The organism is Paenibacillus sp. S29 (assembly GCF_049319765.1).
Classification (GTDB): domain Bacteria; phylum Bacillota; class Bacilli; order Paenibacillales; family Paenibacillaceae; genus Paenibacillus; species Paenibacillus polymyxa_B.
In genome coordinates, this window is the sequence record NZ_JBMOUI010000012.1 from 57,672 (window position 1) to 115,342 (window position 57,671).

Sequence of the window (57,671 nt, forward strand, 5' to 3'; positions counted from 1 at the left end):
CGACAAAGTCATGATCACCTGCGCCCAGACCGAAAATCGTCTGCAGCACATTCAGCGGAGATATAAAATCATTACCCACACTGGTTCCTGCAATGGATGCAATCAATATCAAAACCATACAGATTCCGATAATGAGCAGCGATTTGCGCTCCATTTGCAAGGATAGCGTATCTTTTTTATTGCGAAAAGTAATCATCTTCCTCATATCTTCGTCCCCCCTTTGCGGGCAATATAGACGAAGAAGGGACCACCAATGAGCGCTGTCATAACACCAAGCGGAACTTCCTGTGGCATGATGATCAGCCGTGCAACCACATCCGCCGCCAATAACAAAATGGCGCCGCCCAGAATACAGTAGGGAACAAGCCAGCGGTAGTCGTTGCCTACAAACGCCCGCATGATATGCGGTACGACTAATCCTACCAGACCAATCGAACCGGCCACCGCAACAGAACCACCGGCCAGTAATACTGTAACGGCTCCCATAAGTACCTTAACCAGTAGCACGTTCTGTCCCATGCCTTTCGCGATATCATCACCGGTCAAAAGCAGATTGATCGCCCGACCCATAAACAGGGATATCACAGCGGCAACCGTCATATATGGCAGTACAGGATAAAGCATATCAAGTGTTCGACCGCTCACTGAACCTGCAAGCCAGAACAACACGTCCTGTAATCCCGTTCCATCCAGCACCAGGATTGCCTGTGTGAACGAAGCAAAAAGTGCAGAGATAGCGGTACCCGCCAGCACAATCTTGATGGGAGTCAGACCATCACGACCGATGGACCCAAGCGCGTACACAATCACTGTTGCGAAGGTTGCCCCAGCAAAACCAAACCACATCATCGTACTGAGCGAGGACACCGACAGCACCACGATGGCAATAACGATAAAAAAAATGGCACCCGCATTGATCCCAAACACACTTGGTGAAGCGAGCGGATTACGAGTTAGCGCTTGCATGAGTCCTCCCGCCACCGCCAAACTTGCACCAACAACAACGGCAATAATTGTGCGTGGCAAACGTTCTGTCAGAAGTACGACGTGCTCCACGGAGCTTTCGTCATAGTGTTGTAGTGCATTCACTGCTATTTGAAATGTGATGTGTGTACGCCCCAGTATCATGCTGGCTACACAGGCGAGTAATAGCAAAATGAATAAGCCGGATAGTCCATAAATTTTCGTACTTGCCTTCGTAAAAAGGGGAAACATATTCTCACTCTTTCATCCGTGAAATGCAAAAAGACCTGCCTGCCCATACGCTTCGTATACGAATGTCCTGGTACATGGCAGGTCTTGCTCCCATTAGTTCAGATTGAACTGCTTGTATAGGTCGTCCAGCATCATGTTGGCCGATGTGTATCCGCCCCCCATGTTCCAGGCCACTTCATCAACCTGTACTAGCTTATTATTCTTCACTGCATCGAGATTTTTCCAGAGCGGACTGCTGGTCCAATCCTTATAGTTTTTCTCAATAGCTTCTGTTTCCGTGCCTGAATTGAAGTTGAAGATCATATCTGCGTTCATATCCGGGATGTTCTCTTTCGAGGTCAACTCCACCCCCCAGGTGTCTTCATCATGTCCAGGCGGTCTGGTAAATCCAAGCTCTTTCAATATTTTTCCGGCGTATCCCATATAGAAAATGCGAACCTGATCGGCTCTAAAATTCGTAATAGTCGCTTCAATGGGAAGACGGTCACCCATTTTGCCTTTAAAATCCGCTACCCTTGCATCCCAATCAGCAAGCAACTTGTCCGACTGTTCCTTCATATTCATCGCTTCACCAGCCGTCTTTACCGTCTCTTTCCAGTCAAACAAAGTCTCGGTAACTACCGTTGGAGCAATCTGGGACAGTTGATCATAGATATCCTCATGTCTTGTTTTGGTGGCAATGATTAGATCCGGCTTCAATTTGTTGATCTCTTCCAGGTTCGGCTGTGATTCCTGACCTACTTGCGTCACACCATCCAGATCATCTCTCAAATATTTATATACGGGTTGCTGAACCCAGGATTCCACAACACCCGTTGGCTTAACACCAAGTGCAACAACAACATCATTGGCACCCTGGAACAAGGTTACAATCCTCTTCGGAGTTCCCTTAACTGTCGTTTCACCCATGGCATGTTTGATAACTCTGGTCTGCTCGTCCGCACCACTGCCTGCTGCATTGCTCTCATTACCACTTGCAGACTTACTTGAAGGGTCTGTTGTCCCTGTAGTTCCACCCGAGGCACAACCAGCCAGCACCGATATCAACAGAATAAGTGCTGTATAAATATGTAGCTTTTTGGTCAATCCAAACATGTAGTCCAACTCCCCCTTTTCATTCTAATTGATATTAAAAATCATTATCAATTGTATTGTAATTCAGTTGGGTACATTGTTCAAGCATATTGATACTGCTGCGGAAGAACTCCCCATGCCCCTGGTTTCATGTTGAAAATCTCCTTGTACAGTAAAGGCTTGGATGAATACAATATGCTCAGTATACAAAAAGGCGTAACCCACGATAGTTGATGGGTTACACCTTTATAAGAATTCATGACCTGTCTTCAAAAGACAGCTAGCTCAGACAAACACACCGATTAAGGTGTATGCCTGCCTACATATTGATAAGTACCTTTCGGGTATAGTTTCATGATATTTGAGTACATATGCGACCGTATTAAATTCATTTGGGTTATAGAAATGACCCTCTTGATTAAAATAGGCAACATTCGTCACATCCATGAAATCGTAAAAGGAGCTATTTATGATCAGATACGGTATTACTGGATTAACCGGATATAGTGCTATGCTGGATACGTTCATACGGTTCGTGTTTTTCATGAATTGGTGAACCTCCAGCTCATATCCTTCTATTTTATGAGAGAAGTCACATTCTCGGTTGTAAAACAATTGCAGCACGATGCGACCGTCTCCACCATCGACATATTGTGAAAAAAACAAAAGAGATGCCTCCTGTGGTTCCTGATGAACCTGAAATATAGTCGCTCTGCCAGCAACTCCTACGACCTACTTAAGTTGGACTCTTAAAAAAGTCAAATAATGGGGTCCCCATGCCATACCTGCCAGCAACGTCACCATCAGCACTTTTTGCCATTCTTTATTCGTTTCTTGATTCATCAGACTATCCCCCGTAAACGGTTCATTCTTGTTATTAGTGAAAAGATCTTATCATCCGCCTCTGAACCAATTCTGAACAATATTAAATTTTTTTCGCAGTCTGGGTTTTGTAACAAATGAAAAAAGAGCGCTCAGCCAGATGGGCTAAGCGCTCTAAAACGTTGATGTACAGGCCGTGTCAGGAAGCCGTAGAATTCCATTGAAAGGTAGCCGCGGACTTGGATGGAAGGGTAGATTTGAAAACCTTATTTCCCTGCCGAACCTTAAATGTCTTTGTGTTCTCTCCCGTATTGGCGGCAATCAGGACAAGCGTACCGTCGGGGTTGCGATAGGCGACCGTTTCAATACTCCCACTATAATGTGTAGAATCAATACGTACCGCACCTGGACGGACGAATTTGCTGGCGTGCCCAATCGCATAGTACTCCACATTTTTCGTAACTGCACCGCTTAACGGGTCGATGGTTACTACACCTCTACAGTTGGCGCAACCCCCATTGGTCGGACCCCCGGACGGGTCAAGTGCGATATTCCAAAAGAGGACATTTTGCGACCAGTTTCGGGGTGCACCAATGATCAGCTTGGACATATCCCAGCTCAAATTATCTCCAAAGCCCGGACTCCACGCTCCCCCACTACATTCTGTCATATATACAGGCTTATCAGGAAAAGCATTATGCACATCTGTCATCGCTGTGGGCTCTCCTTTGTAGCAATGAAAGGCCGTTCCGTGCGTATAGTTTCGAGCCTGTTCATCTCCTAACACGGTCTTGGCATATTCGCTCCCTGTATCCCAGTTATGGTCAAAGGCAATAATGTGAGTAGATAAATGGTTTCGATTTAGGGTGGGACCCAGATATTGTTTAATAAAATTCGCCTGTTCTGCTGCTCCCATACTCATGCTGGGATACTTGGGCGTCGTGAATTCCGGCTCATTTTGAATGGAAATCGCCTGAATCGGAATTCCCTCGTTCGCATAAGCCTGTAGATAACGAACAAAATAGTCAGCATACGCCTGGTAGACGCGCGGATCGGTATAATCCAAATACCAGCCGTTATAAATCTGCTCCCCATATTTCATCCAGGGCGGAGCTGTCCATGGGGTTCCCATAATCTTTAAATCCTGGTTTCTTCTCAGGATTTGCTTCAACACATCGATCACATCCCGATCCTTGGCGATGGAGAAGTGATTCAGCTCATAGTCCTTGCCTGTTGCCACATCGTCATAGGTATAGCTACCAGGCTGTCCCTGTTCATCTACGGAATAATCTGAGGCTCCAATGGTATGGCGAATATAACTTAGTTGAATGCCACTAGCTGTAAACAAATCATTTAGCAGCTGATCACGCTGATTGGCAGACATGCCATGATTCATCAGGTATGCGGACGAACCGGACACCGCTGCGCCAAATCCCTCCATCGTCTGATAATGAATATCTGGCTTAATCTCAATCGTCAGTGTATCCGCATTCGCTGCATTTTCTTTACTGTTATCCTTATCCCAACGGATCGGGGTTTGTTGGGTTAGGCGATTCGCCGGGTCGGGTGTTGTTAGCCACATGTTGACGTTATTTTCTGCTTTCGGCCCCGGAACATTCCGTATAGCCATATTGGCCAGGACCGCACAGATCAAAATGGCTACTGCAGCTATAAGCAGCCAGATGTCAGTACGTCGTTGCTTTTGGAGTTTTTTCATCTATATCCTCCTCTCCCCATCATTATCCTGTCCCCATCCTCCCTACTATTTCAGCTTTCACTTGGGTTTCCCTTTACATACCTGTTGGACGTTTACATACCGATAGCAAAAAGAGAGCCGGTGCTTGTGCCCGTGCTCTCTTGAATATAACCATTTTAAAACAAATGTAACGGGATTACTTTTTTGCTTTTTCTGTAGAGGTTGCCGGAATCGTAACACTTCCTGTCAGTCGTAAATCCTGTGAGGAGCTGCCCACATAAATGGGCACTTCACCCGCTGGCATAACCCATGCTTTGGACTTTTCATCCCAATAAGAGAAAGCTTTCGGGTCGAGCTCAATGCGTACCTTCTTTTCTTGACCCGGCTTCAACTCTACCTTGGACCAGCCTGCCAGTTGACGGGAAGGAGTCTCTACGTTTGTCGGAAGCTTACCGCTGTACACCTGTACAACCTCAGCTCCGGCTGTTTTGCCAGTGTTCTTCAATTTTAGCGAAACTTCGACGGAACTCGTACGATCGGATTTTTTTCCACTCGCATGTTGTTTTGTTTTCAGATCGCTATATCCGAATGTCGTATAGGATAAACCGTGTCCAAAGGAGAACGCCGGTTGAATACCCGATTTCTCATACCCACGATAGCCTACAAAAATACCATCTGAATAGTCACCTATACCGTTCACGCCTGGAAACTTCTCTGGTGAGGACACGGGTGTAGACTGCTCGTTAACCGGGAAAGTTACCGGCAATTTACCAGAAGGATTCACATCACCGAATAAGACACGCGCTATAGCATTTCCTTGCTCTTGTCCAGCAAACCATGCTTGTACGATGGAAGGGACTTTGTCCTGCCATGTATCCATTTGCACGGCTCTGCCACTCATTTGTACGACAATGGTTTTCGGATTTGCAGCCGCAACCGCACGGATCAGCCGATCCTGATTGTTCGGCAGTTCCATATCGGAACGCTCAACATATCCTTCGCTCTCATACGTACGCGTAACAACAATCGCAACATCCGATTTTTCCGCCAATTTCACAGCGTTATCAATCAACTTATCTGACGTATCTGCTGGAGGTTCCCAGCCCAGACGAACCATACCACCGGAATCACGACCATTTGTCGGATAATCAGCGCGGTATTCAATACGTATCTTGTGCTTTTCACCCGCTTTAAGGGAGATGTTTTTCTTCGTAATGCCCAGCTTTTCACCTTGATTGTCCACGAAAAGCTCATCGTCGAGATACAGCTTGCTTGATCCCAAACTGGTTAATGACAATGCATAGTCACCATCCTTGGGAGCTGCAATTGCCCCTGTCCAGCGTGCAGATATCAAGCCGTTCAGTGTCGTTGGTGTATTGGGAACTTTAGGGGACTTCGCATTGAAGCCCTGATAATTATAAAATCCAAGGTTCATATTGACTTGGTCATCATTGCGTACAAGAATCGGATTGCCTTCCATCTTGTTATTCTTCCAGTATTCGCCTCGGAGCCCCTGTTCGACATCTCCATAAGTCGCATATCCAACACTGATATCTTCTTTCTGATCAGATGTAGTCAACAGTGAAGACGGAACAGCAGATGGCCCTGGCATAATGTCTCCTGCAGAGATCGGGTCTGTGCCCGGTGCGTACTGGACGGTAACTCCTTTGCCGACACGATTGCGGATGCCCTCTAACGGACTCACGGTATACGTCGGGTTCACCAACGAACTGCCTCCGCCTGCCACAGTGCCGTTATCTGCATCGGGGCCAATCACAGCAATGGACTTGAGTTTATCTTTAGACAACGGTAATGCATTGTTTTTATTTTGAAGCAGTACCATACTTTCTTCAGCCAATTGACGGGCTGTTTTGCCATGGTCACGGGCATCAATTTGATTATTTTGAGCCGGGCGATCGAATAAACCTTTGCTGAACATTTGCACCAGAATGCGCCCAGCCTTATCATCAATCGTTTTTTCACTTACCTTGCCATTCTTAACAGCCGCCAGCAGCTGATCTCCCCATTTACCATATGGTGTCCCCGGTGTTTCCAGGTCCAATCCGCTATTTGCTGATTCGACTGTACTCAGGTTCGCACCGTAATCACTCATCACGAAGCCCTTGAATTGCAGCTCCTTCTTCAAGAGGTCTGTCAAAAGAGTTTTGTTCTCACAAGCAGACTCGCCGTTGACCTTGTTAAAGGAGCACATGGCCCCTCCCAAATCTGCCTTGGCGATGACTTCTTGGAACGGGCGTATGTAAATCTCATGCAACGCACGGTCACTGACTTTGACATTCGTAGTGAAGCGCTCCGTTTCCTGATTATTCATAAGGTAATGTTTCGCAGTCGCCAAAACAGGGTGGCTTTGTATACCTTTGACATAAGCGGTCGCCATTTGCGATTGCAGCAGCGGGTCCTCACCCATAGATTCAAAGTTTCGCGATCCCCATGGAATACGGGCAATATCCATCCCCGGTCCAAGCGCAACATTATGAGTTGTATTAAAAGCCTCGTCTCCGATCAAATCACCATACTGTTTGGCAGCTTGGGTATCCCACGTTGCAGCCAACGCAATTGGAGCAGGCAACGCAGTAGATTGCTTGTCCTGCACATCTGGATTGGCGATGCGCACACCCGCAGGTCCATCTGCCATCGTCAGCGCCGGAATACCCAACCGCTCCATCGAATTATTATAAAATCCATAGTAATTGTTGACCTTACCAGTCACCAAATCTATTTTTTCTTCCAGCGTCATTTCTTGCAGCAGCAACGCTGTCCGCTTCTCAGCCGACAGGGCCGTGTTCATCCAAGGCCGATCTGTCTGGCTTCCTGCCGCTCCTGCAATATTCATAGGTCCGATCACAACAGCCGCGATAACTGTCATCATCACCATACGGAACAACCATGTTGATTTCACTTTCACGTTTGTAACTCCTCCTTGATGTTAGGTCATGAGGTGAATGCCTATTCAACTCTCACAGGCTTGCAAAGGCTCTCGATCCTGCGAGCTCCGACAAGAATCCAGAGCCACGGGATAAGCAAGCAAGTCAGCAAAAGCCGCAATGGCTCAAGTGACACGTTTACCACCCTACCGTACATTTTCGAAAATTTCATTGAAAGTTTTTGGAAGTACAGCACTAGGACCTTCATTCTTCTCCATAAAAAGAGAGCGCTCACAATTCAGTTAACTGATAATAAAATTACACTTTTGTAACTTTTTAATGACGGTTTTTTAACTAATTTAAATCACAAAAAATGATTCATATGTCCCACTCTTGATTGACTCATATGGCGTTACCTATCGTGCGACCAAAGTCGCTATTTGGGAATTGGAAATACTTATGTATGAGGATTTTGCAAAATCCTGGTATAAAAAAACGCCCACAAACAAAAAATTCCAGAGAACCTGAAAGGTCCCTGGAATTAATATGATTATTCAAACGGATACCGAAGCCCCCACTGTGAACGAATCTGATCCATCAGTTTCATAATTCCTAATGATTCATCCAAAGAAATAGTAGAACTTTCGAGCAAACCTTCGTTCAAGCAACGCCCGACTTCTTCTGCTTCAAAGGCATAGCCTGTAGAGGATCGGTCATCCTGAAAGTTTTGTGCATCTTCACCGTCCACAACTAAAGTAGCCGATGTGCTGTTCAGGAATGACGGAATGTGGATATAGCCCTTTGTTCCATGGATGTATGCCTCATTCGTCAATCCGAGACGGACTGCCCCGTTAAGCATAGCCGTGCGTCCTTTTCCATAATCCAGCAAGATCGAAAATGTCTCGTCAACGCCTGTCTCCCCGATATGAGCAGTGCTCCATACATGCTCAGGTTCAGGGCCGAAGACCATTGAAGCAAAAGAAACCGGATAAATTCCTGCATCTAATAGAGCACCTCCGCCCAGCTCAGGGTTCAAAAGCCGCCCCTCCGGGTTCCAATCTATCCGAAAACCAAATTCCGCCTTAACCAGCTTTACCTCGCCAATGTGTCCCGCATGTATCCACTCCCGCACTTGGCGAATCGGAGGCAAAAAACGTGTCCACATTGCTTCCATCAGGAATAGCTTACGCTCACGTGCAAAGCCGATCATTTCCTCCAATTCTTTGCTATTGACGGTGAAGGGTTTCTCACACAAGACCGCTTTCCCCGCCCGAAGAGCCGTCAGAACATTTTCTTTATGAAAAGGATGAGGAGTCCCTACGTAAATAGCATCTATCTCGGGATCTTGTGCTAATTCCTCATAGCTCCCGTAAGCCCTTGATATTTGATGCTTAGCCGCAAATTCGGTAGCGCTTTCAATAGTGCGTGATCCAACAGCATACCCTTCTCCATTCGTAACATGCGCCAAATCCGCCACAAATTGATCTGAGATCCAGCCTGTGCCGACAATTCCCCATTTAATCACTTTGCTCATACGTGTGTCCCTCCCAGCAATTTGGTTAACGTTGACTTACAACATACCCTTTTATTCTAGCAAACGCCTGTCCTAAACAAAAGAAGCATCTGCTAGACGACGGTTTCTTTTGTGGCCTAGCAGCATCTTCATTTATACCCATTATTGAATGACGTATCTGTAAAACTTTTTATCCACTTTCATGACTGGAAAACCAATCGGCAATTCTCCAGGGGCTATACTAACAAAGCCGTTCTTCTCATAAAAACGATGAGCTGCTACGAATTGTGGTGTTGTTCCAAGATAGATTTCTTCAATAGACCTTTCCCTAGCCCATCCTATGGCATGATGCAATAATTGATTCGAAACATTGAATGTTTTACCTCTATAATTTTGTTTTACAAACATCTTTCTGAGTGCTGTCTTACGGTTCCCAATATCTAACAAAGCTATAGTCCCTACTACGGTTCCTTCACTAAGAGCCACCCAGAAGTTGCCGTTACCACGCTGATAAAAATTTTCAATATCAAGCAAATCTGGCTGATCTTCTTTGGTTATGGCGATATCATATTCATCTTTTTGAATATGTAAAATTAAATCAACAACTTGTGATTGATACTCGGTTGAGTACTCTTTTAGAAAGATATTATTAAACATCGTTGTGTTCTCCTATGATCGTCAATTGTTATACTGTTAGATTCCCATCAAACTACAGAACCTAAATTATTACCCATATCTCCTTATTCGTGCTCGATAAACGCTCAATATTAAATAACTCAACCTCCGCAACTAAACTAAGTTTCCACCTACACAGTCGAGGATGCGAAATCATTGTTTAGGTGCGAACGTTGAGTTAATTATGAATCTATATATATCAGAATTCTATTCTACGCTTGAAGCTGTGTAAGAATTTGCGGGTCCTTGATCTTCTGATCCTCGGCCAACAACACAACTTTGGATAGAATCTCAGCTGTTCTTGGGTCCTCGTCCAGAAACGGCAGGAAGATGCGTCCACGATGCTGCGAATGCACCGGGATAATATGCAGTGCTCCCTTCGCTTGCTTGTAGACACCCCCGCTTCCCAGATGCACAGCATATTCGCCAAGAGTCCCATCTACACGTGCATAATTCCCATCCAAGCGTACATTGCTAATTTTCAGCAGGCGAAGTGATTCCTGCACAATAACCCTACGCATTTCAATGGTCGTCAGACTGGCCTCTGGATCAACGCCACCTACATGGGCAACACTGACGACCAGATCCACGTCCCGCATAACTTCGGAGAACAGAACAGGAGGAACTTCGTCCAACGGTACGCTCTTATACGTTGTCCGATCAAAGAACTGCACTGTCTCCAGTGTAGGAGCCTCGGTATCCGCTGGTGAGAACCAGTCCGCCATAGCATACAGGTTCGCAATCAGATTCTCAGCATAGTACACCTTCTGAAGTCCGTCCTCATAGCTGACTGTCCATTGGCGACCTTTCAATAGGGATACCGTTTTATTCGGCTGTACCTGGTGTCCTGCATATCGACGGGAAACGGTCGCATTTGCACGTTCATCAGCATTCAGCAAGTACAGCTCACGGAACACCTGCTTAAATGGCTGGCGTATCTGGCGGTCGAATAAGTCCTTCTGGAATTCGCTCCAACGACCACTTTCGAACAAATGAAGGGGATGGGCAATAATCAGCTTATCCTCTTCTCCTATAGTATGCTGTTCAGCAAAAGGAGCCGTCAATACCAACGTTTCCTCATTAAAATATCCGAGGTGATCATCAGCCTTGAAAACCAGTGTCCGCACCAATGGAGCAAGCACAGGATTACCCAGTAATCCTCTCAATTCCTTCACCATAAAGGTCGTACCAGACTCCATAGAGCGTTCCAATTCTTTGCGAGCTCTGCGGTACTGATCCACTAGATCTCCTTTAAGCTCCTTCAGCGACGTAACATACTCATCCTTCTTGAAACGAGCCGGAATGGATTTCAGCGTCTTGCCTTTGCTGACAATTTCAATATCTGCCGCTCCTTCAGTATCAATGATGAGCTGCACCGTTGTAGCCTCGTCCAAAGCATGTGGCTCAAAATAAGACCGAAGATCATCCAGCTTACGAGCTTCCATATCCCATACGAGACGGGTTACGTCATCATAGCCTGCGTTACGTGCCAAATTCCCGAGCGCAATCCGTGAAACGAGTCCCTCACTGGCCTTACGCTGTGCGCCGAATTTTTTGCTTTGTTCCAGAAACCTCTGGATAAAATCATAACGTTCGCGTATATCTGGTTCAGGCGGCTGAGCAAGTGGAATCAGACTGTAGGTCAGCAAATGGTCTTTGTTTCGCTTGTCCTCCACTGATTTTTCCATTTCACTCCGTTTGAGCTTACCCAGCGTCGCATCTGCAAACAACTGGGATCGACGATGATTGGCTCCAGCCGAAATATACTTGGCACAATCGTACAGCAGGTCAAAACGTTCCTCGCCCAACGTCTCATAGGCCTTATGAAACCAGTGAATATCGAAGGCACCATCATTAAAATCTTGTGGAGCAATCGGCGAGTAATGAGCTACAATCGTTTCCTTCTCGGCCGAAAAACCTTCATTGATATGCGCATGGAAATACCATGCCGCACTGCGAAGCCCTTCCCAACCGAGATAGTCTGCTACAATCTCAATCCACTGCGGGGCATACATAGCCGCCTCCAGCAGACGTTTATCCGTAATTTTAGTGTTTTTCAGCTTTTCCTTGAGCAACGTGGCATCCTCACCATCACTCGGATAACATGCCTTGAGCAAGTGGCTGAACGATTCCTTTTTGGTAATACGATCACCGTAGCCGTATACATAACCACGCACAAACGTTTCCTTGTCGAGACCCTCCAGAATACGGATGAAATAATCCATACCTTCAAATTGGCTCAAGCCCATAACCTTTGGCGTAGCCTCGGTAGGCAAATCGCCTCGAACCAATTCAACCTCTAGCAGTCGATCAATAACCGTACGACGTATCTCCAAAAATTCTGGTTTGCTAGAAATCCATGTATTGCGGGCATTGGTTAAGGAACTCATATGTCTTCTGCTTTCACTACCAGCCAGCAGCTCCCGATACACTTCACCTACACCAATCAACCCTTTTTCATATGCTTTGAAGTAATCCTCCAGATCCAGCGGAGAATAAAAACGATTTTCCGCTCCTGGCAGTTCTGCGTAGTTCACAAAGGTATGCAAAAAGCGCTTAAAGGACTCATCATCATGGACCTGCCCCTTCTCCAGTGCCACCCACGGGCCAGACAATAGATGGAGCATTCCCATATCCTCTTCAGGTCTGTCCTTAGGCATGCCTTGCATTAGTGAATTTAAAGCAAGGTCAATTACGTCAAACGTTTGGTCACCGGATGTGTCCATAAAATAAGCATTAACTAATGTGCTTACCTGATCGGAATAGGTCAGCTCTTCCATCCACTTCTGTACCTCGTTAATGCGATCCAAAGGGTACATTTGCTCAGCGAAATCTTTACGCCATCCTTCCAGCAGCTTGTGCTTGCTTTGTTCTGAATAGTCCATGTTAAAAGAAAAGTATCGATAATAGCGATCCAGCGTTCGGTCCATAGACTCTAATCGGTCATAAAAAACAAGCTCCAGCAGTTCACGCGCTTCCATGCCGCTTTCCTGCAAATAACGGTCCCACTCCTCATAGAGAGGATATAAAGACAGTCTGGAATCTACTTCTTCATCGATCTGAACCAGCCGTAGAGGGCGAAGGTTCGTCCCAATAAGCAATGTATCTTTGTAGCCCGAATAATACTCCGCAGTATATTCCACATCACGATGATGATGAACAAGCTCATCCAGTCCACTCAAGAACTGCTTGAGCTTCTCCAATGGACTAACAAAAACATCGGCCAATCGAAAATCACCCAGATCAACTTTCTCTTCCAACCAAGCTTCCTTGACATTCGGATCGTACAGTCCAAAACCGTTAGCCCCTGTATAAGCATCCTCCTGTCCCAGCTTGGACAGCAGTTGCTCCTCTTTGGCTGTAGGTTGCTGAATGATATCCGCCAAAGTCCGCAGGCTTTCATACTGTTCGGCACGATCCGGGTCTGCATATATCTTCGTCAATACTTCCAGTCCACCCAATCGTTGCAGCTCCGCCTTAGCACGCAGCAAGCGTTCCAATGAGCCAGCGAGCGGCTCTTCCGATTGTGAGAGCAACACACCAATGACACTTTGGCGCAATGATCCCGTCTTGAGCTTTAATAAGGCTTCCATTTGTTGCATTTCTGGTTCCGACAGCGTCAGCTTACGCGCCTTGGCCACAGCGAACTCACGGATACTCATACTTTTGTCAGACAAACTGGAAAAAATAAAATCACGTTGTACCGCATCCTCAGGTTTTTGCACAAAATGGTTCAACAGTTCGCCACGCAGATTAGGGCTAATCTGTTCCTTTAAGGCTATGATTTCCCCAATCCAGGAAGCATCCATATCATAACCAGCGAGATACAGCATTTTTTGAATAGGTGCATCTGAGCGGTGATACAGATTAACAAAATCCAGCACCTTGGAGGGCTCGGTGGACTCACCCTTTTTCATATGTACAAACAGGTTATGAAGTCGTTCAAAATCCTTACGCCGCTCCTCTTTGCTCTCCAGCAAAGGAGTACGCACCACTTTAACGATCCGATCCGCGACCGTCCCGCCTTCTACCCATTCATAAAAATAATTGCTTGTATAGTTCGTCAGTATCCAATATTGAAGCTCTTGGTCCGTTTCATCCAGATATTCTCTCGCAATTCCGAGGCGCACATCCTTGTTGTCACTGTTAGACAGTACATACAGTGCTACGATCTTCTGGTAAGTTGCTCCTTGTTCCATGAGTTTTCGAACCTGTCCATACAAATCACGTTCCTCATGTACTGCCGTAGCCCACAAACTCATATAAACTTCATTAGCATTTGAGCTGGTCAGCCATTCCTGGCGCAGTTCACTACGAGTCAATGCTTCATATGCCTGCTCGATCAGTTGGCGAACGACCCGCTGATTGGCGGATTCCAAGCCCATTCCCGTCCATACTGCAAGCGCCCGCACCACCGAACTGTAACGAATGAAGCCTTGGTCGATGATTACCTTCAACAGATATATTAGAGCCACCGGGGTTCCTTCATCCATTTGTTCCACGATACTTTGGCGCAATCCCTCCTGGAGTTTGGCGGCTGCCAAGAGCTCGCCGATCATGCGATAATTCTCCTCCTGATGACTCAGGAGCATGCCTTTAATCATATTGCGCGTAAGTAACGCCGCCTGATTATCTCCATAAATAATAGCTTTTAACGCCTCAAGCACCTGTGAATTACCGTGATCCAGCTCATAAGCAATCCAGTCACCAATCGTTTCCTGAATCCGGTAATCTCTGCCTGGTTCATAATCCTTTTTTGTTAAATAATCCATTACGGAGAACCCCATACAGTCCATTCGGATCAACTGCACCATTTTTTTATAAACCCGGGAAGTATGGGCCGTAATATCCGAAGTGCGAAACGGTTTTCGCGCATACCCTGTGCTGTATGGATATTCAGTCACATGCTCCGTTAGATGTGCGAATACGTCGCCTGTTGTTTGTCCAATTAGAGCATGTAATACCTCTGTCAGTGGCTTAAACAGTGACTCTCCGCTTTCTGTCGCCCGTTCTTTTAATATTCGCTGACATTCGTTAAAAGGCTCCTCGTTCTCCTGTATGTAATGAAGCTTACCCAGTTCCACAACATACTGAGCCAACTCCTGTTGTGGTCCATCCAGTTGCGCCGCGCGCTCCTTCAGTGTGGTGAAATATTCTTGCTCATTGTTCTCTTGATGCATGTTTCATTTCCCCCTCTACCATAGGCCTCCAGCCAGCATTGTGAAGCGTATAAATACAATCTCATTCCCATCCTTAAGTGACAAAGGAGTATCGAGTTCAATAGTTTCCTCGTCACATACAAAAACTCTGTATAAACCATCTTCAAATGCCTGCATCGCCGTGTTCACGGCATCCTTCATATCCAGGACACCATCATTATATATGGAACCGAATCCTACTTTGCCTATCTCGCCTTGTGCCTGTACTTCTTCTCCCGTAAGGAACGGAATCAGCGCGACACTCTCCTGCTTTTCCCGCAGCTTTTGAACATTCAGAGCAACGGTTGCAGTAATCAAATCTCGCAATGTTTCTGGAGCAGGACTCAGCTCTATTTCCTGTCGTGCGAGTGCGGGCTTGCGCTTCCCCAGACTTTTTACAGTTACAAACAGCTTCATGTCGTTCCCCTTCCTTTTTATTCACGCTTTTGGCCCGTTGTCAGCTGAATTTTTTGACCCATATAAAAACACCGTTAACGAAATCGAAATCGAATGTTTGTTCGTATTTTTATTTTAATATGTTCCTTATCATTACTCCATCGCCCTTTATGACCAAAATTCGCAGCGGTGCAACACCCTAAAACCTTAAAAAATAAGACTTTATACCCTGTTTTCGATAATTCCTTTCCATATTAAGGATGAAAAAAAGACCTGCACAAGGGAGATCCTCTGCTCTTCACAGACTTCCTTCCATTATACAGGTCGTATTTCATCATAAAACGATGTTTCAACTTACTTATTTATTTAAAATGCTGGAACAACGCTATCCTTGTAATTGTCCTCAAAAAATTTACGTACTTCCGGTCCAGTCATTCGCTTTGCCAGCTTTTGAATAGCATCGGAATCTGCATTATCCTTACGCGCTACCAGATTAATGGCAAAGTGCGTATCGTCTTTTTCAGTAATCAGCGCGTCCTTCTTCGGTGTCAGACCGAGCGGCTTGGCATATGCGGGATACATGGCAGCCATGTCCACATCATCCAGTGACCGCGCCAGCATCAACAAATCCACTTCTTTAAACACAAATTTTTTCTTATTTTCAATAATATCAGCCTGTGTAGCATTATAGCCTACGCCTTCTTTAAGCTTGATCAAACCGTTTTGCTCCATCATTACTAAAGAACGTCCAGTATTGGCCGGGTCATTGGCAATGGCAATAGTCGCACCTTCCGGCAGGTCTTTAACGTTCTTGTATTTTTTAGAGTACGCGCCGTAAATGGCGTTGTAAATAGGTTTTATCGCCACCAAATCAGACTTGTTGCTTTCATTATATTGTTGCATAAAAGGAGCATGCTGAAAGAAGTTAGCATCTACTTCCCGGCTTGCCAATGCGTTGTTCGGTTGGATATTGTCTGAAAGCACGACGATTTCCAGATTGACTCCGTCCTGTTTAAGCAGCGGCTTCACGATATCCAGCACATCTGTCATCGGTGGGATTAGCGTTGCTACTTTCAAGGTCACTTCTTTTTGGGAATTTGCTTCTTTAGACTGTGTTTCTGGAGCAGCCTGCTTTTGACCACCGCATCCGGCAACCAGTAGCATAACGACAGCAAATAGTGTAAGTAATTTCAAGTTCGTTTTCATGTTGTTTTTCCGACTCATTTGATGAGGAACCTCCAAGTAAATTGTGATTAGGAAGATAAAAAATGAGTTACAGTGGGAGCCGCAGCCGCTTCACGTGCAGATTGTTCTTCTGATCGCTGTTGAAATGGGATTCTCTCTGATTTGTAACACAATTTATAGGTTAGAATCCCATTTCAAAGGCGAACACTGACGCTTCTCCAGAACAATTCTGCCCGCTCCGCTTTTGAGGTACTGTAAAGTCATTTTTATTTCCCATAGTGAGTTGTGCAATTGTTAATGAAGAGATTCATTAACCTCTTACCGCTTGTCGATCCGGCGGGATATGGTGCTTCCGGTGAACTGGATCGTTTGTACGAAAATAATCATGACAACGATGGTGAACGCCATCAAGCCTGTTTCAAAACGCTGGTAACCGTAGCGGATGGCAAAATCGCCTACCCCGCCGCCGCCCACAATGCCCATCACCGTGGAGTAGGAGATGAAGCTAATGGTGGACGTGGTCAAACCCAGTACAAGCCCGGAACGAGCCTCCACGTACAGAAATTTAAAAATAAGCTGGAGGGTGGATGCCCCCATAGAAGTAGCGGCTTCAATTACACCCTTGGGCACCTCGAGCAATGATTGCTCCACCAGCCTCGAATAATAGGCGATGGCCACCACTGACAAGGGAACCGTTGCAGCCATCGTGCCCAGCGCCGTCCCTACGACCAGACGTGTAAATGGAATCATAAACACGACGAGCAGCAAAAACGGGAATGAGCGGATAACATTGACCACACTGTTCAATAGGGTGAACAGCAGTCGATTTTCATATTTTTGCCCTTTACCACACAAATACAAAATCGTTCCTACCGGAAGCCCTAACAGTACAGCTGCTGCGATAGAAATCCCCACCATGATAAACGTCTCTCCGATGGCTTTCCATATCTCAGACTGATATTGCGCAATGATGCTCAGCATTTCATTCATCAGCTTCACCTGCTCCCGCTGTTGAACCTACCGCGGTGTCAGCTACACGCTGCGTTGAAAGTAGCTGCCCATCTCGCATTTCTGATACACGGGTACAAATATTGCGTACCACATCCATATCGTGCGTTACGATTACAATGGTAACTCCCAGTTCACGGTTGATCTCCCGTAACACGCCCAAAATATCCGCGGTCGTCTGCGGATCAAGCGCCGAGGTTGGCTCATCACACAGCAGCACCGCAGGTCGATTCGCCAGCGCTCTGGCTATCGCCACACGTTGCTTTTGGCCTCCGCTCAGTTGTGCCGGATACTGTTCTGCTTTATCAGCTAAACCGACGAATTGCAGGCATTCGCGCACACGTTCCGCTCTCTCTTTTTTCGCGACACCTGCCAGTTCTAACGGCATTGCCACATTTCCACTGACCGTCCGATTGTGAACAAGATGATAATGCTGAAAAATCATCCCTATGGATCGCCGCGCTTCTCGGAGACGTTTTTCCGGCATGCGGGTCAGATCTTCCCCGTTTACAACCACGTTTCCCTCATCCGGCCTTTCCAATACATTCATCAACCGGAGCAACGTAGACTTGCCGGCACCGCTGGCACCTATGATACCGTGAATTTCCCCCTCCTCCACTTGAAGGGACACGGATTGAACCGCATGAAATTGGCCGCTTGAGGTGGTATAATGCTTGCTTACCTGATGCAGCGTAATCATGAAACTTGGCCTCCTGATGATCCATTTCTGCGGGAAAATTTAATAAGCCCGCCAGCCCGGGCGGGTCTGTACGAGCCGTCAATTCCCATTGCATTAATATACCACAGAGCAGAAAACGGGCAAAGCATTTTGACAACAATTAACGTACATCCCATACCCCTACATAAGGAAAGCGGATACCGAGTCCCCAAGCCAGCGTAAGCATCACCACAAAATAGAAAACAAATAAAATATCTACAGCCGAATAGCCAATCGCATAATAATACGTGCGCTTGGTTTCATTAGCAAAACCCTTGGCTTCCATAGCAATAGCAATGCGCTGCGCACGCCGGATACTTTGAGCGAGCAGCGGAATCGCATATCTGCGGAGTGTGGCATACATATTCCATTTGGACACATGCTGATGTAAGCCTCGAATGCGGTGTGCTTGTCTCAATGCCTGGAAATCCTCCACCATCATGGGCATTAACCGCATGGCTGCCAAGAAGCTGTACGCATACTTCGGAGGGAGCCTCCATTGCTGCATCAGTGAATAAAAAAGGTCCACCGGACGAGTCGTTAAACCAAACAGCAACCCTACCGCAGCCATACTCAGCGCACGAAAGCCCAGATGCATGCCTCGGTAAAAGCTTTCCTGCGTCACATGGATCAAGCCCCATGACCACCAGGTCGTCACCCCTTTGCCGAACATCATCATGCCCGTTGAAGTTGAAATAAACACCAATATAAAGGGAGATCCGTACAGCAGCAGCCTCTTCCATGGATGGCCTGACCAGATAAGCAGCAACAGCATAGAACACGCAACATTAAACATGACATTCGGATCATGAATGACTATAACGACCACAAACAGTATGGAAAACATAACGAGCTTTAAGCCCGGATTCACGCGATGCAGCCATGTTTTATGATGGGGAAAGGACAGGTTCATACTGTAGTTCCCCTTTCTGAATCCGCCATATATTGGTACAATATCGACGGACAATTTCCGGGTCATGCGTGACCATCACAATGGCCGTGCCTGCTGCTCTCAGCTGCTCCAACATATCCAGCATGACAAAGGTATTACGCGCATCCTGACCAAAAGTCGGCTCATCCAGCAGCAGCACTTCCGGCTCACGAATCATGGCCGTAGCAATACTCAACCGTCTTTTTTGGCCTAACGAAAGCTGATACGGATGACGCTCGTCCAGCCGCTCCAATCCGAACTGTACGAGCATCCGATCCACCCGCTCCCGGCACTGCTCAGCACTAAACAAGCTCTTCGGTAACGAATACTCTAGTTCCTTTCGTACGGTATGCGCTACGAATTGCAGCTCGGGATTTTGAAATGCGAACCCGATACGCTCTGCCAGTTGTTCCGTACTGCCTGCCTCAATTCCGCGCACGCTATAGCGTCCCTGTGTGCGAAGTAAGCGCATCATGGAGAGCAGCAGCGAGCTTTTGCCAGCCCCGTTTTCACCGACCACGCCAATCCAGTCACCAGGCTTCACCTGCGCATGCTCCACATAAATCACTGAACTTAAACCGCGGAGACCACTAAAATGTTTCAGCTCCAGCAAATCAATCTCCGTACCATTCCCCGTACCATTCTGCTGTGTCACTGATTCACTCCAACGCGGCGAAGACGATTCATTCCATACTCCCGGGTACCACACGCCATACTCAGACAATGCCTGCCGATGCACATGAAATACTTCTTCTGCCCTTCCATCCGCAATGATCTCCCCTTGAGCAGAAAGCACCACAATCCGATCCACATCATGGACGATTTCATTAATTTTATGCTCTACGATCACCAGTGTCTGGTCTACCGAAATATTGCGAATGGTATCCCACACCTGTGTGGTGCCTTCCTCGTCCAACAAAGCCGTCGGCTCATCCAGAAAAAGCACTTCTGGCTCCATAGCCAGCACAGACGCAATCGCCAGACGCTGCTTCATTCCCTGTGACATGTTGCCAATGGGCATATGTATATCATCCGTCGATAGACCAACCTGTATCAGCAGCTCGCGAATACGGGATTGCATCTGTTCCCGGGGAACCTGATTATTTTCCAACACAAAAGCCAGTTCCTCGTCTGCATATGACATACAGAACTGCGTATCAGGATCTTGAAATACAATACCTGAGACACTTGGGATTACAGCAGCATCGCATTTCATGGGCACTTCTATCGTGCGTGGAATCAGACCGCTTAACACTTGGAGCAGTGTTGATTTACCGCATCCACTCGGTCCCAGTAGCAGCAGCTTTTCCCCCTTGTGGACAGACAAAGACATATTGTGAAAAAGCAGCTCTTGCTCACCAGGGAATTTCAACCGTAGACGAGTGATCGAAGCCACCACATCTTCGGTTGCCCGGCTCATCAATCCAGCCCCTTATAATCTTGTTCCGTTGCAGGTCTCAAACTTCGTGTAACTCCGGTTACCTCCAATGCCTTAGCCAGATAGAACGCGAATACCCCGGCAATCACAATACTGCCAATCATCCGAAATCCAATATACAAAACATAGTTCCAGGTCGATAGCTGATCAATATACCCGTAACTGAAGTCTAAAATCAGAGAAGTGACAGCCGCCCCAGCCGCAGCAAGCGAAGCAACCCATAGGTTTGCGTTCCGATACAGAAAAGCCGCAAAAAACAGCTCCGCTCCCAAGCCTTGCAGCAGGCCATAGTACAAGGTGGACATGCCCCATTCGCTTCCCAAAAAAGCGCTGACCGTTGCCGCTGCCACCTCTGCCAAAATGGCAACACCCGGCTTGCGAATGATGAGATAAGCAAACGTGCCTGCCATAAACCACATGCCATACATCAGTTGCTCGGCATGTAGACCAAATGGTTTCATCAAATCATAGGCAGGTCCCCATATTTTGTAGACCAACCCGAACACAACAGATATCACAATCGTGACCAAAATATCAGTCAGCTTCAACCCTTTGGACGCTCTTACAGCAGTATTCATTATTGCGTGCTCCCCTTTTTCCTTATAATTGGCCTCTTGGCCATAAAAAAAGCTTGTCTGGAGCTGAATCTCCAGGCAAGCTTTATGCGCAGTAAAAGGTGAAGCACCATACAAAACATCATTCGTCGATATGCCTTATATAACCAGTAGTCTAAGCTACTACACTGATACCAAGCCAAAGTCAGGGTCAAGGTAAAATGCTAGGACATACATTGAATCTATCGACAACCGCAAAACAAGCGGCATTCCTGTATAGTGTTCTTGGTTTCTCTACGCTGGCATTACCCAGATCAGATTTTACGGTCAGTGGCAAGGGCCACCCTCTCAGCCTGACTTTCTCAAGCTCCCGACAATGCTCTTTTAATTCACTATAATATATACCACATCTATGGCTTTGACAATCCTATAATCCGAAGAAACGTTTGGCTGTCTCCGTCGTCGCGATTTCGATCTCCATCATGCTTCGACCTGTACATTCGGCAACCGTAGCAGCAATATGAGCGAGATACACGGGCTCATTACGCCCTTCTTTGGGCTTCACGGGCAAATTACGCGGGGTCAAAAATGGAGCATCCGTTTCAATCATCAGACGGTCCAAGGGAATATCTCTGACCAGTTCACGCAGATGTTTGCCACGCCGTTCGTCGCAAATCCAGCCGGTGATCCCGATATACAGTCCCATTTCTACATACGTATGCAATTCCTGTTCAGTGCCAGTAAAACAATGCACTACCGCTTTATCCACAAGCCCTTGATACTCCCGAAGCATAGCGACAAGGTCCTCATGTGCATCTCGTTCATGCAGAAATAACGGCATATTCAGCTCACCCGCCAGTTGGATTTGCTCGCCAAACCATCGACGCTGCACATCACGTGGCGAAAAATCACGGTTATAGTCCAATCCGCATTCCCCTATGGATACAACCTGCGGCTGACCCGCCAACTGGCGGAGCTGCTGAATCGTGTCTGCGTTGCAGTCTTTGGCATCATGGGGATGCACGCCAGCTGTCGCATACAGCTTGCCCGGATAACGTGCTGCATACTGAGAAGCCTCCCGACTGCTGCGGACACTGGTCCCGGTAATAATCAGCGGTGAAATCCCTACAGCCGCGGCTCTCTCCACCACCTGTTCCCGATCTGCATGAAACGAACGGTGCATCAAGTTCACACCAATATCAATTAACGGTGTACCCCTTTCCATCTCAATCCCTCCTTCGCAAACTACAATCTCGGATCAATCGGCTCCGATTCCAGCGATAGCGCGGCAAGGACGCATTCATGAATACGATCTACCGTATCCTTGCGGACAAAACGTTCCACGCCTTCCATACCAAGCGCTCCTTCCATCAGGGCATGACGCTCCTTTTTGTTCGTTCGACGCTGCTTCAGACGCTTTAAATTCTCAGAGGCAAGATAATCCATACCGTAAATGATGTGCAAATACTTGCGGCCTCTCACCTTGATTGCAGGCTGAATCATCTTGTCCCGATTTTTCATCAAAAAGCGTTCCGGTTTGATCACAATCCCCTCATGACCATCCTCTGTCATCTCGTTCCACCAGCGAATGACCTCTTCCTCGCTTGCTTCGTCCGTGATCACGCGATACTCTGTCTCCATAAACAGGGAAGACAGCCCAGCCAGCTCCCGGTTTTGCTCCATATGCCAAATATGAGAATGGTCGAAAAAAGTCTTTCCGCTGTGTGCCAGCGTATGGAACGGTGCGATACGAATTTTATCCAGACCGTCCACATCCCAGCAATATTTTTGAAAAGCCTCTTGAAACGTTACAGCATTCGCGTACTTCTGTTCCATTTCCTCCAACCAGTCTCCAACCTCTCGGCCTGCAACCTCTGCCTGCTTCAGCTTGTCTACCAGCTTACTGCGATCCAGCAGAGCTGCTTCCCCCACATGGGCATACTGTGCAGCAATCAGTTCCCGAGCCTTGAGATTCCACGGTACAATTTCCGCATCCAGCAACACAAAATCCGTCTGGTTCCGTTCAAAATATCCAGCAGTCCGTAGATCCACATTTAGCTTTTCCAGCACTTGCTTCCCAAGGCTTTGTTCAAAGAAAGCTCTCCCGCTCCGACTGTAGATCGTGCCCAATGTCGGGTAGCCTACATATTGAACAGCAGCCTGTTCGTTTTTGAATAATAGCAAAATAGCCCGGCTACCCATATGTTTTTTCTCGGCCACCATCGTTTGTACTCCTTGCCCACGATAATAAGCCAGCGCCTCACGTGGATGCTCCAGATATCCTGCCTCTGCAGACACCGTTGGAGCAGGACTCATCGTCGGTGGAATATATACCAGTTCCTCCATGGGTACAGTTACATGTGACACGGTATCTATAGCGGATTTGATCCATTCTCCTTGTACGCGCACTTCGCCATACGATTCCGTCAGCACACTGTAACCAGCGATGAGCTTGCGTAAATTCGGCGGGGAAAACCGTTTTCTCTGCCACCGGACAAGTGGGCTATCGGGATCATTCGCATAGTTCTCATGTGCCGGAACGCTGACAAATTCCTTTTCCGGATAACGATAAGCGGTCAGCATACCGCCAAATACCACACCCTGATCAATATTCACCGTCTGATTCACAAGGGTAGGCTGCGGTCTCGGATCATGTCCCCATACTACTATTTCTCCCGATTCATGGTCTACGAACCAATCCTTGCGGATCGGTTTTCCGTTCGCATCCTGTCCTTCCGTATCTCCATAGCGGCAATAATCAGCAATACGTGCCGACTGTTTTCCAATAAAATGATCCTTAATCCCGGCATGAGCCACGACCACGTGTCGCAATCCATTTCTGCCAAAAATAAGATGAGAGGGTGCATGTAGCAGAAAATCCCTCAACTCACTTCTAAGCTGTTCCGCCGCTACCTTGCCCGCTTTTTGTTCATACTGGGTCAGTTCCTCTGCAAATCGTTCATCCCCATGACTGAGAGTCACCTTTCTTCCATCGAGATAACGGCCGATTTTCCAGCCATGATTGCTGTCAATCATATACGCTAGTCCGGCATCCACGTGCTTTTTCCAGAACTGCACCGCTTGTAACGATTCTGGGCCACGGCTCATTACGTCCCCGACAGATACCAGTCTTCTGCCATCTGGATGATGGTATAGTCCTTCCGTATCTTCCGTATATCCTAGCTGCTCTATCACTTCCAGCATCTCACGGTAGCACCCATGGATATCACCAATGATGTCAATACCTGAGCCTATCTCATGAAATAGTGGCTGTGCACGGCGGACAAAATTCATTTCTTCTATATCCTTAAGGATATAGCAAGCGTTAAAGCCTTCCTCACGGATACCACGCAGGTTCCGCTTTAACAGCTGTGCCTGCTGCTTGACCCGTTGGCGGCCACGCGGATGCTCCCTGCCTAAATCCCGTTCCAGCAGCACAGCTTCGGGTACATCCAGTACCCAGGCCATCACAGGAACATGCGCCTTGGCTGCCAGCTGTACATATTTTTGACGGTCCTCAGCATACAAATGGGTGGCATCCACAACCGTCAGTTTATTCAAGCGACAGCGCATAGCCAGAATCGTATCCATCGCCTCAAACGCCTTGGCTGACATTTGCTGATACTCATAGAACAGTACGTCCGATTCCAGCCTTGGAAGTCCACTCCAGTCTATAAATTCCGTATCTCCGACCAGCTTGCGAAAATGATCCGAGGATACCACTTCTGTCTCCAGTAGAATCCCTTCACTCACCAGCCTGTCCAATAATGTGGTTTTGCCACTGTTGGAGGCCCCAACCAACACAACCAGTCCAGCATGCGGTAAATGAATCGTACGTTTGGATGAATTGCTCATGCTTCCTTCTGCTCCTTTCTGCGCGTAAATATAGCCATTTGGGTCGGTTGTCCAAAGCCTTCGACCTCTTCTCCGATCCCCTTCAGCGCTACCGAATAAGGAGCTTCCGCAATCCACTGCTCACATCGTTCCTGAAACTCGCTTCTACTCCATTCAAAACGATGATCGCCATGCCGCAGCTCTTGCTGATTCATACGATACACTTCATTATATTCACGATTGGGAGTCGTCACGATCAGCACGCCCGGCTGATACTCCGTCACAATCGTCTTCATCACCCGGTTCAGACGATGCTCATCCACGTGCTCAATGACCTCACATAGAATCATCACATCTTTGCCCCGCAATTGTTCATCATAATAAAAAAGAGAGCCCATCATGGGTGTAGGGCTGATCGCGTCAGCATGCCTTTCCAGCTTGGCAAAACGCTCCATGGCTCTCACTTGTGCATACGCAGACGGCTCGACAGCCCAAATCTCTTCAATGCCCGTCATTCGGGCCAGCCGAGCCGATAGCTTCCCTTCCCCTGAACCAAAATCTACGATTTTCTGTCTTCGAGGCAGCTTGCGAATCACATCCATAATGGCTTGATATCGCAGTTCATTCAGCCGTACAGTAGGCTGCTGCTTCCCTTCCTCCTGTGGCTGCTCTTGCTGTTGAACCTGTTCATGCTTATCCTTTTGAGCTTGGACAGTATCCTTTTCAATGTATTTTTTTGTACCTGTTGTTTCAGCAGAATCAGATTGCTCAAATTGCTCAATCAGATTGGTAAAACGAAGCGTGCGTCGAATGATCAGCTCGCGTAGTGGATGCTCTGGTAGCCAGCCTTCTCCGTAACGTCTCAGCTTGTCAAACTCTTCTTCACTAATATAGTAGTGCTTATAATTATCCAGCACCGGAATCAACAGCAATAACTGACGCAACGCATACTGCACTGTCTGATGACCACTTAATGTGACATATCTGACGGTGCTTCGATTTTTCAGCTGAAAAGAATAGTCCGCTTCCCCTCGTTCTATAGCCACTTGATAACCCAGCGGAGCAAATAGTCCTTCCACCACAGAATCCGGCAAATCCGAAGCAACGGGCCCAAACGATAACTCCAGCGCAAAAGGGTGCGTCACCCATCCTACATAGTCTTCCTTGGGTTTGCCGTTCAGGGCCGTGCCAAGCGAGCCACGAATATAAGTGCAAAATAAGCTGCTGGTTACAAACTCCCGGTCATTAATATATTGTGTAATGTCATAGCTGTCTGGACTGTTTTTGACCAAATCAATCGAATCTGGCGAAGCCTGAATGACGATTTCAGCCTCTTCCTCGGTAAAAACGGTGTACACCATGCGTACACGTGCGCCTTTTTCTGTGCGATCATACGTATTGTAAGGATTCTTAGCAAGCAAATGCGAAATCATCCCTGCATGGGTTCCAGTTGCTTTTAGCGTGATGTGCATACTCCACTTCTCCTTCCCAGCTTATGCTTTCCATACTTCATTCACCGCAGCGCGGAACAAATCATCCAACTGCTGATCCCGTCCACTCTCCACATGCTGAAGCAAGGGCGCCTTTTGTTCAAAATAAGCAATTTGCTGCTGGATAAAATCATTCACCACCGAAAGCTGTGGCTCAATATCCAGTTCCTCGCCCGCTTTTTTACGTTGCAGCAAATGCCCGATCACCTGATAAAGTTCTGTATCTGACGGAATTAATTCCTCTAGCAAGTCTCCAAATTCAATCGGAGGCATGCTGTTGTAACGTTCAATCCAGCCACAGGCCAGCAGGGGGCGCAGAACGTAAAAATACTTTTTAATCTTCACCTGCTCTCCTTGCAAATAATCCCGATAGTTTCCTCGCGCCATATTCAGATAATGGTACATGCAGGACTTCGGAGAAAAGGTTAACGGCGATATCGCACGAATCTGGTCAGCCACTGAATACTGCTCCAGATAGGGAATCGGAGATTGCAGCCATTCCAGCAAAGGCGGATTGGATTTGCGAAACAAATGGAGTGCCTTTTTCAAATCCCAGCCGTTCATATCCAGCAAATTGCTGATTGGCCGCTCAATCACATCCCGCTTATCAAAAATAGACAAATACCATTCTATGGGTCTTACATAGATAAATCGTACATCATAGTCACTGTCCTGTGAAGGAAACCCCCATGCCCGACTGCCTGATTCACAGGCGTATATAATACGTATTTGCTCCTCCTGCTCCAACGCGCGCAGCTCACGCAAAATCGTTTCGCGCATTTCTGGTTGAATGAAACCCTGCCCATGCTTCACATCTGTCATGTTGTTCCCTCCCTTATCATTAAAGTATTTCCCGAATCTGTTCTCTAATCGACTCATCCGTTTCATCTATTAATAAGCGGCGAAGACGCATAGCCGTTTCCTCTCCCGTCCAAACATGTTGCATCACCCTTCTGTTATGTATTTCTTCTTATTTCATCGTGCTATCTTATATCCCTATGATGCTTTATTTTGGAAGTCGTGAACATGGTGGAAGTATTACAAAGATGAATAAATTCCCTTTTTCCTGCATCCCTTCCCTGTTAGAATAAAGGGATACTTGCTTTCGGAGAACGGCAACAGAAACGGGGAATGCATCATGGCGAGAGAGAGTTTTGATAAAGAAATTCAATTCCTGCGCATGCTCACACTGACCAGCGGCGCTTATAATCGGCAGCAATTTGCAGACAGACTGGGCATTTCAGTGCATACCTTTGATAAAACAATCCGGCGTCTCAAGGAAATCGTCCAATCCGTACAACAACAGTTGCCTGAGAATCAGGGACATGATTTTAATGAGATGCTGCGCTTTAATTATTATGAATCCGCTGATCCATTACTTTTATTCTTGTTTCGGGCTAAATCGCTCAAGGAATCAGAAAGCGTCCGCTTATCTCTTCTGCTGACAGCGCTACAGTCACAGCCTCTGACCACTATGGAATTGCTGGATGCTTGCTGCAACGGGCTGCCTTCCGATAGTTCGCTGCCAGATGAAAAAACGATTCGTTCCGATCTGAAATATCTGGTCGAAGTGGGCGTGGTTCGCAAGGAGCCCGGCGGCAGACCTTACCGCTATGCTGTCCGCAACGATTTGGTGACAGGACTGACGGACGAGGAATTACTGGACTTATATGATTTTGTAGACATTATGGCCAACACCCAGCTTCCCTCTGTTCAGGGATATCTGTTGCGAGATCATCTAAAAAAAGCTATGCGCCGTCAAGCCGGAGATCGGGATATGATTGAACCTTTTTTATATAAATACCACTATTATTCACGCATTCTGGACGAAGCCCATATTCATCCGCTTCTGCATGCCATTCGGCAACGTCGCTGTGTAACTTTTTTATATTTTTCGACATCCAAACGAAGCATGTACGGGTCACAGAACACAAACCCGCTGTTTGAAAAAGAGACGGAGGGCCGTGAACATACCATTCTGCCCCTGCAAGTCATCTATGATCATCAATATGGACGTTGGTATGTTCTTGGTCATGTAGGCGGTAAAGGAATCATGAAGTTTCGTATGGAGGGCATGACTCAATTGGTGGAGGGCAAGCCTGTACCAGAGCAGTTTCATGCCGATCTGCTAGCGGTGTTGGAAGAAAAAATGCGGTACAGCTGGCTTGTTGATACCGGTCGTCCTGTGAAGGTACGGGTACGTTTTTTTAATCCTGAGGGCGCGAAGCGCAACTTTATTCGGGAACGTGTGCTGTCACAGGGACAGTGGGGTACGATTGCGGAGGAAGAAAGTGAATCCTTTATCTATGAAATCACAGTGAATGGAATCACCGAGATTAAGCCGTGGATTCGCAGCTTCGGATCAAGCTGTGAGGTATTGGAGCCCCAGCGGCTGCGTAAGGAATTCAGACAGGAATGGAAGGAGCTGCAAGCCTATTATGAGCCTGTTCGAGAAAATATTTAACTATCAGATCGTCTCTCGGCTGGATGAATCGGGCGCTTTTGCTACCACATCACAGGAAAGAGTCTGGCTCCAATCTATGCTGACAGACTCGGCAGCAATAGAGGCTTTCACCCCGTCTACGCTTGATAAGCTTCGGCAGATGCTCACAGACGACGAGCCGCTGGAGGCCGATGGAAGTTTGCGGGAAAAAGCAGGTATCCCTGTTGTCTCGGTATATCATCCACTCCTGCGTGAATTGCGTCCCATTCTGCGGTCCCGTTCAGGCATCTGTATGACCTACAAACTGCGCAACGGACGCATGCATGAGCAAATGTCCGGTTTTCCATATAAGCTGGAGTTCTCCATGGTCAAAAAAGAATGGAGCCTGCTGTGGTATAACCGCAGACACCGCGCGCTCATGTCTACCAAGCTGTCTAATATCGTGAACATCACGGAAGATGAGCTTCTACCCGAAGAGGCCGAAAAATTCACCCGACGTATACTCGATATACTGGAGTCGCGCAAAGAGCAAGGCATCATCGAAATTATTCCCATATACAACGGTGAAATGTCTCGTATTTTATATGCTTTTTCCTGCTTTGAAAAAGAGGTCGAATATGTTCAGGAAGCAGATACCTATCGTATTACGCTCACCTTCCAGGCAGACGAATGTGAATATGTGCTATCCAAAATCCGTTTCCTTGGCAAACGTGTCAAGGTCGTCCAAGGCTCCCGGCTGATTTCACGAATGAAGGAAACAACGTCCAAGGCCCTTGCACGCTACGAAGAAGAATAGCTACTGAGGAAATATGAGATGCCTCCATGTAAATAGGCCCTCCCTCCATCTGTTAATGAGACGAAGGGAGGGCCTTATTAAACTACAGTTCGTATAAACAAGGTCATACACTTACATCCACATACGCCTGCTATAACAAACGGGTCCGCAGTACCAGTTACGGCAAGGCTTGTCCGCGCGCACTGACATACAATTCATACCATTCCTCACGGGTCATCAGCTCGCTCTGGCGTTCCGCATCCTGACATGCCTTGATTCGTTCAGGATTGGCGCTGCCAAGGACGGGCTGAATCCGTGCCGGATGTTTCATAAGCCAGCCAAGGACGATCGCTTCACGTGTCGTTTCCTTTTCAGAAGCTAGCTTCTGCACCAGTTCTGCCGTCTTAACGACATGCTCAGGCTGCCCTTCCAAAGAACCTCCGCTAAAACGTCCCTGCGCCAGCGGTCCCCAGGCTTGGAGCTGAATATCCTCGGTTTGGCAATATTCCATCAAACCTTCGCCAAAATGTACATTTGTCCCTGCCTGCTGGTTCACATGTACTGTCTGATCTACAAAATGCAGATGGGCCAGGCTCATTTCCAGCTGATTAGCGATCAGCGGCTCCGTTAGGCTCCGTTCTAGAAACCGAATTTGGCTTACATTCATATTGGAAACGCCAAAATGCCGTACTTTGCCAGATGTCTTAAGCTCGCTGAACGCCTTCGCTACTTCTTCCGGCTCTACCAGCGGATCAGGGCGATGCAGCAACAGGATGTCCAAATATTCGGTACCCAGACGCTTCAGGATACCATCCACGGACTCCATAATATGAGCATATGAGAAATCAAAGCGGCCCGGAAGCGTACCATCTGGCAGAAAAATGCCGCATTTGGACTGAATTACGATTTGTTCACGCAAGCCCGGCTGTCCCTTTAAAATCCGGCCGAAAATCTCTTCCGCCTTCCCCATACGATAGATATCCGCATGATCGAACATCGTAATCCCAATGGATTGTGCAGCTTCTACAGCTCTTTCCGCTTCAACGACATGCTCCTGCGTAAACGGTGCATGGCTCCATTCTCCACCAAAAGGCATACAACCGAGCGCCAGCCGACTATCGGAGATTCCACGTTTCTGTAAAGGCATAATCTTCATGCTACTCCTCCTTCAACCCTCAAAATATTCCCTGCTTCATCCACATATGAATAGTTCGTGGAACCGCTATCACACACCTATTTTACCACTTACTTACGGTCGTGTATCACTTTGGTCCCCATCCACATCTTTTTATCCGAATATCCCCATGCTCAGATAACGTTCTCCGGTATCCGGGGCAATGCAAAGCACCCGTTTGCCTGCTCCCAAACGCCGCGCTTCCTGAATCGCCGTCCATATCGTAGCTCCGCTAGAGGGACCAACCAGAATCCCTTCCTGGGCAGCAATCGCCCGTGTCATTGCAATCGCATCCTCATCGGAAACCTGCACGATTTCGTCATACACTTCCGTATTCAGCACGGTGGGAACAAAGCCTGGACTGGTGCCAACCAGCTTATGTGGACCGGGTTTTCCACCAGATAGCACTGGCGAACCCTTCGGCTCAACTACAACAATCCGCAGATCCGGCAAATGCTGACGTAGCACTTCACCTGTTCCCGTAATGGTACCGCCCGTTCCCGAAGAAGCGACGAACACATCCAGCTTCCCTTCCGTCTGTTCCAAAATTTCCAGTGCCGTCGTCGTGCGGTGGATATCGGGATTGGCCTCATTTTCAAATTGATGCGGGATAAAGCTCCCTTCAATTTCAGCCCCCAGTTCGAGTGCCTTGCGAATCGCTCCTGGCATCCGTTCTTCCGCTGGTGTCAGTACGACCTCAGCCCCGTAGGCTTTCAGAATATTGATCCGTTCCTTCGTCATATTCGAGGGCATCACCAAAATTGCACGGTAACCTCGGGCTGCCGCATTCATCGCAAGACCAATTCCCGTGTTGCCACTCGTCGGCTCAATAATGGTGCCTCCCGGCTTTAGATGTCCTGCCTTTTCAGCCTCGGCAATCAGGTTGCCCGCCGCCCGATCTTTAACACTGCCGCTTGGATTAAAATACTCCAGCTTCACATACACTTCCGCATCCTGCGGCCCTGTGAGCCGTTGGAGTCTTACACAAGGTGTATCTCCTATTAAATCTGTAATACTATGTACCACTTTAGGTGCCATCGTTGTATCCTCCTTAGATCGTTCCTTACAGCGTCATTTACAATCTTAATATCATACTACCAAAATAACATACTTGGCTCCTTCCTACCTGTCGCTTTTGTAAATTACATAAAACTCATCAACTTAGTATGTAAAATTCTTGCAAAATGGGTCGCCAGATATCGCCTGTAATGATATACTCGCATTACTATTTTTCCAGGAGGATACAAGACACTTATGAGTAATCAAGAAAATATGACAGCAAATCGCTTTCCCCCCTCCTTGCTGTGGTTGACCCTTGGTGCCTTCGCCATCGGCATGACCGAATTCGTTATCATGGGATTACTGCCCAATGTAGCCCATGATCTTCATGTTACGATTCCGCAAGCCGGGCAGTTAATCACCAGTTATGCGCTTGGTGTAGCCATTGGTGCGCCTGTGCTTACTGTATTAACCCATAAGGTTCCGCAAAAAAAGCTGCTATGCCTACTCATGACCATATTCATTTTAGGCAATCTTTTTTCCGTCATTGCTCCCAATTACGAATTTCTGATTGCGGCCCGTATGGCTACTGCATTATCGCACGGAACCTTTTTGGGAGCCGGTTCCCTAATCGCTGCCCGACTGGTTCGTCCTGACAAGCGCGCGGGTGCCATTTCTATGGTGCTGACCGGTTTGACCGTGGCGAACATTATTGGTGTGCCCTTTGGAACCTTTATCGGACAACAACTCGGCTGGCGTGCTTCCTTTGGAGCTATTGTGGTCATCGGCTTGATTTCTCTCTTTGGTATCATTCGTTACATTCCGGTAATTCACCAGGACAAGCCTTCCAGTCTCCAACAAGAAGTCAAAAGCCTGTTTAATCCAAAAGTGCTGCTGATGCTGCTCACAGGTGCAGTCGGTTGTGGTAGTCTGTTCACTGTCTTTACGTACATTACGCCTTTGCTTACGGACATTAGTGGCTTTGCCGAACATAGCATTACCTGGATTCTCGTCCTGTTTGGCCTAGGGGTAACGATTGGCAATATCGTTGGCGGCAAGCTTGCGGATTGGAGACTACTTCCATCTCTGATCGCAAACTATGCTGTACTGGCTATTATTTTGGCCATTCTGACATTTACGCTTCAAAGCAAGGTATTGGCCGTCATTACCGTCTTTATCTGGGGCATTGCTGCGTTCGGCATCATGCCGGGTATTCAGGTTCGCATCATGAATCTGGCCTATGAGGCTCCTTTGCTTGCTTCTACCTCCAGTCATTCCGCATTGAATCTGGGTAACGCAGGCGGCGCTTTTATCGGGGGAGTCGTTATTAATCAAATGGGGCTAGTCGCTATTCCATGGGTTGCATCGCTAATCACTGTCGGCGGCCTGCTACTCATGATAGTTAGCTACATTGTAGATCGTAAGACGGCTCCTATTAAAGCAACAGCGGAGATACAGTCATAGAATCGTTCTGTTTGTTGGACAGTGTACAGTTATCAACCGGAGAACAATAAATGGCGGCATATCTCTAAAAACAGCAAGTTGGACGTAAACGATTGGTTCATTTTTCATAGATTGAGAGATATTGTCCACTCTCTTCTTCTAAATTCCTCATAGTATGCATTGCAATACAAATTTACGAGGAAAGAAGTGTATATGATGAGCCTTTTTTTTACAAACAACACGAGTAACACCATCTATGCTGCCTATGCTTATCCTGATTCCGACTGTCATCGCATGAATTATTCTAAAATGGGCTGGTATCGGCTAGAGCCTGGTGATACGAGAGAAATATGGAGCGGGTCTGTAGGGGGAACCACATTCTATTATTATGCTGAAGATCACTCCAGAAATACATGGCGTGGCACGTACCGCACACGGCTTCCGAGAAATACTAGCCATGATTTTCATTGGTGTTGGAACGATAGCAGAGGATCATCCAGACGAGTGGGGATGCGCCGACTTGCCATTGATTCATCTGTAGACAATTACACTGTTGAGTTTAGCAGAACCAACCAAAGCTTACTGTCAACAAAGACAACTCGTAGAGCGTTACCTTCCAAATCGGAGGACTCCGGCATTAACAGAATTCCGAGAAGACCGACTCGATTTAAAAAAGGAACCCCAGTTCCAGTAAAGTCCAAACGATAAGTCAAAGAATTCGCCAATAAAAGGCGCAACCTGGTTGCAAACACTACAAAACCCCTTTGAAAAAACACGATGAACCGTAACCCGCAAGATGGACATTTTGAAAAAAAGTGACCCCCTTGCGGGTTATTTTTATTTCACTCTGGACATTCAGACGCTTGTTGCAACCATAGTATTTTGCCTCGCCGTTCAGCTTAACCAATGATCAAAAAAGTCCCGATAGCCCTGCTTCATCACCTGACTTGAAAACTGTTCCATGGCGTATGCCTGATTTTCTGTAGAAACCCGACGCGGTGAGGCGGCAGCCATATTGACCAGCTCGAACCAGTTTTTCTCATTCCCTGAAAAAGAATGCGTAGAGCTGATATGTCCATAGCAAGGATGCTCTGGCTTTACGACGATTTTCCCCATAGCGAGCGCTTCGGTCAGCGGCATTGCGAATGTATCGAATTTGGAGCAGCTCCAATACACCTTCGCCGTGTTCATCAGTGCAAACACCTCATCTTGCGTCAACGCAAATTGAAGTTTAACATTGTCCGGGATATCGTACTTCTTCATACTTTCCTTGTAGCGTTCACCGCCAAATACCATATAGACATCCTTGTCAGGATTATGCCTCGCATACTCCAGCACCAAATCCGGACGTCGGTTCTCCTCATCTCTACCAATCCACATCACCCGGTTCTCTACCACTTGCGAGGGATCAAAATGCTTTTCCACCAGACGTTCATTGAATCCGATCGGGATGACTGTCACATCGGTTACGCCAAACTTCGAAGCCATCTCCTGCTTGAGAAAGGCAGTCTGTACAATAGCCTGGTCCACGATCTGATAAAAAGGCTTCATCATCTCATAGCCTGTAAGCGCCGGATCTGGAAAACTATGCGGAAAAAGCACGCTGTTTTTAAAAAACATATTCAAATAGGTAAAGCCAGATACCGTATAAATAACGTGCTCAATCTGCTGCTCATGGAGTTGGTCCAGTACGACGTCATAGTTGACCAGGTCGCCCTTTTCGTGCTCATAGCCCGGAAGCCAGTCATGGCTGCTCACATGGCGCTCCGGTGAGACAAATACGATGTCCACCCCCAATTCCAACCCGATCTGCTTCAGACGCTCTGCGAAAATACGTGGACCCTGCGCTTCAGCAAATTGTATTTTTCTCATGACTAAACCGACTTTTTTCATGGATATATTCCCTACCTTCTTTGGCTAACTAAACACAGTCTATGTCTTAAGCTACTATCTACATTGTTGGGCTTGTCCCCAATCCATCATTGCTGCACATTGGTTCAAACAGGCTAACGTTTCATCCAACTGGGACTCTAATTGCTCTTTTGACCATTTGTCGGCGTTTCTATGCAGGTTCGTTCCAATCCTTTGCAAATCACTTGTGATTAACAACAGCATCCAGAGCGAAAATACCACCGCAAACATGCCATATTCCAGCATAAATGCCGTTCGATCCACTCTTTTCCCTAACAGCTCCAGCTGCTCCACGTATGTGTCCAGCATACGAATACGCAATTCGGACGTCATGCGTCGGGGAAACAACGGATGGGACATATCGATCAGGTGATATACATCCCACAGCGGTGTGTTCAGATGAGCATGCTCCCAATCCAGTACCATAAGCCGTTCCCCGCTCAGCGCATAGTTCCCCGGATGAAGATCACCATGAGACAGTACAAGCTGCTGTGAAAAAGATACATGCTCCAGCTGTACATATATACGCAGCATCTGTTGCTTAGATAAACCCAGTGAGCTGCAAAGCTTTAACACATCCGGCTTGCGCGTGTATAGCTCGGAAACCATCTCCTGAATAAGTGGCTTTGGTCCCCGTAACGGCATCCCAGCAAAACGATCCGTCGGCAAAGCATGCCACCATGCAACAAGTCCAACAGCTCGCAATAAAGTTTCGTCTGCGTGTAGATGATGTAACGAACCAAGGTCCTCAAAAACCATCCATTCTCCTCCGCCATCCGCACCTGCATCAGACCAGGCTAGCAATCGAGGATAGATCGGTGATAACGCAGGAAGCACATGCTCATACATCCATCTCTCACGCCCTTCCTGACCATCGTTGGTTAGCGGTTTAAATATATAACTTTCAGAGGATGACACGTAAAAACGTTCCACATGCCGGCCATTCGTACCTGTATATAAAACCTCACGATTCCGCACCAGCGTATCATTTAAGGTGCCGTCAACATTCACATATTGATGAAAAGGATTCATAGCCACCCAACTTTTTTGTATAAAATGTAATAGCACGATCATATCACAGTCCTCGTTCCGAACGAAGCCCAGATCATCTTGGGGTAACTCGCTGCACCCAAAAAGGGGCTTGCCCAAGCAGATCACGCGACCTGTTGGCAGCCCCTTATCACATCCATACTCCTATCCTTACTCTATTCTATACCGATTAATATTGAGTATTGCCGGACTCGCTCGTATTACCAGACTTAAAGCCTTTGAACAATTGTTTCACATTGTGATAACGAGTGTTCGTAATTTTAGCTTTGCTGTTAGGACCATCCGATCTCAGGATCGAGTCCTTTACATTGGAAATATCCGAGTTATCCAAAGTCATATTCACTCTGAATGTAGAGCCCCCAAGTTGGCGAACCAGCTTTCCGATATCATCGGCTCTAAAGTTTTTAATGTTAATCGTGCCTTCGGCATTAATTTGGAATACTTTATCGTACGCATGGAACGCTCCACCGCCCGTAATGTTTACCGTGCCTGGTTCTTTAAGTGTCAAGGCATCTTCACCCACATCCTCCCACGTTACGTTGGAAATAGTTCCGTTGCCATATACATGCACACCATCCGCAGCAGGGGCAGCGATGGTCACATTTTTCAAAGTTGCATTATTTTCAAGCTTGAAAATAGGCTTTTGAGCCTCTTTCTGGCTTCCGTCTCCCAAAGTATCGGGATCAGCCACTACAGTCTTGCCTTTACCATCGTATACTTCTCCAGCTTTAACAAGTATGGTCTTATGAACGACTTCTGGTGCTGCATGTGCAGAATAATTGCCGACAAATAACGCGACCAACATTCCTGATAAAGCGATATTGATTCCCTTTTTCAATACTTTAGCTGTGTTTGTTTTCATTTCAATTCATCCCTCTCGTAGATATTTTTTATTGTTCCAATTCTTCGTTGACTAGAACGCGTAGACCGTATCACCACCTTTGTACAATGAACCCATTGACCGATACATGTCTATAAAGCATTATTATACTATTTGCATATGTATACTTGGTTTTTGGTTCAAAGTAACTTCATTCTATAAATTCAGGTGCACACAAATTGTAAATAGAGCGATTACATTTACAATTTGTATAATTCTATTATAATCCTACTTCCAGTAATTTCAATATATTTTTCGGCAAAATATGTGCTCTTTTTCGTCCTATACCTTATTTTTGATGTGATCTATACTATTGAATGACACGTTGGATGAACGTATAATGTATTTAGTGCTTTGAAGCGTTACATCTCAACATTACTGGTGAGAAAAGAGTGGTTATCGTGCAAAACAATAGTGAGATTCCATTAAAAGAACAAAATATTGTGCTCATCGGCTTTATGGGTGTAGGCAAAACAACGATCGGTTCCCATCTAGCGCGCAAGCTGTATCGCGATTTCGTGGATATTGACCAGGAGATTGAACAAGAGTACAACATGCCAACAACCGAGATTTTCAAAACTTATGGAGAGAAACGTTTCCGTGAGATTGAAAAAGAGCATATTTTGAAGCTGTGCAGCAACACACGCCTTAAAATCATTTCCGTTGGCGGTGGTGCATTTTTACAGGAAGAGGTGAAGCAAGCTTGTTTGGCTTCATCGATTGTTTTCTTCTTGGATTTGAATTGGGATTCCTGGAAAGATCGGCTTAAGATGCTGATTGACACCCGCCCCAATCTACAAAACAAGACTTTAGGGGAAATTGAGGATCTTTTCCGTTCCAGACAGGACATTTACGCGGTGAATCACTCCAAGATCGATACGGATCAGTTGGATGCGGAAGAAGTCGCAGACTATATTATTCAAACGCTGAATCTAGGTTGGGAGTTATATGAACCTACTCGGGGATTGAATTAAGAGTTACACCAAAAAGGAGGGCTCCAGCGTGCTTACCGCATGGTGCCCTCCTTTTTGGTTCACTACGGATATATTACTGACTGGCGAGTAATGCTATCCATCTTTTAAGAATGGCTATGCAGCACCGTCAATATCTCTCTCAGTTCAGTGACAGGAATCTGCCCCGGAGCGGAAGCTTTCTTAGCAGCACCAAAGGTCAGAGCCGAACCAAACAGTTCTCCGGTCAGGCGGCTCACGACACCTTTCCCCGCCATCGACATCGTAATAATCGGCCGATCTGCATGCTCTTCTGCCATAATACGCGTGGCATCCAGCAAAGTGAGCACATCGGCTGTATTGGTCGGCATCACTGCTATCTTAGGCAGATCGCCTCCCAATTCCTGCGCCTTGCGTAACCGGGACACAATCTCCTCCTTCGACGGCGTCTTATGAAAATCATGATTAGATATAATCACATATACGTTATGCTTATGTGCTGCTTCTACCAGCGTCTTCACATCAGCTTCCTCATTAAAAAGCTCTACATCAATAAGTTCAACTTGTCCCGTTTCGGCTACTGTACGGTTCAATTCCACATAACTCGCCGCACTGATTTCCTTTTCTCCGCCTTCCCGAGCGCTACGGAACGTAAATACGAGCGGAATATTTGCTAAAATAGACCGAATTTCATGTAAGGCAGCTTTCACCTTTTCCAAATCCTCCACATGCTCGAAAAAATCGACTCTCCACTCCACGATATCCAGGTCGAGCGTACGCAAATAAGTGGCCTCTTCCTTCAACTGCTCCAACGTTTCTCCCACCATGGGCACACAAATTTTTGGCGCTCCTTCACCGATCAGAACATCTTTCACCTTTACGATTTTAGTCATCTCTATCTCACTCCCAAATTACAGTTTCAAGTCGAACATGTACAATAATTCATAGTATAACGCATTCTGAATAAGCATGCAGATGATTAGGTCCTGTCGTCATTTATTTGGTATCCAGTACGATTTTAGGGGACAATTTGCGACTTGCTGGAAAAACTAAACTGTACCGAAAATTAACAAACACCGCCAGTACGATCCCTAGCACATTCACAATAATAGCTAGCATAAAAACACTCGATATCTGAGAATGTTTCAAAAGAAAGCCTGTAAACACAGGAATGACCGTGTATGACAGCGAGGTTGCTGTATAAACAAACCCGGTAATCTGTCCTTTTCGTTGACTAAAAAATTCACTCATTACGGTTAACGTCAGCTGAAGTACACCTGATATTGAAAACCCAATGACACTCGCACAAATAATGGCCGCAGCCCCTGACTTGAAAAGGAGAAGCGCTCCAAAAGCCAACAGAGAAATACATGGATAAATAAGAATAATGTGAACAGGTTTAACCCATTTTCTTAACACAATTACCAATACAAACACGGAAATCAGTGAACCGACATTGTAATAAACTAATAATCTGAGAGACTCTGATTCGGTCATACCGATAAACTGTTGTCCAAAAGTAGGCAGCCATAATTGCACAATATAAAGCAAGGTAGGTCCTGTAAATCCGAGCAAGATAAGACATAGCCCCTCCTGCCAAAACCGCGGCTTACTCCGGTCATTTGTCTCCAATTTTCCCGTTTGCTCAACGCTTGATACAGTAGTATCACCAACTGGCTCCTTGGGTGACTGAACCCGCATGTCTGGGAACTTCATCTTGAACAAGTAAATTGCATTTAAAGCAAATATGAGGGCTGGTAAAAAGAAAGAGAACCCGTAGAAAATGTCGTGATTCATAAAAAAGATAATCATTAACGGCAAAAATGCCGCCCCGACGGATATAAAACCTCTCACCAACACTGTAGCCGAACCAGAGGATTGGGGGAAAGCTTCGATCAGCGCTGGATAAGTACCTGAATCAAGAAAAGAATTTGCTACACCTGCCAGCACTGCCAGTATGATCGCCATCTCAAAGCTGGGACTCAGCGGTATACCGACCAAGAATACAGCCATCAGTAGCCCTGCTGCCACAATAAACGGCTTACGACCATAACGGTCGGAGAGCACCCCGGATATGTACAGCGTAAACAGCCTGCCAAATCCCATCGCAGAAACCAAGAGACTGATGCCCGCCTGATCTGTATGCAAATGCTCTGTTAAAAAAGACATGTGGGACGCTAGCATAATATTAAACATGCCGAACAAAAGATAGTTTACATAAAGGCCTGTCGCCACTGGAAAAGAAGAACGTTTCATCATGAATTCACCTGCTTTTGTAAGTAAGTCTTGTAGTATTAAAAATGTGAATCATTTCACATTACCTGTGTCGATGATGAAGTATAGAACACATTTTAAGATTTATCAAGTTTAAATATTGCGGGAGCTCAGCCTAGACGCGCTGATGCGTTTTCAGATAGAACTCCTTGCCGTAACTTAGTGCAAAGTTCCGAAAGTCCACTACTGCCGGGGATAAATATCTATTTTTGATGCTGGCTAGGTAGATAAAACGCTCGTATTCTGGATTTATAATAGGTAATGTTTTGACGTTAAAATAATCTAACGATGAAATGCGAGGCATAACCCCAATTCCGTAATTGACAGACACCAGTCCTGCCATTGCTGTATCCTCTTCAATCTCGCAAATAATCTGTGGCGTAACACCCGCTTTGGCGAACAAATTTTCAATAATGGGCCGGACCCCACTCTTTTTGTTAAAGAAGATCACCGGATAATCTGCCGTATCCTTAAGATCAATTTGGTCTAGAGTCGCCAGTGGATGTTCAGGCGAAACAATGACAACCAGTTCCTGCTGAGCCAACGGAATAAACTCCACATCCGGTTCATTTTCCATGTGAGAGCAGAACGCCACATCATAATGTTCCTGCTTTAGCCCCTGGATAATATCGTTCGTATTCCCTTGGTGAAACGAAAAGGAGATATCTTTATGGGCATCCAGAGCTGAAAAGGCTTGAATGATCGCTGGAATGAAGTGTGAGCCTAACGTGTAAATGAACGCCAAATCTATATTTCCATGGCTTGGACTCACTAACTCCCGTAAGTGGTGTTCTCCCTTTTCCAATTCATCCATCGCGTGCTCCACATACTTTAGGAAAAATCGTCCGTATTTGTTTAACCGAATATTTCTCCCCTGCTTCTCAAACAGATGAACTCCCAAATCTTTTTCTAATTCTGAAATCGCATGACTTAAACTGGGTTGTGTAATACATAGTCGCACAGCTGCCTGGGTAAAATGCTCCATCTCCGCAAGTACACGAAAATATTGTAAGTGCTTCAGGTTCATAATGATGTACTCTCCTTCTTTAATTCATATTTTAAATTATAGACCCAAACTATGAAAAACGATAAAAATATGCATTGGATTTATAATAACACTCCTTATATAATAATGACATAGAAAGAATGTGAATAATTTCACTTGTTTGTAGGCGTAATGTAATACACCTGGACGATGCCTACCTAGGCCATTGATCTAAAATTTAAGTTGGGAGTTACACTTATGAAAAATCCTTATATCAGAATGGCAGCAGGGCTTTACATCAACTATTTTCTTCTGGGTATGATCAATGTTATTCTATCGTCGAATATGAGCTTCCTGACCGTTCAATTGAACACGGATAAAGCAGCCATCGGCTATCTGGTGTCCGCGATTGGAATCGGTAAGCTGCTCGCTCTCGGGGTAGCCGGAAAAATGTCAGACAAATACGGAAGAAAACCACTCATTGTTATTGCATCATTTGCTTATTTAATCTTCCTGATCGGCATTCCGCTTGCGCCTAACTATACGTTGGCATTCGTGTTTGCTATTATCGCAGGGCTCTGCAACTCTATGATGGATGCAGGAACGTATCCTGCACTAATTGAAGGCTTTGGAAAAAAAGCCGGGTCTGCAACGGTACTGGTCAAAGCATCCATCTCGATCGGTGCCATTGTGATTCCATTCATGATTGCTTTCTTTATTAATCACGACATGTTCTATGGTTATTCCTTCTTTATTCCAGCAGGGATTTATCTGCTGAACGGTATCTTCTTGTCGATGACAGCTTTCCCCAACCACAAAGCAGAGGAACAAAAGGCTTCAACCGAGGCTGCCCAATCCACAGATACTTTCCGCAGCGAGCCTAAGTTTTGGCAAGAAGGTTTATCTCTGATTATTATCGGTTTTACTTCTACTGTATTGTTCATGATCGTGCAGCTATGGCTTCCTACCTTTGGACAAGAGGCCCTGGGCATGGACAAAGCCAGTGCCATTAAACTGCTGAGCTACTATAGTATAGGTTCATTGGTTTCCGTTATTCTGTTAGCTGTGGTACTTGGTAGATTCATTAAACCGATTACTGTCATGATTGTATATCCGCTTATTGCCCTGCTTTCTTTGCTGGCTTTAATTACATGGCACAATCCTGTCGCTACTTTGATCAGTTCATTCCTGATCGGCTTGTCTACCGCAGGCATATTCCAAATTGCCCTCACGGTTATGACGGAATTTTTCCGCAAGAACAAAGGCACTACGACTTCTCTCGTGAACATAGCAGCCAGTCTTTCGTTCATTCTGATGCCTTTGGCTACCGGGGGCATGTCCAAAAGTTTGGGAATTACCTCGGTATTCATTCTGGATATTGCGATTGCTGTAGTCAGTATTTTGCTGGCCGTGTTTGTTGCTTATCGATATAAAAAAGTGTTTTATTAGATTACACAGATTACTTGGAGGCTTATATCATGAAAAATGCTGGACGTATTGACGGAAGAACACAATTAATCGGACTGCTTGCTACACCGATCGGACACTCTTTGTCCCCAGCTATGCATAATCTTGCGTTTGAAAAACTGGGCCTGAATAACGCGTATATGGCCTTTGAAGTAGGAAATGAACAACTCGAAGAAGTGGTACGGGGGATGCGTGCTCTGAACATACGCGGTTATAACGTGTCCATGCCTAACAAAACAGCTATATTACAGTACCTTGACGAGCTGGACGACAGTGCTAAATTTACAGGTGCCGTCAACACCGTCGTAAACACAGATGGTATACTGAAAGGCTACAGTACAGATGGATCTGGTTATGTTCGCAACTTGCGTGAACACGGTATTGACCTAAAAGGTAAGAAAATGACACTTGTCGGCTCTGGCGGCGCAGCTACACCGATAGCTATTGAAGCGGCTCAAGCAGGTCTGGCTGAAATTTCAATCTTTGCCCGTAACGATCAGTTCTTTGCTCGTGCAGAAGAGAATGTCCGTATTATTAATGAAGATATGAAACACACCCAAGTTAAGGCGAATATCTATCCATTGGAAAATCAAGAACAGCTACGTGAAGAGATCCGCACAAGTCATATTCTCGCTAACGGTACAGGTGTTGGTATGAAACCGCTGGAAGGCAAAAGTGTGATTGAAGATGTGTCCATGCTTCGTTCCGACCTGATCGTAACCGATGTAGTGTACATCCCAGCTAAATCCAAGCTGATGGAACAAGCAGAATCCGTAGGTGCAACCGCCATTAATGGTCTGGGCATGATGCTGTGGCAGGGCGCATTAGCCTTCGAATTGTGGACAGGCCAAGAGATGCCAGTCGCTTATATTAAAGAACAGCTTTTTGCTGACAAGCTGTAAACATAAAGCTACTAACAAACGCATCAAGCAATGAATTCCTTCTATTATATACTCATGCATGTACTCAAAAGACTATGCTCGGCGAATGAACACTTCTGCCAGGCATAGTCTTTTGATTAATCCTTATAAGGGTCAAATTCATTGGCCCCAGCCATGCATACCCCAATAGGCTTCAGTTCATGCATAACTTCCACGGTCTCGGAATGAGCATCCAGTACCTCGCGCAGTTTACGGTAGACGAACGGGCTTTCATCTGTACCGGCTCCGCGCAGCTGGACACCATAGTTCCGAACGGCCTCCTTCATCTGTACGTCTGTGATTTGTCCACCACTCCGTGTACGGGTTTTCCAATTCATTTTACCGGCTGCCTGAGTACGACTCATAATACGACCTGCGCCATGGACTGTACTATAGTAGGAATCCCGATTTTCTACCGTATCTCTTCCACGCACAATTACCGAAATATCGCCCATGCTTCCTCCAATAAAGCCCATCTGGCCAGGTGCCGAGGGAGTGGCGCCTTTACGGACCACAATGGTGTCACGCCCATCATGCTGTTCTTTCCATGCGTAATTATGGTGGTTATGCACAGTAAAGTCCGCTTCGGTTCCCATAATACCAAGCACTTGTTCTATCACATAGTCACGTCCCGCATACGCATAGCGTCCGGCAAGACGCATCGCACGATAGTACATGTCCCCCAGCTCACTGTTCATATCCAGCAGCACAGGCGGCTGATCCATATGCTCTCCCGGCGCCTTTCCGAGAAACTCTCGTCCAGCGGCCAAGTTTAGAAACCCACTTGCTGTTTTGTGGCCAAAGCCCCGACTGCCGAAATGATTGGCAATCCAGACCCGCCCTGTCGCTTCCTCTACGAATATATCAACAAAATGATTGCCACTCCCTACTGTACCCAGCTGTTCTCTCGCTAAGGACTTCAGTTTGTCATGTTCTTGTTTCCCTATCGCTGCATATACCGCCCAGTCCGGATCATCGAACAACTCATGGTCTACCTGAATCGCATTCACACGGCCTACGCCAAACGAAATATGACGTGCAATCTCATCCATCACGGCTGAAATACGCGGCATAATATCCGCTGCAAACAGCTTCGTTCTTACCGCCTTATTCCCGCAACCGATATCATACCCGACACCTGAAGGCGAAATTTGTCCGTCATACACCATCACACCGCCAATCGGCTGACTGTAGCCTTTATGATGATCTGCCATCAGCAGCGCCTGAATCACATTCCCGTTTTCGGCACATGTACGGGCTTGAGATAATGCCCCTGGATCAGGTGCTCCCCATACTCGTACTCCATTGATTTCTTGATAAGCCATCGTCGTTTCATCCTCCTGTAAGTCACTCCATGATTACACTTGTAAAGTCGTTAATTGCATTATGTACGTTTTACCAGCTTCCGAACAGGGCGTAAGTATTACAAGTACAATAGTAGGTATCCCCTAAGAAAATGAAAAAGGATACCCATGCAGCCAACCAGACTGTAGGATATCCTCTTCAACTATAACACTCATATTAGACGGCTCTGCTATGCCCTGTGTGAATTTGGCTTACTGTGCCACTAAATGCGTACGCTTAAAATCTTCCTTCACCGCAACCAGTAGTGTTTCATTCACCAGTAGCTCCAAGCCTGACAAGGCTAACGCCTTGGCTCCAATCTCTAAGGCTTCCTCACCCTTCTCAGAGCCAGCCGCTTCCCTGAATTCCACCGTATGAGCGATGAGATCATCTGGACCGATTTTAATGTAAGCATGTGCAGTCGGGATAACATGGCTCACATTCCCCGCATCCGTCGAACCCAGTCCGGCACGAGGGCCACGATCCAGCTGTTCTCCCAGCGCTTCCAGTTCACGACCTACTACCTCGTCCAGCGTATCGTTCAGAATGAAATCACGCACTTCATTTTGAAAACGTTCGATTTTCACAGTGGCTCCTGTTGCCAAAGCAGCAGCATCTGCGATATGGCGAACTTTCGTGGAAACCTCCTCTGTGCGCTGCCAAGTACTTGCCCGAATGAAAAAGCGTGCCGACGCATAGTCCGGAATGATATTGGGCGCGTCTCCTCCATGCGTAATGATGCCATGAATACGCACATCGGTCGGCAGTTGCTGACGTAAAGCATTGATACCGCTGAACAACTGTAGCACCGCATCGAGCGCATTGATTCCCTGCTCTGGTGATCCTGCGGCATGAGCCGCTTTGCCGTAAAAATGAAAATCTAGCGGATCAACTGCCAGACTTGGTGAGGTCAGCCGGGTCACACCGGATGGATGAACCATCAGTGCAGCATCAATCCCTTCGAACAGCCCGTGCTTCACGAAGCTGCCTTTTGCACTACCATTAGGACCGCCTTCTTCCGCTGGTGTACCGAACACATACACCTCACCTCCCGTTTCGTCGATCACCTGCGCCAAGGCGATGGCTGCTGCCGTGCTTGCGGTTCCGATAATATTGTGGCCACAAGCATGGCCCAGACCGGGCAATGCATCATATTCAGCCAAGTATCCGATTTTCGGACCTGGCCTAGCAGAAGCCTTACGTGCAACAAATCCGGTTTCGTGTCCCGCTACATTACGAGTTACCTCAAACCCCGCTTGCTCTAAAATACCCGTCAGTGCCTGGGAAGCTTGAAATTCTTGATTGCCGATTTCGGGATTAGCATGAATAAACCGGCTCGTTTCCGTGTAAAGCTGACGAGACTCCTCAATTTTCTCAATAATCCGCTGTCTATGTGTATCGACCGTATTCGTTGTACTCATCGCAATCTCTCCTCGTTTCGAAAATAGATTAGTATGCTTCCAACCCTACTTCTGTTCAACATTCTTATTTCTTTTGTGCTTTAACATCTGCTACCAGCTTATCCAATGTGGCCTGTAGCTCTTCGGCAGACTGGTCTACCACGACGTTAGCTCCTTTGGAATCCTGTTTTACCGCCTCGGCTACATCAGCATCATGGTACAAATCCACGATCGTTTTGTAAGTCGCATTATCCTTATCCTCCGCACGGGCAGCAAACACGTTCACATATGGCTTCGCTTCTTCGCTGCTTGCATCATCCTTGTAGATGGCTCCGTCCAGCTTGAGCCCAGCATCCGTAGCAACACCGCTGTTCACAGCTGAGGCGGCTACATCAGACAAGACGCGCGGCGTCTGCTGGGCAACAACTGGGACAATCTCCAGCTTTTTAGGATTACCTTCTATTTCATCCGTGGTTGGATACAGGCCCGCATCCTGCTTCAACTTAATCAGCCCTGCAGACTGGAGCAGTTTTAAAGCCCGTCCCTGATTGGAGGGATCATCCGGTATAGCAATTTTTGAGCCGTCAGGAATATCCGATACGTTTTTGAATTTTTCAGAGTATAGTGCCATCGGAGCGATAATCGTTGCACCAATAGGGACGATATTCACATCATTTTCTACATTAAACTGACTGAGAAAGGCCAAATGTTGAAAGGAATTCAAATCTACCTCTTTATTGGCGAGCGCCTTATTGGGTAATGTATAATCCGAGAAACTGATCAGCTCAATTTCAATGTTTTTGGCCTCTGCTTTCTTCTTGAGCACATCCCAATACGTGTCCTCAGATCCTGAAACCCCGATTTTAACATGTACTTTTTCATTTGCATTTGAGCCCGAACCGTTAGCTGAGCAAGCAGATAGAACCGCTACACTAAGAATAGCTAGTAAACCCAAGCGAAATATTTTTTTCATTTTCATTTCCCCTTTAATCGTTATGTATAATACGCTGTTTCCATTAGCGCCGTAGAAATTTACGAGACAAGTAGTTCCCCGCATATTGGGCGACCTGTACAAAAATAATCAGCAAAACAATCGTGACAATCATGACCGAGGTATCGAATCGTTGATAACCATAGGTCATTGCCAGATTCCCAAGGCCTCCTCCGCCCACCGTACCAGCCATGGCAGAGAAATCAATCAAGGCCACGGTAATAAACGTCAACCCAAGAATCAAAGGTCCCAGCGCTTCCCGAATCAACACACCCGTGATGATCTGAAATGGAGTCGCACCCAGTGCCTTGGCAGCTTCTATCATGCCCGGATCTATGGAGACCAGATTATTTTCCACAATTCTCGCTACAGCAAAGGCCGCTACAATAGTCATTGGGAAAATAGCCGCCGAGGTTCCAATCGTGGTTCCCATGATTAAACGCGTAAACGGGCTAATCGCCACTAAAAAAATGATAAACGGAATCGGGCGAATGATATTAATCAGCAAATTCAGAAACATAAACACAAATTTGTTTTCAAACAAGCTCCCTTTACGTGTCACATACAGTACTAAACCAATCATAAGCCCCAGAATACTGGCAAAAATCAGCGTGACAACAACCATCAAAAGCGTTTCCCCTGTAGCCTCCACTACCTTGAGCCAAAATGTATCCCAATTAACTCTCATGATCGACGACCTCCCTGACTTCCACCGTCGTTCGTAGTTCCTCCACGACCTTGTTAACTTCATCGTCTGCACCGATTAACTCGACAATTAAACTTCCGAACAGCGCTCCCTGTAGCTCATTAATACTTCCATATACAATGTTGTAATCCAGATTATGCTTCCGTGTCGCTCTAGAAAGCACCGGTTCACTGGTCGCCCCACCCCGAAAAACAAGTCTGTACAATCGGCCAGCATGATGCTCCCGAATCTTGCTCAGCAGTTTGGGTGAAAGCTGATCATTCAGTACAGAGCGAATAAAATTTTTCGTCGTCTTCGTCTGTGGATTGGCAAATACATCGAACACACTGCCCTGCTCAATCACCCTACCATTCTCCATCACCGCCACACGGTCACAAATACTGCGAATCACATTCATTTCATGGGTAATGAGCAAGATCGTAATCTGGTACTCTTCATTTACTTTTTTCAGCAGCCTCAATATATCTTCTGTCGTTTCCGGGTCGAGGGCCGAGGTCGCTTCATCACAGATGAGAATATCGGGCGAATTCGCCAGTGCTCTGGCAATGCCGACCCGTTGCTTTTGCCCGCCAGATAACTGCTCAGGATAGGAATCCGCTTTGTCCTCCAATCCAACAAATTGCAGCAGCTCCTTAACACGAGCATCTATCTGTGTCTTGGGCAGTTTAGCCAGTTTTAGAGGATAAGCCAGATTCCCATATACAGTACGAGAGTTAAACAAATTAAAGGTTTGGAATACCATCCCGATCCGTCTTCTTAAATTCCTTAGTTCCTTGGGTCGTATCTGAGTAACATCCTGATCATTAACGACAATTCGTCCCTCTGAGGGGCGTTCCAGTAAATTGACAAGCCGCAGCAGCGTACTTTTACCTGCACCGCTAAAACCAATCACGCCGAAAATTTCTCCTTTTTCAACCGATAACGAAACCTTTTCGAGAGCATTTACCTTACGATTGGGTAAGGTAAATATTTTGCTAACTTGTTCAAACTTTATCAAACTGCTTCCTCCTTACGTCTACAATGTATGTATTCCTCCATCCCATTTTAGTAATCCGGTGGATTTAATCGGATTTATATCCTAAAAAAAACTCCCTAATCTTCGTTTGACCGAAAGTGGGATTATTTAACTGTATATTGCATTGTTAACACCTTAAGACAAGAAGGAGAATCTGTCAATAAAAAATGAATATAGCCTTCTGACTCCTGTCATCACAATTGCTTACACTTTTAGGGCTACAAAGCCAAATAAGGCTAACCGTATATTTGCAAAGTTTGCAAAACCGGCAGCCCTTTGTGCATTGCAATCTCGATCATTCCACAGACTAATGTGCAGAAGTATTTTTCAAATCTGCTTCATAACGAAGACCGAATTGTTGTCTTGCCTCCTCCATCACTTCAGCGACTGTAAGTGAACACTCCAAGGAGTTAATGGAACTGTTGCGTTCACCACTCTTGATCAAATCAATAAATTCCTGAATTTCATAATACATTGGCTCACGCGTCTGAGCTTTGGTCAGATCCTCAATCGTGCCGTCCCGATAATGAATTTTCACCTCATAGGGCTGGCTGATTTTGTCGATCACCATCGTTCCATTCTCACCCTGAATTTCAGCAGGCAGATAGGAATCTGTAATTTTGGAATACATGACGATAGCATCCATATCAGGATACTTCATCACGATACTGCCCTCGCCATCGACACCAGAGGATAAAAGTACACCAACCGCCCGAACCTCCTCAGGTTTTCCGAACAAAGTCACCATAGGATACAAACAATATACTCCAAGGTCCATCAAGGAACCATTGGAAAAGGCCCGATTAAATGCATTCAATACCTTACCTTGCTTAAAAGCATCAAAGCGTGAGGAGTATTGACAATAGCTTGCAAAATAACGCCGAACCCGCCCTATTTTATACATATGATCCTTTATTATTTTAAAGTTAGGCATCAGTGTGGATTTCACGGCCTCCATCAGCAGAACATCGTTGTTGCGCGCGGCTTCGATCATGCTCTTCACCTCTGCTGCATTAGACGCAAAGGGTTTCTCACACAACACGTGCTTTCCGTGATTCATACATAAGATCGCCTGCTCCGCATGTAAGGAATTGGGGCTGGCAATATATACGGCATCGACCTGATCACTTGCGGCCATTTGCGCCAGGTCTGTAAAAACCTCCGGCTGGCTGTTATATTTGTCAGCAAAAGCTTTGCCCTTATCCTCTGTGCGTGAGTATACCGCCGTCAGGGAAAATTCGTCCGTCTCCATCGCAGCTTGAATAAACCTCTCTGTTATCCAGTTGGTTCCAACAATACCAAAACGCATCACAGTATCCCATCCTTCCCGTGAGTCATTACAATTCATATGTACCTATTCTCGCATTCCAGCCTAAACTTGTCCACTATACCGTTATTCATATCTCATGCCTCAACATGTTCATTCGACAAAAAAAGACTGTAGTCTATCAGCATAATTTATACTGATTGTACCACAGTCCCTGTCATTTATTTGGGGTTATATCTCTATTTTTTTGATATCACTTTTCCTACTTCTTCCAAAATGGCATCCATGGAAGCTGGGTCGTGTACATCATACTCATCAATATTCAGACGCAGTACAGGACAGGCATCAAATTCGTTGATCCAATTGGAATATCTGCGATGCATTTGCTCCCAATAGGATCGCTCGGTCTGGATCTCCATCTCGCGGCCGCGTTCCTCAATCCGACTCAGTATGGAGGGCAAGCTGCCTTCCAAATAGATCAACACATCAGGGTGCGGGAAAAACGGTGTCATCACCATCGCCTCAAACAGGCTAGTATACGTTTCATAATCGGTAGGGTTCATCGTTCCCTGATCGGCATGCATTTTCGCAAAAATGCCTGTGTCCTCATAAATAGAACGATCCTGTACAAAACCTCCACCAGACAAGAAAATATTCTTTTGTTCCTTGAAGCGTTCCGCGAGAAAATAAATTTGCAAATGAAAGCTCCATCTTTCGAAATCGTGATAAAATTTCTCCAGATAGGGATTATGATCAACCTGCTCCAAAGAGGTTTTAAAACCAAGACGTCCGGCCAAAGCACCCGTCAGCGTAGATTTGCCTACACCCACTGTGCCCGCTACCGTAATCAGGGCATTCGCAGGAATGTTGTAATTATTCACTATATAAGCTCCTTTACATCGGAAACAATTTGTTTAAATTGTGCCTGATTTTCTACAAAATCAATTTCATTCCCGTTCACGGTCAATATACGAGGGGAAGGGGACTGTTCAGCGAGAAACTGCATGCCTTTATCATAATCTATGATCAATTGCTCCAGATAGGCGGGGTCCATCTCCTGTTCAAAAGAGCGTGCACGCTTGCGAATTCTCCCCAGCAAGGTATCCAAATCTGCTCTAATATAAATGATAATGTCCGGCTTAGGCATATCATCTGTGAGCAAATGATAGATTTGACGATATTTTTCGAGCTTCACACCCTTAAGCGTACGTTCGGCAAAAATTAAATTCTTGTAGATATGGTAATCAGAAATAACGGGCTGAGCTTTCTCGATATATTGCAAACCAGTATCCTCCAGCTGCTTGTACCGATTGCAGAGAAAGAACATTTCCAGCTGAAAACTCCACTCATCTATATTTTGATAAAATTTATCGAGAAATGGGTTCTCCTCGACAATCTCTTTGATCATCGGCAAATGTAGCTCGGTTGAAAGCATCGAAGCTAACGTCGTTTTACCTGCTCCGATCGGCCCTTCAACGGCTATAAATGGGGCTTGTTTCATGGGGTTCTGCTCCTCCTTGTACTCCAGTCCATCCTGTGGACAACTATCCTATTGTATCACAAGGTAGTACGCTAAAGGCATACCAAATCTATGGATAAAACAAAAAAAACAGAGCGCTACATTTTGCTTCATAGCGTCCCTGTTTCTCATTTAAACCAACCTTTTTCGTTAAAACGTGTAATTGCCTCAATCCGGTTACTGACACCCAGCTTATCGAGAATGACTGAAATATAATTGCGCACCGTCCCTGTCGTTAAATACAGTTCACCAGCAATCTCTTTTGTGTTCTTTCCGTCAGCGATGAGCGCTAAAACGGTCTTTTCACGCTCTGTTAGCGGGTTGACTTCGGCATAAGCATCATCGACCAGTTCCGGGGCATAGATACGCCGACCTGCCATAATACTTCGAATGGAGGAAGCCAGCTCTTCACTAGGACTGTCCTTGAGCAAATAACCGTGTGTCCCCGCCTTGATCGCTCGTTCAAAATACCCGGGGCGGGCAAACGTAGTTAAAATCAGCACCTTGCAGTTCAAGCCTTTGAGTTCCTCAGCCGCATCCAATCCGCTCTTGATCGGCATTTCGATGTCCATAATGCATATATCGGGCTGATGCAACTTCACCAGTTCTAAAGCTTCTTCCCCGTTGCTTGCTTTTCCGACTACTTTCATGTCCTCTTCCAAGTCCAGCAGGGAGGCTAGAGCACCCAGCAGCATACGCTGGTCCTCCGCGATGACAATTCGAATCATAGCCCCACCTCCTCATTCGGCTTTTCAGTGATATTGGGCACTTTAATGACCAAGGTCGTTCCCTGATCTGAACGCAGCTCCATACATCCGTTCACGAATTCGAGCCTTTCTTTCATACCTTTTAGGCCGTTTCCACGAAAGGTTCCATTTTCTCTCGTAATACCGACTCCATTATCCTGAATCCGAAGGGTTAATTCCTTACGAGACGGCTCAATGGTGATGGAACAAGCGGTGGCTCCACTGTGCTTAACCACATTTGTCACTGCTTCCTTCATACACATACTAAGGACATTTTCATTCATTAATGATGTATGCTCCAGCTTCGGGTCGCCCTCTAGAGTCAATTCAATGTGAGCAGCCTTTAAAATCTGCCGAATACGTAGCAGTTCATCCTCTAGTCGCATACCGCGCATTTGAGTAACCATTTCCCGCACCTCTTTTAGTGCGCTTCTCGCCGTGAGACGAACATCGTTAATTTCAGCATGAGCCCGCTCCGGGTACTGATCCATCAGTTTGCCCGCCAAATCGCTCTTCAGCCCAATGAGTGACAGCTTCTGACCTAAGGTATCGTGCAGATCACGCGCAATTCTTTGCCGTTCCTCCAGCTTAATCAATTCCGATATTTTCTTATTGGCATCTTCTAATTGGACTTGGAGCCGATCGCTTTTGTTGCGATTAAAATTCGTAATCGGAAGGAGAATCACACCGATCAGATTGAGCAGGATAAAAGGAATCTGTTTAATAAAAACGGGATTCTGAGAAACAAAACCGTAATTGATCAATCCAATCGTAATAACCATTAAAATAATATACAGCGTCGTAAATGCAGCCTTACTTTTAATATTACCGATCAGATAGGCGATAAATATGGAAAAATACATATAGCTAAACAGCAGTGTCATGGTAATCGATATGGCAATTTGTACACTGGTCCAAAAGTATATGAGCCAGCCTTTCGAGACAAAAGCCAATACATAACATGCAAAAAACACCAAAATAATAGCAGTACCCAGAATAATATGACTTGTAGATGAAGAGCTAAAGTAGTAAAAGGGCAGGATATAAAAGACGACCCACACATAAGGGCTAAGTCCAGTATTTCTTTGAAAAATCTGATACCATTTTTGCATCCTGCCACCCTCTTCTACTTCACTTGACTTATATCTCTTATCATATCATACCAAGTTTTGTACAACGTTATTTTCTTTCTGTGCTTACAACAGGTGTAGGGATGGGTTTCGTGACTGCAACACGTTTGCTGAGGAGCGGCTTCACTTGTTTAAAGGTCAAAAAGGTTTTCGTATTTTCATCCCAAAGGCGGAACTTCAAAGATTGCAGACTGCTACTCACTGTGATCGTGGTTGCTTTTTGAAGTAACGGTGTCGCTTCATGCGCTTTTTCCAAATTATAATTTGGCACTTTGGGACTCAAGTGATGAACGTGGTGAAATCCGATATTCCCCGTAATCCATTGCAATACTTTAGGAAGCTTGTAGTAAGAACTGCCTTCTACGGCTGCATTAATATAACTCCACTCTTCATCGTGCTCAAAATACGAATCCTCAAATTGATGTTGTACATAGAACAACCAGATGCCCAACATACCGGATACAAAAAAGATAGGTGCCTGTACGAGAAGGAAGGCCTGCCATCCAATAGCCCAGCACAACAGTGCATACAATGCAACGATGGATATATTCGTCACATGAGTGTTCATTTTTTCCTTGCGTTTGGCTGTCTTGATATTAAAGCGATAGGAAATCAAAAAAGTATAGATCGGACCTAGTCCGAACATAACCCAAGGATTTCGATATATGCGATAGGCCAGCCGTGTCCAAGTTGAAGCCTCTGTGTACTCTTCTACCGTAAGCACCCACATGTCACCTGTGCCTCTTTTATCCAGATTACTGCTTGTTGCATGGTGGATCGCGTGACTATTTTTCCATTGATGATAAGGACAGAGCGTAATAATACCTGTAATCGTTCCCACAATGTCGTTCAGCTTGCGGCTTTTGAAGAAGGATTGATGACCACAATCATGAAAAATAATAAACGTCCGTACCACAAACCCCGATGCAACAATGGCAATGGGAAGCGTCAGCCAGTACGAAACTGACAGGCTAAGATAAGCAGCATACCACAATAGGATCAGTGGACCCAAAGTATTGATGAGTTGCAGAACGCTGGATTTCGTGTTTATTTTCTCGTAGGGAGCCATATTTTTTTTCAATTGGGCTAATGGGAGTTGTGTCATACTCATTATGATCCTCCTTTAAAATGACGCCTATACCTTGATCCTGTTAGGCGTACATGTTGATCTAATCTCAGTATAAGGTGAAGACTGTAGACGCTGTAGTCATAAACGTCAGCTCGGGTATATGACATTTGTCATATAGACAAGTAACATAACCCGTTTTCCAAATGTTCGCGGGTTTCTTTTCTGAGGATTATTTGTTAAAATATAAGACATAATAACGCTGTATGTGACTGGCGAAGTCAGTGGAATGAACCACGAGGGAGCATACAAAAAAAGCGTACCGTTCGCCTGGGAGAAGTATTTGCAGAGGATTCGTCTGTCTTGACGACCTTGTGCAAATACTTTTTTTCGTTTTACAAGACCATGACACCCTGTTGATAAATCATGCGATAAATTCAGAGGAGGCTCGGACTATGGCAATTATCATGAAATCCAAAGAAGCAGCTGAGCAAGTATATGCAACGATCCGTTCACAGGTAGAAGAAATGAAGCAGCAAGGACACCGTCCCCATCTGGCGACCCTATTGGTAGAAGGTGATCCGGCATCTGCCTACTATGCCCGGACCAAGCAAAAAATAGCGGAGAAGCTGGGCATCTCATTTCATCTCCATACTTTTGATCGTCATGTTAGCGAAACCGAGCTACTGCACCTGATCGGCAGTCTGAACGATGCCCCCCATGTACATGGCATTATGCTGGAACTCCCGCTTCCCCAACATCTTTCCGCCTCCGTTATTAAACAATCCATCGCCCCCTACAAGGATATTGATGGAATTACACCTGATAACAAGCTGGCTACCGTAACAGGTGACGCCGGGCTATATCCCGCAACACCTCAAGCCTGTATCGAGCTACTTAAGCATTACGGTCACACATTGGCAGGCAAAAATGTTACTCTCGTGGGCATCGGACAGACAGTGGGACTTCCTCTTTTCCACATGTTGCAAAGAGAAAATGCCACCGTTACCGCCTGTCATGCAGGAACACGTGATATTGCAGAGCATCTGAGCCATGCAGACATTGCCTTCGTCGCAGTCGGATGCCCTGATGTAATTACACAGGATATGGTTCATCCCGGTCTGATTTTGGTAGATGCGGGAATTAATGAGACGCTAGAGGGAAAAATAGTGGGGGATGCCGCTTTAGACGTTGGGGAAAAGGTCCATGCCATTTCTCCGGTTCCCGGCGGTGTTGGCACCTTAACAACTGCGATTTTATACAAAAATCTGCTCAAAGCAATACATCTGCAACACTACTCCAGAGAGGTGGTCTATTCATGAGTGAACTGTCGTGGAATCATTCCATCGGGCATTTTCTAAAAGAGGCTGCAAGTGCAGCGCCTACCCCCGGCGGAGGAAGTGTATCCGCACTGGCTGCGGCACTAGGCGCGGCTATGACCTCTATGACCGCCAACCTTTCACAAGGAGAAAAATATGCGCATATCCATGAACAAATCACGGACGTCATTAGCAGCATGGAAGGATTGTCTACACATTGTGAGGAACTAATGGCCGCAGACATCCAATCCTTTGAACAGTACATGACCGCGCTGCGTTTGCCCAAGGAAACGGACGAAGAAAAGCGCTATCGTACCCATTCCTTACAGACAGCGGTGATCGCTGCCATTGAGGTACCCATGCGCCTGTTGGAAGTATGCCGGGACGGATTGTCGCAAGCCTACAACATTGTGGAAATGTCCAATAAAAATGTGATTTCGGATCTTGGCATCGGCGCGATCCTGTTCGAAGCCGCCGCTCAATCTGCCCTGCTTACCGTCGACATTAACCTTGCTTCGCTGAAAGATTTGGATGTCAAATACTCCTATGAGACCAAGACAGCCGCACTCATCCGTGAAATCGGACAGATCAAAGAACAAACCTTGTTGATGGTGCGCAGTCGAATAGCGAATTAGATTGCTCATAACCGTGTTTAACCTGTTCGAACCAATATATTCTGCTTACTCATTAAAAAATAGCCTGATTGGATACAAAAAGAAGATACTATTGAAATTACGACAAAATAGTAAATTAAAAACCAGTCCAAACATGATTCATGTTGGACTGGTTTTTAATGCTATATACTGCGTATAATATGCGAATTCCTATCTGTTTTGGGCAATTCATTACAACGCAGAATCTCACATCTATTGTTTAGCTTTATTCTCTTTTTCTCTTTCGACCAGCATATCTACGATCATATCAATTTGCCCGGTAATAGCGATTGGATCATAGCGATAATACGTATCAAAATCGTTAAAGAACACTCTATTGTTCTTCACCGCTGGAAGATTCCCCCACACAGCGGACGACTTTAGTTGTTTGAGCGCGTCACCCTTTTTCTCGGGGTCATACGTAGTCAGGAACATATAATCTGCGTCATACTGTGGCAATACCTCCATCGAAAGCTGCACCGTTTGTTCCTTAGAGTTCACTGTTTTCTTTGGCATGTTCAGTTTAAGCGCATTGTATACAGCTTGGCCGCCGCGACCCGCATTGTCACCAAAGATCCAAAGTGCGTGCTTGTCCGTCAGCTCATACAAACC

General features: G+C 46.2%; 49 protein-coding genes, 1 pseudogene and 2 riboswitches (2 of these 52 cut by a window edge). Of the genes and pseudogenes, 10 read left to right on the forward strand and 40 right to left on the reverse strand.

Features of this window, described 5'->3' with window-relative positions:
* The 20 genes from ACL9RM_RS19295 to ACL9RM_RS19390 all read right to left on the reverse strand — a co-directional run.
* Positions 1–205, reverse strand: partial view of a FecCD family ABC transporter permease gene (locus ACL9RM_RS19295; protein WP_250267529.1) — the 5' portion only. 839 nt of this gene lie to the left of the window's left edge; 205 of the gene's 1,044 nt are visible here — the first part of the coding sequence; the start codon lies at positions 203–205; its stop codon lies off the left edge, out of view.
* On the reverse strand, positions 202–1,215 hold the full coding sequence (locus ACL9RM_RS19300) for a FecCD family ABC transporter permease (RefSeq protein WP_250267528.1): 1,014 nt from the start codon (positions 1,213–1,215) through the stop codon (positions 202–204). Before ACL9RM_RS19300 ends, ACL9RM_RS19295 begins: the two co-directional genes overlap by 4 nt.
* Before the next feature lie 93 nt (positions 1,216–1,308).
* Positions 1,309–2,310 (reverse strand): ABC transporter substrate-binding protein, encoded by a 1,002-nt coding sequence (locus ACL9RM_RS19305; RefSeq protein ID WP_061830591.1) that lies wholly within the window; start codon positions 2,308–2,310, stop codon positions 1,309–1,311.
* Positions 2,311–2,574: 264 nt separating this feature from the next.
* Entirely contained in the window at positions 2,575–2,955 is a 381-nt protein-coding gene (locus ACL9RM_RS19310) for a hypothetical protein (RefSeq protein WP_250267527.1), read from the reverse strand.
* Between the two features lie 355 nt (positions 2,956–3,310).
* Positions 3,311–4,828 (reverse strand): glycoside hydrolase family 30 protein, encoded by a 1,518-nt coding sequence (locus tag ACL9RM_RS19315; protein WP_250267526.1) that lies wholly within the window; start codon positions 4,826–4,828, stop codon positions 3,311–3,313.
* 175 nt (positions 4,829–5,003) lie between these two features.
* Positions 5,004–7,733 (reverse strand): beta-glucosidase, encoded by a 2,730-nt coding sequence (locus ACL9RM_RS19320; protein WP_250267525.1) that lies wholly within the window; start codon positions 7,731–7,733, stop codon positions 5,004–5,006.
* 509 nt (positions 7,734–8,242) lie between these two features.
* The gene (locus tag ACL9RM_RS19325; RefSeq protein ID WP_250267524.1) at positions 8,243–9,226 is read right to left on the reverse strand and encodes a Gfo/Idh/MocA family protein; all 984 of its coding nucleotides are present in this window, start codon (positions 9,224–9,226) and stop codon (positions 8,243–8,245) included.
* Between the two features lie 141 nt (positions 9,227–9,367).
* The gene (locus ACL9RM_RS19330; RefSeq protein WP_250267523.1) at positions 9,368–9,862 is read right to left on the reverse strand and encodes a GNAT family N-acetyltransferase; all 495 of its coding nucleotides are present in this window, start codon (positions 9,860–9,862) and stop codon (positions 9,368–9,370) included.
* Positions 9,863–10,092: 230 nt separating this feature from the next.
* Positions 10,093–15,060 (reverse strand): DUF4132 domain-containing protein, encoded by a 4,968-nt coding sequence (locus ACL9RM_RS19335; protein ID WP_414126445.1) that lies wholly within the window; start codon positions 15,058–15,060, stop codon positions 10,093–10,095.
* 15 nt (positions 15,061–15,075) lie between these two features.
* On the reverse strand, positions 15,076–15,495 hold the full coding sequence (locus tag ACL9RM_RS19340) for a hypothetical protein (protein ID WP_250267521.1): 420 nt from the start codon (positions 15,493–15,495) through the stop codon (positions 15,076–15,078).
* Between the two features lie 345 nt (positions 15,496–15,840).
* Positions 15,841–16,698 (reverse strand): MetQ/NlpA family ABC transporter substrate-binding protein, encoded by an 858-nt coding sequence (locus ACL9RM_RS19345; RefSeq protein WP_061830605.1) that lies wholly within the window; start codon positions 16,696–16,698, stop codon positions 15,841–15,843.
* A 279-nt stretch (positions 16,699–16,977) separates the two neighbouring features.
* Entirely contained in the window at positions 16,978–17,649 is a 672-nt protein-coding gene (locus ACL9RM_RS19350; RefSeq protein ID WP_061830607.1) for a methionine ABC transporter permease, read from the reverse strand.
* Positions 17,642–18,367 carry a methionine ABC transporter ATP-binding protein gene (locus tag ACL9RM_RS19355; RefSeq protein ID WP_013308946.1) on the reverse strand — a complete coding sequence of 242 codons (726 nt, stop codon included), beginning with the start codon at positions 18,365–18,367 and terminating at the stop codon, positions 17,642–17,644. The genes ACL9RM_RS19350 and ACL9RM_RS19355 overlap by 8 nt, the downstream gene beginning before the upstream one ends.
* 139 nt (positions 18,368–18,506) lie before the next feature.
* Positions 18,507–19,298, reverse strand: coding sequence for an energy-coupling factor transporter transmembrane component T family protein (locus ACL9RM_RS19360; RefSeq protein WP_250267520.1), 792 nt, complete (start codon positions 19,296–19,298; stop codon positions 18,507–18,509).
* The gene (locus ACL9RM_RS19365) at positions 19,273–20,736 is read right to left on the reverse strand and encodes an ABC transporter ATP-binding protein (RefSeq protein ID WP_250267519.1); all 1,464 of its coding nucleotides are present in this window, start codon (positions 20,734–20,736) and stop codon (positions 19,273–19,275) included. Before ACL9RM_RS19365 ends, ACL9RM_RS19360 begins: the two co-directional genes overlap by 26 nt.
* Positions 20,736–21,332, reverse strand: coding sequence for an ECF transporter S component (locus tag ACL9RM_RS19370; RefSeq protein WP_061830613.1), 597 nt, complete (start codon positions 21,330–21,332; stop codon positions 20,736–20,738). The genes ACL9RM_RS19365 and ACL9RM_RS19370 overlap by 1 nt, the downstream gene beginning before the upstream one ends.
* 249 nt (positions 21,333–21,581) lie before the next feature.
* Positions 21,582–21,691: riboswitch (TPP riboswitch) on the reverse strand.
* 44 nt (positions 21,692–21,735) lie between these two features.
* Entirely contained in the window at positions 21,736–22,533 is a 798-nt protein-coding gene (locus ACL9RM_RS19375; RefSeq protein ID WP_250259307.1) for a TatD family hydrolase, read from the reverse strand.
* Between the two features lie 20 nt (positions 22,534–22,553).
* Positions 22,554–25,163: a polynucleotide kinase-phosphatase gene (locus ACL9RM_RS19380; protein WP_250267518.1), complete on the reverse strand. Its 2,610-nt coding sequence runs from the start codon at positions 25,161–25,163 to the stop codon at positions 22,554–22,556.
* Positions 25,160–26,614 carry a 3' terminal RNA ribose 2'-O-methyltransferase Hen1 gene (locus tag ACL9RM_RS19385; RefSeq protein ID WP_250267517.1) on the reverse strand — a complete coding sequence of 485 codons (1,455 nt, stop codon included), beginning with the start codon at positions 26,612–26,614 and terminating at the stop codon, positions 25,160–25,162. Before ACL9RM_RS19385 ends, ACL9RM_RS19380 begins: the two co-directional genes overlap by 4 nt.
* Before the next feature lie 21 nt (positions 26,615–26,635).
* On the reverse strand, positions 26,636–27,454 hold the full coding sequence (locus ACL9RM_RS19390; RefSeq protein WP_250267516.1) for a nucleotidyltransferase domain-containing protein: 819 nt from the start codon (positions 27,452–27,454) through the stop codon (positions 26,636–26,638).
* A gap of 316 nt (positions 27,455–27,770) precedes the next feature.
* Here ACL9RM_RS19390 and ACL9RM_RS19395 point away from each other — a divergent pair, with 316 nt between their 5' ends.
* Together ACL9RM_RS19395 and ACL9RM_RS19400 are read left to right on the forward strand one after the other, a co-directional pair.
* Positions 27,771–29,096 carry a helix-turn-helix transcriptional regulator gene (locus ACL9RM_RS19395; protein WP_250259311.1) on the forward strand — a complete coding sequence of 442 codons (1,326 nt, stop codon included), beginning with the start codon at positions 27,771–27,773 and terminating at the stop codon, positions 29,094–29,096.
* Positions 29,071–29,871: a WYL domain-containing protein gene (locus ACL9RM_RS19400; RefSeq protein WP_250267515.1), complete on the forward strand. Its 801-nt coding sequence runs from the start codon at positions 29,071–29,073 to the stop codon at positions 29,869–29,871. The genes ACL9RM_RS19395 and ACL9RM_RS19400 overlap by 26 nt, the downstream gene beginning before the upstream one ends.
* Before the next feature lie 157 nt (positions 29,872–30,028).
* Here the strand turns inward: ACL9RM_RS19400 and ACL9RM_RS19405 are convergent, their stop codons facing one another.
* Together ACL9RM_RS19405 and cysK are read right to left on the reverse strand one after the other, a co-directional pair.
* Complete coding sequence (locus tag ACL9RM_RS19405) at positions 30,029–31,006, reverse strand: aldo/keto reductase (protein ID WP_250267514.1); 978 nt, start codon at positions 31,004–31,006, stop codon at positions 30,029–30,031.
* 132 nt (positions 31,007–31,138) lie between these two features.
* Complete coding sequence (gene cysK, locus ACL9RM_RS19410; protein ID WP_028542041.1) at positions 31,139–32,062, reverse strand: cysteine synthase A; 924 nt, start codon at positions 32,060–32,062, stop codon at positions 31,139–31,141.
* Positions 32,063–32,278: 216 nt separating this feature from the next.
* On the opposite strand from cysK, the gene ACL9RM_RS19415 reads away from it, so the two are divergent.
* The 3 genes and pseudogenes from ACL9RM_RS19415 (at position 32,279) to ACL9RM_RS19425 (ending at position 34,007) form a co-directional block, all read left to right on the forward strand.
* Complete coding sequence (locus ACL9RM_RS19415; RefSeq protein WP_250267513.1) at positions 32,279–33,487, forward strand: MFS transporter; 1,209 nt, start codon at positions 32,279–32,281, stop codon at positions 33,485–33,487.
* Positions 33,488–33,682: 195 nt separating this feature from the next.
* Positions 33,683–33,835 (forward strand): annotated as a pseudogene (locus tag ACL9RM_RS19420) (DUF1036 domain-containing protein); the annotation flags it as partial.
* A gap of 19 nt (positions 33,836–33,854) precedes the next feature.
* The gene (locus tag ACL9RM_RS19425) at positions 33,855–34,007 is read left to right on the forward strand and encodes a hypothetical protein (RefSeq protein WP_250267512.1); all 153 of its coding nucleotides are present in this window, start codon (positions 33,855–33,857) and stop codon (positions 34,005–34,007) included.
* A 353-nt stretch (positions 34,008–34,360) separates the two neighbouring features.
* On the opposite strand, the gene ACL9RM_RS19430 is transcribed toward ACL9RM_RS19425, so the two are convergent.
* The 3 genes from ACL9RM_RS19430 to ACL9RM_RS19440 all read right to left on the reverse strand — a co-directional run bounded on the left by ACL9RM_RS19430 (position 34,361) and on the right by ACL9RM_RS19440 (position 37,289).
* Complete coding sequence (locus ACL9RM_RS19430) at positions 34,361–35,359, reverse strand: glycosyltransferase (RefSeq protein ID WP_250267511.1); 999 nt, start codon at positions 35,357–35,359, stop codon at positions 34,361–34,363.
* Between the two features lie 54 nt (positions 35,360–35,413).
* Complete coding sequence (locus tag ACL9RM_RS19435) at positions 35,414–36,451, reverse strand: aminoglycoside phosphotransferase family protein (protein WP_250267510.1); 1,038 nt, start codon at positions 36,449–36,451, stop codon at positions 35,414–35,416.
* Between the two features lie 145 nt (positions 36,452–36,596).
* Entirely contained in the window at positions 36,597–37,289 is a 693-nt protein-coding gene (locus ACL9RM_RS19440; RefSeq protein WP_250267509.1) for a pectate lyase, read from the reverse strand.
* A gap of 419 nt (positions 37,290–37,708) precedes the next feature.
* On the opposite strand from ACL9RM_RS19440, the gene ACL9RM_RS19445 reads away from it, so the two are divergent.
* Positions 37,709–38,281: a shikimate kinase gene (locus ACL9RM_RS19445; protein ID WP_029517614.1), complete on the forward strand. Its 573-nt coding sequence runs from the start codon at positions 37,709–37,711 to the stop codon at positions 38,279–38,281.
* A 104-nt stretch (positions 38,282–38,385) separates the two neighbouring features.
* Here the strand turns inward: ACL9RM_RS19445 and aroD are convergent, their stop codons facing one another.
* The 3 genes from aroD to ACL9RM_RS19460 form a co-directional block, all read right to left on the reverse strand.
* Positions 38,386–39,150, reverse strand: a complete 765-nt coding sequence (gene aroD / locus ACL9RM_RS19450; RefSeq protein WP_250267508.1) for a type I 3-dehydroquinate dehydratase — start codon at positions 39,148–39,150, stop codon at positions 38,386–38,388.
* Positions 39,151–39,253: 103 nt separating this feature from the next.
* Entirely contained in the window at positions 39,254–40,516 is a 1,263-nt protein-coding gene (locus ACL9RM_RS19455) for an MFS transporter (protein WP_250259315.1), read from the reverse strand.
* Between the two features lie 130 nt (positions 40,517–40,646).
* Positions 40,647–41,558 carry a LysR family transcriptional regulator gene (locus ACL9RM_RS19460; RefSeq protein WP_250267507.1) on the reverse strand — a complete coding sequence of 304 codons (912 nt, stop codon included), beginning with the start codon at positions 41,556–41,558 and terminating at the stop codon, positions 40,647–40,649.
* Positions 41,559–41,774: 216 nt separating this feature from the next.
* Here ACL9RM_RS19460 and ACL9RM_RS19465 point away from each other — a divergent pair, with 216 nt between their 5' ends.
* Both ACL9RM_RS19465 and ACL9RM_RS19470 read left to right on the forward strand, forming a co-directional pair.
* Positions 41,775–42,965 carry an MFS transporter gene (locus ACL9RM_RS19465; RefSeq protein WP_250267506.1) on the forward strand — a complete coding sequence of 397 codons (1,191 nt, stop codon included), beginning with the start codon at positions 41,775–41,777 and terminating at the stop codon, positions 42,963–42,965.
* Between the two features lie 29 nt (positions 42,966–42,994).
* The gene (locus tag ACL9RM_RS19470) at positions 42,995–43,885 is read left to right on the forward strand and encodes a shikimate dehydrogenase (RefSeq protein WP_250267505.1); all 891 of its coding nucleotides are present in this window, start codon (positions 42,995–42,997) and stop codon (positions 43,883–43,885) included.
* Between the two features lie 116 nt (positions 43,886–44,001).
* Here the strand turns inward: ACL9RM_RS19470 and ACL9RM_RS19475 are convergent, their stop codons facing one another.
* The 11 genes from ACL9RM_RS19475 to ACL9RM_RS19525 form a co-directional block, all read right to left on the reverse strand.
* A complete protein-coding gene (locus ACL9RM_RS19475) occupies positions 44,002–45,228 on the reverse strand; it encodes an RtcB family protein (protein WP_250267504.1) in 1,227 nt (408 codons plus the stop codon).
* A 231-nt stretch (positions 45,229–45,459) separates the two neighbouring features.
* Positions 45,460–46,668: a M20 family metallopeptidase gene (locus ACL9RM_RS19480; protein WP_250267503.1), complete on the reverse strand. Its 1,209-nt coding sequence runs from the start codon at positions 46,666–46,668 to the stop codon at positions 45,460–45,462.
* Between the two features lie 64 nt (positions 46,669–46,732).
* Entirely contained in the window at positions 46,733–47,620 is an 888-nt protein-coding gene (locus ACL9RM_RS19485) for a MetQ/NlpA family ABC transporter substrate-binding protein (RefSeq protein WP_023987134.1), read from the reverse strand.
* Positions 47,621–47,663: 43 nt separating this feature from the next.
* Entirely contained in the window at positions 47,664–48,326 is a 663-nt protein-coding gene (locus tag ACL9RM_RS19490; protein ID WP_069291173.1) for a methionine ABC transporter permease, read from the reverse strand.
* Positions 48,316–49,341, reverse strand: a complete 1,026-nt coding sequence (locus ACL9RM_RS19495) for a methionine ABC transporter ATP-binding protein (protein ID WP_250259322.1) — start codon at positions 49,339–49,341, stop codon at positions 48,316–48,318. The genes ACL9RM_RS19490 and ACL9RM_RS19495 overlap by 11 nt, the downstream gene beginning before the upstream one ends.
* A gap of 325 nt (positions 49,342–49,666) precedes the next feature.
* Positions 49,667–50,668: a Gfo/Idh/MocA family protein gene (locus tag ACL9RM_RS19500; protein WP_323873139.1), complete on the reverse strand. Its 1,002-nt coding sequence runs from the start codon at positions 50,666–50,668 to the stop codon at positions 49,667–49,669.
* Positions 50,669–50,865: 197 nt separating this feature from the next.
* The gene (locus ACL9RM_RS19505; RefSeq protein WP_013308920.1) at positions 50,866–51,507 is read right to left on the reverse strand and encodes a deoxynucleoside kinase; all 642 of its coding nucleotides are present in this window, start codon (positions 51,505–51,507) and stop codon (positions 50,866–50,868) included.
* Positions 51,507–52,127, reverse strand: coding sequence for a deoxynucleoside kinase (locus tag ACL9RM_RS19510; protein WP_061830657.1), 621 nt, complete (start codon positions 52,125–52,127; stop codon positions 51,507–51,509). Before ACL9RM_RS19510 ends, ACL9RM_RS19505 begins: the two co-directional genes overlap by 1 nt.
* A 146-nt stretch (positions 52,128–52,273) precedes the next feature.
* Positions 52,274–52,873 carry a response regulator transcription factor gene (locus tag ACL9RM_RS19515; protein WP_025683815.1) on the reverse strand — a complete coding sequence of 200 codons (600 nt, stop codon included), beginning with the start codon at positions 52,871–52,873 and terminating at the stop codon, positions 52,274–52,276.
* The gene (locus ACL9RM_RS19520; protein ID WP_250267501.1) at positions 52,870–54,003 is read right to left on the reverse strand and encodes a sensor histidine kinase; all 1,134 of its coding nucleotides are present in this window, start codon (positions 54,001–54,003) and stop codon (positions 52,870–52,872) included. Before ACL9RM_RS19520 ends, ACL9RM_RS19515 begins: the two co-directional genes overlap by 4 nt.
* A 67-nt stretch (positions 54,004–54,070) precedes the next feature.
* Positions 54,071–55,132 (reverse strand): fatty acid desaturase, encoded by a 1,062-nt coding sequence (locus ACL9RM_RS19525; protein ID WP_013308916.1) that lies wholly within the window; start codon positions 55,130–55,132, stop codon positions 54,071–54,073.
* 213 nt (positions 55,133–55,345) lie between these two features.
* Positions 55,346–55,430, forward strand: a riboswitch (ZMP/ZTP riboswitch).
* Positions 55,431–55,542: 112 nt separating this feature from the next.
* Here ACL9RM_RS19525 and ACL9RM_RS19530 point away from each other — a divergent pair.
* Both ACL9RM_RS19530 and ACL9RM_RS19535 read left to right on the forward strand, forming a co-directional pair.
* Positions 55,543–56,409, forward strand: coding sequence for a bifunctional 5,10-methylenetetrahydrofolate dehydrogenase/5,10-methenyltetrahydrofolate cyclohydrolase (locus ACL9RM_RS19530; RefSeq protein WP_250267500.1), 867 nt, complete (start codon positions 55,543–55,545; stop codon positions 56,407–56,409).
* Positions 56,406–57,041, forward strand: coding sequence for a cyclodeaminase/cyclohydrolase family protein (locus tag ACL9RM_RS19535; protein WP_061830663.1), 636 nt, complete (start codon positions 56,406–56,408; stop codon positions 57,039–57,041). The genes ACL9RM_RS19530 and ACL9RM_RS19535 overlap by 4 nt, the downstream gene beginning before the upstream one ends.
* Before the next feature lie 231 nt (positions 57,042–57,272).
* On the opposite strand, the gene ACL9RM_RS19540 is transcribed toward ACL9RM_RS19535, so the two are convergent.
* Positions 57,273–57,671: the end of an ABC transporter substrate-binding protein gene (locus tag ACL9RM_RS19540; protein ID WP_250267499.1), read on the reverse strand. It continues 594 nt past the right edge of the window; the window shows 399 of its 993 coding nt (coding positions 595–993); its start codon lies beyond the right edge, outside the window; its stop codon occupies positions 57,273–57,275.

Coding starts and splice junctions, on each gene's coding strand:
- ACL9RM_RS19300 (WP_250267528.1), bottom strand. CDS start 1,215: ATGTTTCCCCTTTTTACGAAGGCAAGTACGAAAATTTATGGACTATCC.
- ACL9RM_RS19305 (WP_061830591.1), bottom strand. CDS start 2,310: ATGTTTGGATTGACCAAAAAGCTACATATTTATACAGCACTTATTCTG.
- ACL9RM_RS19315 (WP_250267526.1), bottom strand. CDS start 4,828: ATGAAAAAACTCCAAAAGCAACGACGTACTGACATCTGGCTGCTTATA.
- ACL9RM_RS19325 (WP_250267524.1), bottom strand. CDS start 9,226: ATGAGCAAAGTGATTAAATGGGGAATTGTCGGCACAGGCTGGATCTCA.
- ACL9RM_RS19330 (WP_250267523.1), bottom strand. CDS start 9,862: ATGTTTAATAATATCTTTCTAAAAGAGTACTCAACCGAGTATCAATCA.
- ACL9RM_RS19335 (WP_414126445.1), bottom strand. CDS start 15,060: ATGCATCAAGAGAACAATGAGCAAGAATATTTCACCACACTGAAGGAG.
- ACL9RM_RS19340 (WP_250267521.1), bottom strand. CDS start 15,495: ATGAAGCTGTTTGTAACTGTAAAAAGTCTGGGGAAGCGCAAGCCCGCA.
- ACL9RM_RS19345 (WP_061830605.1), bottom strand. CDS start 16,698: ATGAGTCGGAAAAACAACATGAAAACGAACTTGAAATTACTTACACTA.
- ACL9RM_RS19350 (WP_061830607.1), bottom strand. CDS start 17,649: ATGAATGAAATGCTGAGCATCATTGCGCAATATCAGTCTGAGATATGG.
- ACL9RM_RS19355 (WP_013308946.1), bottom strand. CDS start 18,367: ATGATTACGCTGCATCAGGTAAGCAAGCATTATACCACCTCAAGCGGC.
- ACL9RM_RS19360 (WP_250267520.1), bottom strand. CDS start 19,298: ATGAACCTGTCCTTTCCCCATCATAAAACATGGCTGCATCGCGTGAAT.
- ACL9RM_RS19365 (WP_250267519.1), bottom strand. CDS start 20,736: ATGAGCCGGGCAACCGAAGATGTGGTGGCTTCGATCACTCGTCTACGG.
- ACL9RM_RS19370 (WP_061830613.1), bottom strand. CDS start 21,332: ATGAATACTGCTGTAAGAGCGTCCAAAGGGTTGAAGCTGACTGATATT.
- ACL9RM_RS19375 (WP_250259307.1), bottom strand. CDS start 22,533: ATGGAAAGGGGTACACCGTTAATTGATATTGGTGTGAACTTGATGCAC.
- ACL9RM_RS19380 (WP_250267518.1), bottom strand. CDS start 25,163: ATGAGCAATTCATCCAAACGTACGATTCATTTACCGCATGCTGGACTG.
- ACL9RM_RS19385 (WP_250267517.1), bottom strand. CDS start 26,614: ATGCACATCACGCTAAAAGCAACTGGAACCCATGCAGGGATGATTTCG.
- ACL9RM_RS19390 (WP_250267516.1), bottom strand. CDS start 27,454: ATGACAGATGTGAAGCATGGGCAGGGTTTCATTCAACCAGAAATGCGC.
- ACL9RM_RS19395 (WP_250259311.1), top strand. CDS start 27,771: ATGGCGAGAGAGAGTTTTGATAAAGAAATTCAATTCCTGCGCATGCTC.
- ACL9RM_RS19400 (WP_250267515.1), top strand. CDS start 29,071: ATGAGCCTGTTCGAGAAAATATTTAACTATCAGATCGTCTCTCGGCTG.
- ACL9RM_RS19405 (WP_250267514.1), bottom strand. CDS start 31,006: ATGAAGATTATGCCTTTACAGAAACGTGGAATCTCCGATAGTCGGCTG.
- cysK (WP_028542041.1), bottom strand. CDS start 32,062: ATGGCACCTAAAGTGGTACATAGTATTACAGATTTAATAGGAGATACA.
- ACL9RM_RS19415 (WP_250267513.1), top strand. CDS start 32,279: ATGAGTAATCAAGAAAATATGACAGCAAATCGCTTTCCCCCCTCCTTG.
- ACL9RM_RS19425 (WP_250267512.1), top strand. CDS start 33,855: ATGCTGAAGATCACTCCAGAAATACATGGCGTGGCACGTACCGCACAC.
- ACL9RM_RS19430 (WP_250267511.1), bottom strand. CDS start 35,359: ATGAAAAAAGTCGGTTTAGTCATGAGAAAAATACAATTTGCTGAAGCG.
- ACL9RM_RS19435 (WP_250267510.1), bottom strand. CDS start 36,451: ATGATCGTGCTATTACATTTTATACAAAAAAGTTGGGTGGCTATGAAT.
- ACL9RM_RS19440 (WP_250267509.1), bottom strand. CDS start 37,289: ATGAAAACAAACACAGCTAAAGTATTGAAAAAGGGAATCAATATCGCT.
- aroD (WP_250267508.1), bottom strand. CDS start 39,150: ATGACTAAAATCGTAAAGGTGAAAGATGTTCTGATCGGTGAAGGAGCG.
- ACL9RM_RS19455 (WP_250259315.1), bottom strand. CDS start 40,516: ATGATGAAACGTTCTTCTTTTCCAGTGGCGACAGGCCTTTATGTAAAC.
- ACL9RM_RS19460 (WP_250267507.1), bottom strand. CDS start 41,558: ATGAACCTGAAGCACTTACAATATTTTCGTGTACTTGCGGAGATGGAG.
- ACL9RM_RS19465 (WP_250267506.1), top strand. CDS start 41,775: ATGAAAAATCCTTATATCAGAATGGCAGCAGGGCTTTACATCAACTAT.
- ACL9RM_RS19470 (WP_250267505.1), top strand. CDS start 42,995: ATGAAAAATGCTGGACGTATTGACGGAAGAACACAATTAATCGGACTG.
- ACL9RM_RS19475 (WP_250267504.1), bottom strand. CDS start 45,228: ATGGCTTATCAAGAAATCAATGGAGTACGAGTATGGGGAGCACCTGAT.
- ACL9RM_RS19480 (WP_250267503.1), bottom strand. CDS start 46,668: ATGAGTACAACGAATACGGTCGATACACATAGACAGCGGATTATTGAG.
- ACL9RM_RS19485 (WP_023987134.1), bottom strand. CDS start 47,620: ATGAAAAAAATATTTCGCTTGGGTTTACTAGCTATTCTTAGTGTAGCG.
- ACL9RM_RS19490 (WP_069291173.1), bottom strand. CDS start 48,326: ATGAGAGTTAATTGGGATACATTTTGGCTCAAGGTAGTGGAGGCTACA.
- ACL9RM_RS19500 (WP_323873139.1), bottom strand. CDS start 50,668: ATGCGTTTTGGTATTGTTGGAACCAACTGGATAACAGAGAGGTTTATT.
- ACL9RM_RS19510 (WP_061830657.1), bottom strand. CDS start 52,127: ATGAAACAAGCCCCATTTATAGCCGTTGAAGGGCCGATCGGAGCAGGT.
- ACL9RM_RS19515 (WP_025683815.1), bottom strand. CDS start 52,873: ATGATTCGAATTGTCATCGCGGAGGACCAGCGTATGCTGCTGGGTGCT.
- ACL9RM_RS19520 (WP_250267501.1), bottom strand. CDS start 54,003: ATGCAAAAATGGTATCAGATTTTTCAAAGAAATACTGGACTTAGCCCT.
- ACL9RM_RS19525 (WP_013308916.1), bottom strand. CDS start 55,132: ATGAGTATGACACAACTCCCATTAGCCCAATTGAAAAAAAATATGGCT.
- ACL9RM_RS19530 (WP_250267500.1), top strand. CDS start 55,543: ATGGCAATTATCATGAAATCCAAAGAAGCAGCTGAGCAAGTATATGCA.
- ACL9RM_RS19535 (WP_061830663.1), top strand. CDS start 56,406: ATGAGTGAACTGTCGTGGAATCATTCCATCGGGCATTTTCTAAAAGAG.